General features: G+C 34.8%; 44 protein-coding genes and 1 pseudogene (1 of these 45 cut by a window edge). 40 read left to right on the forward strand and 5 right to left on the reverse strand.

All coding sequences use genetic code 11. The features are described 5' to 3' along the window. From MHH81_RS21035 to MHH81_RS21135, 21 genes are all read left to right on the forward strand, one after another. A protein-coding gene (locus tag MHH81_RS21035; RefSeq protein ID WP_340925634.1) for a hypothetical protein crosses the window boundary here: on the forward strand, window positions 1-823 show its 3' portion. The gene continues 149 nt to the left of window position 1, outside the view; only the last 823 of its 972 coding nucleotides appear in the window; its start codon lies beyond the left edge, outside the window; it ends in the stop codon at window positions 821-823. Beyond that, complete coding sequence (locus tag MHH81_RS21040) at window positions 820-1,569, forward strand: hypothetical protein (RefSeq protein ID WP_340925635.1); 750 nt, start codon at window positions 820-822, stop codon at window positions 1,567-1,569. The genes MHH81_RS21035 and MHH81_RS21040 overlap by 4 nt, the downstream gene beginning before the upstream one ends. A gap of 17 nt (window positions 1,570-1,586) precedes the next feature. After that, window positions 1,587-2,396, forward strand: coding sequence for a hypothetical protein (locus tag MHH81_RS21045; RefSeq protein WP_340925636.1), 810 nt, complete (start codon window positions 1,587-1,589; stop codon window positions 2,394-2,396). Further along, the gene (locus tag MHH81_RS21050; protein ID WP_340925637.1) at window positions 2,393-4,261 is read left to right on the forward strand and encodes an ATPase, T2SS/T4P/T4SS family; all 1,869 of its coding nucleotides are present in this window, start codon (window positions 2,393-2,395) and stop codon (window positions 4,259-4,261) included. Before MHH81_RS21045 ends, MHH81_RS21050 begins: the two co-directional genes overlap by 4 nt. Continuing rightward, window positions 4,261-6,312, forward strand: coding sequence for a hypothetical protein (locus MHH81_RS21055; protein WP_340925638.1), 2,052 nt, complete (start codon window positions 4,261-4,263; stop codon window positions 6,310-6,312). Before MHH81_RS21050 ends, MHH81_RS21055 begins: the two co-directional genes overlap by 1 nt. A 101-nt stretch (window positions 6,313-6,413) precedes the next feature. Next, entirely contained in the window at window positions 6,414-6,866 is a 453-nt protein-coding gene (locus MHH81_RS21060; protein ID WP_340925640.1) for a hypothetical protein, read from the forward strand. 37 nt (window positions 6,867-6,903) lie between these two features. Continuing rightward, entirely contained in the window at window positions 6,904-7,299 is a 396-nt protein-coding gene (locus MHH81_RS21065) for a hypothetical protein (protein ID WP_340925643.1), read from the forward strand. A gap of 21 nt (window positions 7,300-7,320) precedes the next feature. Continuing rightward, the gene (locus MHH81_RS21070) at window positions 7,321-7,866 is read left to right on the forward strand and encodes a hypothetical protein (RefSeq protein WP_340925644.1); all 546 of its coding nucleotides are present in this window, start codon (window positions 7,321-7,323) and stop codon (window positions 7,864-7,866) included. After that, window positions 7,853-8,851 carry a hypothetical protein gene (locus MHH81_RS21075; RefSeq protein WP_340925645.1) on the forward strand — a complete coding sequence of 333 codons (999 nt, stop codon included), beginning with the start codon at window positions 7,853-7,855 and terminating at the stop codon, window positions 8,849-8,851. The genes MHH81_RS21070 and MHH81_RS21075 overlap by 14 nt, the downstream gene beginning before the upstream one ends. A gap of 48 nt (window positions 8,852-8,899) precedes the next feature. Next, a complete protein-coding gene (locus MHH81_RS21080; RefSeq protein WP_340925646.1) occupies window positions 8,900-15,043 on the forward strand; it encodes an S-layer homology domain-containing protein in 6,144 nt (2,047 codons plus the stop codon). Window positions 15,044-15,153: 110 nt separating this feature from the next. Beyond that, window positions 15,154-15,843: a hypothetical protein gene (locus tag MHH81_RS21085; RefSeq protein WP_340925647.1), complete on the forward strand. Its 690-nt coding sequence runs from the start codon at window positions 15,154-15,156 to the stop codon at window positions 15,841-15,843. A gap of 312 nt (window positions 15,844-16,155) precedes the next feature. Then, window positions 16,156-17,172, forward strand: a complete 1,017-nt coding sequence (locus tag MHH81_RS21090; RefSeq protein ID WP_340925649.1) for an S-layer homology domain-containing protein — start codon at window positions 16,156-16,158, stop codon at window positions 17,170-17,172. Then, window positions 17,169-20,312: a DUF5704 domain-containing protein gene (locus MHH81_RS21095; protein WP_340925650.1), complete on the forward strand. Its 3,144-nt coding sequence runs from the start codon at window positions 17,169-17,171 to the stop codon at window positions 20,310-20,312. The genes MHH81_RS21090 and MHH81_RS21095 overlap by 4 nt, the downstream gene beginning before the upstream one ends. An 84-nt stretch (window positions 20,313-20,396) precedes the next feature. Continuing rightward, window positions 20,397-21,446, forward strand: a complete 1,050-nt coding sequence (locus MHH81_RS21100) for a GGDEF domain-containing protein (RefSeq protein ID WP_340925651.1) — start codon at window positions 20,397-20,399, stop codon at window positions 21,444-21,446. A gap of 251 nt (window positions 21,447-21,697) precedes the next feature. After that, entirely contained in the window at window positions 21,698-22,063 is a 366-nt protein-coding gene (locus tag MHH81_RS21105) for a DUF4258 domain-containing protein (protein ID WP_340925652.1), read from the forward strand. 30 nt (window positions 22,064-22,093) lie between these two features. Continuing rightward, window positions 22,094-22,561: a hypothetical protein gene (locus MHH81_RS21110; RefSeq protein ID WP_340925655.1), complete on the forward strand. Its 468-nt coding sequence runs from the start codon at window positions 22,094-22,096 to the stop codon at window positions 22,559-22,561. A gap of 49 nt (window positions 22,562-22,610) precedes the next feature. After that, window positions 22,611-22,832: a hypothetical protein gene (locus MHH81_RS21115; RefSeq protein ID WP_340925657.1), complete on the forward strand. Its 222-nt coding sequence runs from the start codon at window positions 22,611-22,613 to the stop codon at window positions 22,830-22,832. A gap of 79 nt (window positions 22,833-22,911) precedes the next feature. Then, the gene (locus MHH81_RS21120; protein ID WP_340925660.1) at window positions 22,912-24,381 is read left to right on the forward strand and encodes a DNA cytosine methyltransferase; all 1,470 of its coding nucleotides are present in this window, start codon (window positions 22,912-22,914) and stop codon (window positions 24,379-24,381) included. A 184-nt stretch (window positions 24,382-24,565) separates the two neighbouring features. Next, window positions 24,566-24,784, forward strand: coding sequence for a hypothetical protein (locus MHH81_RS21125; protein ID WP_340925664.1), 219 nt, complete (start codon window positions 24,566-24,568; stop codon window positions 24,782-24,784). Between the two features lie 333 nt (window positions 24,785-25,117). Continuing rightward, entirely contained in the window at window positions 25,118-26,233 is a 1,116-nt protein-coding gene (locus tag MHH81_RS21130; protein WP_340925667.1) for a hypothetical protein, read from the forward strand. 14 nt (window positions 26,234-26,247) lie between these two features. Next, window positions 26,248-26,415, forward strand: a complete 168-nt coding sequence (locus MHH81_RS21135; RefSeq protein WP_340925669.1) for a hypothetical protein — start codon at window positions 26,248-26,250, stop codon at window positions 26,413-26,415. A 21-nt stretch (window positions 26,416-26,436) separates the two neighbouring features. Here MHH81_RS21135 and MHH81_RS21140 read toward each other — a convergent pair whose 3' ends face one another. Further along, window positions 26,437-26,565, reverse strand: a complete 129-nt coding sequence (locus tag MHH81_RS21140; protein ID WP_340925672.1) for a hypothetical protein — start codon at window positions 26,563-26,565, stop codon at window positions 26,437-26,439. Between the two features lie 303 nt (window positions 26,566-26,868). On the opposite strand from MHH81_RS21140, the gene MHH81_RS21145 reads away from it, so the two are divergent. Continuing rightward, window positions 26,869-27,456, forward strand: a complete 588-nt coding sequence (locus MHH81_RS21145; protein ID WP_340925673.1) for a hypothetical protein — start codon at window positions 26,869-26,871, stop codon at window positions 27,454-27,456. A 363-nt stretch (window positions 27,457-27,819) separates the two neighbouring features. Here the strand turns inward: MHH81_RS21145 and MHH81_RS21150 are convergent, their stop codons facing one another. Both MHH81_RS21150 and MHH81_RS21155 read right to left on the reverse strand, forming a co-directional pair. Further along, on the reverse strand, window positions 27,820-28,410 hold the full coding sequence (locus MHH81_RS21150) for an N-acetylmuramoyl-L-alanine amidase family protein (RefSeq protein ID WP_340925674.1): 591 nt from the start codon (window positions 28,408-28,410) through the stop codon (window positions 27,820-27,822). Between the two features lie 45 nt (window positions 28,411-28,455). Next, complete coding sequence (locus tag MHH81_RS21155) at window positions 28,456-28,770, reverse strand: hypothetical protein (protein ID WP_340925675.1); 315 nt, start codon at window positions 28,768-28,770, stop codon at window positions 28,456-28,458. A 205-nt stretch (window positions 28,771-28,975) separates the two neighbouring features. On the opposite strand from MHH81_RS21155, the gene MHH81_RS21160 reads away from it, so the two are divergent. The 10 genes and pseudogenes from MHH81_RS21160 to MHH81_RS21430 form a co-directional block, all read left to right on the forward strand. Then, the gene (locus MHH81_RS21160) at window positions 28,976-29,233 is read left to right on the forward strand and encodes a hypothetical protein (RefSeq protein ID WP_340925676.1); all 258 of its coding nucleotides are present in this window, start codon (window positions 28,976-28,978) and stop codon (window positions 29,231-29,233) included. An 18-nt stretch (window positions 29,234-29,251) separates the two neighbouring features. Then, complete coding sequence (locus MHH81_RS21165; protein WP_340925677.1) at window positions 29,252-29,554, forward strand: hypothetical protein; 303 nt, start codon at window positions 29,252-29,254, stop codon at window positions 29,552-29,554. Window positions 29,555-30,022: 468 nt separating this feature from the next. Then, complete coding sequence (locus MHH81_RS21170) at window positions 30,023-30,379, forward strand: hypothetical protein (protein ID WP_340925678.1); 357 nt, start codon at window positions 30,023-30,025, stop codon at window positions 30,377-30,379. Between the two features lie 104 nt (window positions 30,380-30,483). Continuing rightward, window positions 30,484-30,921, forward strand: coding sequence for a DUF6241 domain-containing protein (locus tag MHH81_RS21175; protein ID WP_340925679.1), 438 nt, complete (start codon window positions 30,484-30,486; stop codon window positions 30,919-30,921). Between the two features lie 262 nt (window positions 30,922-31,183). After that, window positions 31,184-31,351, forward strand: coding sequence for a YvrJ family protein (locus tag MHH81_RS21180; protein WP_340925682.1), 168 nt, complete (start codon window positions 31,184-31,186; stop codon window positions 31,349-31,351). Window positions 31,352-31,461: 110 nt separating this feature from the next. Next, complete coding sequence (locus tag MHH81_RS21185; protein WP_340925683.1) at window positions 31,462-31,992, forward strand: RNA polymerase sigma factor; 531 nt, start codon at window positions 31,462-31,464, stop codon at window positions 31,990-31,992. Next, the gene (locus MHH81_RS21190; RefSeq protein ID WP_340925686.1) at window positions 31,993-32,223 is read left to right on the forward strand and encodes a hypothetical protein; all 231 of its coding nucleotides are present in this window, start codon (window positions 31,993-31,995) and stop codon (window positions 32,221-32,223) included. A gap of 85 nt (window positions 32,224-32,308) precedes the next feature. Then, window positions 32,309-32,968: a BacL2 family protein gene (gene bacL2, locus MHH81_RS21195; protein WP_340925688.1), complete on the forward strand. Its 660-nt coding sequence runs from the start codon at window positions 32,309-32,311 to the stop codon at window positions 32,966-32,968. 195 nt (window positions 32,969-33,163) lie between these two features. Continuing rightward, complete coding sequence (locus MHH81_RS21200; RefSeq protein WP_340925690.1) at window positions 33,164-35,407, forward strand: glycoside hydrolase domain-containing protein; 2,244 nt, start codon at window positions 33,164-33,166, stop codon at window positions 35,405-35,407. A gap of 269 nt (window positions 35,408-35,676) precedes the next feature. Further along, window positions 35,677-35,757 (forward strand): annotated as a pseudogene (locus MHH81_RS21430) (IS3 family transposase); the annotation flags it as partial. Window positions 35,758-35,822: 65 nt separating this feature from the next. Here MHH81_RS21430 and MHH81_RS21210 read toward each other — a convergent pair. Beyond that, window positions 35,823-36,299, reverse strand: coding sequence for a hypothetical protein (locus MHH81_RS21210; RefSeq protein ID WP_340925695.1), 477 nt, complete (start codon window positions 36,297-36,299; stop codon window positions 35,823-35,825). A 473-nt stretch (window positions 36,300-36,772) separates the two neighbouring features. On the opposite strand from MHH81_RS21210, the gene MHH81_RS21215 reads away from it, so the two are divergent. Both MHH81_RS21215 and MHH81_RS21220 read left to right on the forward strand, forming a co-directional pair. Further along, entirely contained in the window at window positions 36,773-37,030 is a 258-nt protein-coding gene (locus tag MHH81_RS21215) for a hypothetical protein (protein ID WP_340925697.1), read from the forward strand. 403 nt (window positions 37,031-37,433) lie between these two features. Beyond that, complete coding sequence (locus MHH81_RS21220; RefSeq protein ID WP_340925698.1) at window positions 37,434-38,072, forward strand: DUF6241 domain-containing protein; 639 nt, start codon at window positions 37,434-37,436, stop codon at window positions 38,070-38,072. Between the two features lie 386 nt (window positions 38,073-38,458). Here the strand turns inward: MHH81_RS21220 and MHH81_RS21225 are convergent, their stop codons facing one another. After that, window positions 38,459-39,607, reverse strand: a complete 1,149-nt coding sequence (locus tag MHH81_RS21225) for a tyrosine-type recombinase/integrase (protein WP_340925700.1) — start codon at window positions 39,605-39,607, stop codon at window positions 38,459-38,461. A gap of 492 nt (window positions 39,608-40,099) precedes the next feature. On the opposite strand from MHH81_RS21225, the gene MHH81_RS21230 reads away from it, so the two are divergent. The 6 genes from MHH81_RS21230 to MHH81_RS21255 form a co-directional block, all read left to right on the forward strand. Then, window positions 40,100-40,414, forward strand: a complete 315-nt coding sequence (locus MHH81_RS21230; RefSeq protein WP_340925701.1) for a hypothetical protein — start codon at window positions 40,100-40,102, stop codon at window positions 40,412-40,414. A gap of 19 nt (window positions 40,415-40,433) precedes the next feature. After that, window positions 40,434-40,934, forward strand: a complete 501-nt coding sequence (locus tag MHH81_RS21235; protein WP_340925702.1) for a hypothetical protein — start codon at window positions 40,434-40,436, stop codon at window positions 40,932-40,934. Window positions 40,935-41,084: 150 nt separating this feature from the next. Then, entirely contained in the window at window positions 41,085-41,777 is a 693-nt protein-coding gene (locus tag MHH81_RS21240) for a hypothetical protein (protein WP_340925704.1), read from the forward strand. Window positions 41,778-41,941: 164 nt separating this feature from the next. After that, complete coding sequence (locus tag MHH81_RS21245) at window positions 41,942-42,958, forward strand: helix-turn-helix domain-containing protein (RefSeq protein ID WP_340925706.1); 1,017 nt, start codon at window positions 41,942-41,944, stop codon at window positions 42,956-42,958. Between the two features lie 157 nt (window positions 42,959-43,115). After that, entirely contained in the window at window positions 43,116-44,063 is a 948-nt protein-coding gene (locus tag MHH81_RS21250) for a DNA/RNA non-specific endonuclease (RefSeq protein ID WP_340925708.1), read from the forward strand. Between the two features lie 310 nt (window positions 44,064-44,373). Next, window positions 44,374-45,093, forward strand: a 720-nt coding sequence (locus MHH81_RS21255) for a hypothetical protein (RefSeq protein ID WP_340925710.1), incomplete at its 3' end; no start/stop codon positions are given.

Consider the following 45,093-nt stretch of genomic DNA (forward strand, 5'->3'; position numbering starts at 1 on the left):
ATTAAAAGAACTACAACTTACGACAGAACAAAATGAAGTGGGATACGCATTAACAAAAGATGTTAAAAGAGGAGAGGCTATTACAGGAGATATGTTAGTAGAAGTAACACTCCCGATACTAGCAAAAGCGGAGAACGCAATGATTCGTACTCAATTTGAAACAACGAGTTATTTTGCAAGAACGGACTTAAAAGCAAAAACAGTACTTGTTGATTCATTCGTATACATGGATGAAAACATTGCAAATGATGTACGTGAAGTAGAGTATTCATTGATCGAGTTGCCAAGCAAACTAAAAGCAAATGATTATGTTGATGTTCGTATTCAATTTCCTAATGGTGACGACTATATTCTGTTTGCGAAAAAGAAAGTCAAAGAAGTCTCTGGTCTTACAATGTGGATGGATAACGATGAAGGAGAGATTCTTTCTATGAGCTCCGCAATTGTGGATGCTTATCTCGAAGGAGCTAAAATCTACGCTATCCAATATGTAGACGGAGAAATGCAAATCAGTTCTCAAATTACTTATCCAGTGAAGGATAATGTACTTTCTCTGATTCAAAGTTCGCCAAATATTGTAAATGTAGCTAAGTTGAATTTAGAAAATCAAAATCGTGCTGCACTAGAGAATGGATTATCTGAAATGGATGAAGCTCAACGTGAGAGTCTACGAGAGGGAGAAGCAGAGACTAAACGACAAGTAGAAAATCAACAAGCAGAAGAACAAAGTGTAAAAAATAAAGAAGAACAAGAAAAAATTGACCAACTCAATGCTTTAAATCAGTTTTCATCTGAAGAAACAACAGGAGGTAGTTCTGAATGAAAACAATTCAATTAGCAGGTAATCGTAACAAATCGGACTTTACTATTTATCTCAGTCACATTCTCACGAAATTAGGTAAAAATGTATTAATCGTAGATGCTACAAAACAATCGATTTATCGCTACGGTTACACGCATTTAACTAAATCTCAACATTTATATGATTTTCAGCAAATTGATATATTGTGTGATGCAAAAAACTGGTTAGATGTAGAAAAACTGCTCCGAGCAGAAGGAGATTCCACTACACAATATGACTTGATCATTGTGGACATGGATCATAAGGGAGCAATTGAACAAGAGTGGCCAGAATTTGATGAACGTTACTACGTTGGCGATGATGAACGATTAAATCAGAATCGTGATGTGGAATTATTGAATTACCTATTTGATATCACGAAAAGTAATGAAATAAAACGTGTTATTTTCAAATCTAGCAACAAATTTCATGAATCTCAATTTGATAGTTTAATGAACCATCGACCTGTTTGGCGTTCAATGAATTACACAATAGAGCCTGACGAATTTGCGATTGGATTAGCTATACAGATGCAACACGAACAGCACATACCGCTTAATCGTATTAGCAAGCAATATAAAAAACAATTAGAAGAAATCATATCAGAGTTATATAAGATTCATGTTAACGAAGTGAAGAATGCTATTAAACCTAGCTTCTTTAGATTTGGTAAAACGAAAATGAATGAAACAAACGAAAACGAGTTGAATGTAGCTAGTAATTCTTAAAAGAAAGGAGTGTCTATATGGGAAAATCAATAGTCAGTTGGTCGCCTGTTCATGGGCAAAGTGCTACTACAAGTAATACAGTAGCTCTTGCATCTATGTTTTCATTAGACGGTCATAATCATTCCTTACTTACGCATACACAATTGACCTATTCGACGTTGGAATACTTATTCCAAAGTGATAATCCAGGGTTCGATGATGGTGGGATGGAAGCGTTAGAACGCCTAGTGAAAAGTAAGTTATTAAAATCAGAAGCTATACCAGATTACGCGATTACTATTTATAAGAACCGTTTAGATTTACTGCTCGGTAGTAATAAAGCGTGGGACAATTCAGTGGAAGCCGATCGATTATTACGTTCTGTCTTAAATGTAGCAGCAACCCATTACAACACATTATGGATTGATGCCCACTCTGGAACATTTAATCACACATCCAAATCATTGTTCAAGGATGCCGATTTAGTATTAGTAAATTTACCGCAAAATAAATATATCATCGAGAGTTTCTTTAATGGAGAATCTTTCCCCGAAGAGTTGAAAGGGAAGCCATATGTTGTCCTAATTAGTACTTATGATGAAAATGCTTCATTCTCTATTCGAAATATAAAGCGTACCTTCAAAGTAAAAGTACCGTTGTATCCAATTATGTATTCAAGTGGTTATCGTGATGCCATTAACCAACAAGAAGTATCCGACTTCTTCTACCGTTCCGTGAACTTGAAAAAAGGAGATAGGGAATATAGCTTTATTGAATCCCTACGTGCTGCTAATAAAGGCATTATGAAAGCATTTGATGTGAATGTTACGGAGGGTGATCAATTATGACGGCCACCCTGCTAAATGTATTGATTATTATCTCTATTGTTGGTGCAGTAGTTCTTCTATTAGGATTACGTGTGCTAAAAGGACAAAAAGAGTTAACTCCTGCAGATGTAAAGAATCAACTAAAATATCAATTTCCTGAGTTAAAAAGAATGGTAATGGATAAGATCACAACGCTTACGACCATGAATTTAATTAATCTAGGTTTAGAAAAAGAAGAATATCATCGCCAGCTGAGAAGAAGAGACGAATTAAAAGAAGCGTTGAAGAAATGTAATACAGGGGATTTATCTTCTAAAATTTATGTGCGCGAATTAATTTATGACACGATTACTAAATCCTGTGATTTTAATGAACAAAACGTAAATTGGACAATTCCATTTGATACACCTTCTCTGCAAAGTGGTCGTGATGTATTCGATATTCTTTTATACGTTTATCAAAAACAGCATGGTAAAGAAGCACTTGGAGTCATGATTGAAGAATTTGGACTAGCAAAACCAAGGGGAAATGAGAGTTATCGAATTTACGAAAGTGAAATTCGTCACATTTATAAGAAAAAAGTGAAAGCCCTTCGCCAAGAAGATAAAGTACGAATCATTGCTAACCGTATCTACAGTCAGTACAAAGGGTTTGGTGTGATTGATGATATACGTGATATGAATATTGATGGTGTTTCGGGTGGTGTTTCGGGTGTACCGAATAAAATGCAGAATTTCGATGATGAAGAATTATTATATGGAAATATGCAGAACGGTTCTCGTGGATTAAATTCTGTTTGGGTGATGTATAAAGGGAAATCCATTCACTTAGAATTCTTAGAATTTGAACATGAAGCGGAACTTAGACGAGTAATAGAAAATATTTATAAATTTAACTATCCTGGACAATTATCTGAATCAAGACCTTACATGATTAATGAAATGGCCGACGGGTCTCGTGTAACAGTTGTTCGACCTAAATTTGCTGAGAGTTGGGCGTTCTTTGTTCGTAAGAAATATGATTCCAAACAATTAGAATTAGAAGAACTGATTACACATCAAAACGGAGCATTAGCTATAGAACTTATGCAGTATTTGATGAAGGGAAATCGTGTAACAGCTATAACAGGTTCACAAGGTTCCGGTAAAACTACTATACTAATGGCTTTAGTTCGATATATTCATCCATCTCATAACCTGCGTATTCAAGAAACGAGTTTTGAATTAAACTTACGTAAAATTTATCCAAAACGGAATATTTTATCCTTCCAGGAAACAGATATTATTAGTGGTCAAGAGGGGCTGGATTTACAAAAGAAAACAGATGGAGATGTGAACATTTTAGGTGAAGTTGCTACAGATCCAGTTGCTGCATGGATGATCCAGACTACACAGGTTGCCAGTTTGTTTACGATATTCACTCACCACGCTAAAACATTTACGGATTTAGTGTACGCACTACGCAATTCATTATTAAAAGTAAATATCTTTAACAATGAATCCATTGCAGAACAACAAGTGGTAAGTGTTTTAGAGTTTGATATTCACTTACGTCAAGACAAAGATGGATCTCGTTACATTGAACGTATTACAGAATGTATTCCATTACATACGGTTGTTGATAATCATTTAGAGCCATTACCTATAAATGCAACAACGGATGATAAGATGAATCAGTTTTTCAAGATTGCAACCACTTATTTTCATCAGCAAACCAGTCGGAAGCAATTCACAGAACGCAATATCATCGAATTTCGTAATGGCGAGTATATAGCAGTTCATCCAATTAGTACGAAACGACAAGAGGAAATTAAACAACAACTTTCTGAAGATGAAGAACAAGCGTTCAGTTCCTTCTTGGATCGCGTTTGGGGGAGTGTAGCGTAATGAAAATGCTCACATTCCTAGCGATTACAGCGTTTGTCGCTTTATTAATTCTATTAATTTTCGGAAAAAAATTAACTAAAAAACATCGAAATGAATCTGAAATCGAAATGGGGAGCACTTACAGCCCTACCTTTCAAATGAAATATAATGAGCTCTTACAAAAATTGTACATTCAATTTTCAAAAGTGCCTGTTCTGAAAGGATTACTTGCTCGTATTCGTCTTAGATTAGAAACGCTTTCTGTTTATGATGAATACACTCTTCGTCGAGAAGTTATGCGAATTATTTTTGTTCTTGGTAGTGTTATTACGCTTGTAATAACTGCTTCCCTTTTATTCAGACCTAGTTGGCAAGTGACTTTTTGGATTGCTTTAGGTGTACTTTTCCTATGTGGTGTATTAATTGATTACTTTGTAACTAGAGTAGAAACCCGCTTATTAATACAACTAAAAGATTTTAATAATCGTGTTCGTTTTTATTTTCAATCAACAAAAATGGTAGATGAAGCAATTTATGAAGCTATGCAACACGCTGGAAACGAAATGAAGATTCAAGCAAATCGAATCTATTCAATTTTAACTAGTGTTGATCCAGAAAAAGAGTTGGCGAAATACGAAGAAGTTGCACCTAGCAGATTTTTAAAGGTAGTTGCAGGTTTAGAACTGCTCGTAAAAGATAAAGGCGATATGGTCAATGAAAAAGGAAGTGCTTTCCTACGTGGTTTAACAAGTGTAAATGAACTATTAAATGAGCAAATCAATTATCGGTCCAAATTGACGTATCAGCTGCGCGGGTTAAGTGTACTCTCATTAGCTCCTATCTTTTTCGCATTACCGATTAAAAACTGGGCAGTTAATACATTTCCTATTATGTTGCAGTTCTATGACTCTCGTTTAGGATTCATAGCGGAAATAGTTGCTTACGGTATTTCTGTTATAGCCTATCTTATGATCCGTAAAATGGGAGAAGTAAATGAAGAGAAGTATCAATCAACCGTAAAAAAAGTTTACTGGGAGCAAATGATCATTGATAAAGTGCCACTAGCTAAACCAATCGTACATGCATTTACTCCGGAGCCTTACACGAAAGCACACTTTAAACTTTCACAGTTATTAAAAGATGCGAATTCCCCGTTAAAGATAGAGTGGTTTACGGTAAGACGCATTTTAACGACTGTTGGCATGGTTCTCCTAATTGTTGGTTTGCTTGGCTATTCCCATGTAAGAGTTGCAAAAACAGTTCTTGCTTCTTCTGTTCCAGATACTCTCTTTGCAGGAGCAGTTAGTGAACAAGACAGACAAGCTTTAGAGGAAACAAACAAATTTGATCGACGTGTTATTTCAGACATTCAAACTATGGAGAATGTGACTTCAGAAGATGTTCAGTTATATATAGCAGACCAATTAGGTATATCTGATGCGAATACGGCACAAGTAAAGACCGCAACAGACAGAATCCTTAATAAATGGGCTGTAGTTGAAAATGCTTACCTCAAATGGTGGGAAGTATTGATAGCCATTGCAGTTGGGTTGTTGATATGGAATATATCAACTCTTACCCTACGTTATAAAGCCTACATGCGGAAAAAGGATATGGAAAATGAAATACATCAACATCTTGTATTAATCAGCATACTACGTGAGTTTGATCATATGAGTGTTTATATCATTCTTACTTGGATGGAACGATTTAGCTTTGTATTTAAAGAGCCAATTCAAGAAGCGATACACAACTACGATGCAGGTCCAGAAGAAGCACTAATTCAATTAGGAAACCGTATTAGTTTTGAACCATTCCAACAAATTGTGGAGCGTTTAAAATTATCGGTTGTGCGGATTAGTATCAAGGATTCATTCGATGATATTGATTTGGAAAAAGAATTCTATTTTCAACAACGAGCTGAAGCTAATAATCGCTCGATTACCGAAAAAGGAAACCTTGCAAACATTATTGGGCTTGCACCAATTTTCGTACTTACAGGACTTTACTTAATCTGTCCATTGTTCTACATCAGCATTAAGGAATCGCAAAGTGTAATTGCTCTTTTTTAAATTTTTCTATGAATTTAATACCTAGTCGGTATGACAAAGATTTACTACAGTCTTTTTTATGCATATATCAAATTTTACTACCCATCAAAGGAGAGATAATAATGTCAAAAAGTTTAGTTTTAGCATTAGAAATAGGGGCGGCAATTTTATTAATATTGGCAATCATCGGAATCGCGGTAGGTTTATTTAACCCAGCAACAGAAGCATCCAAAACAGCAACAACGGAATTTAGTACTACAACAACAGAATTAAAAGATCAAAAGTATTTACAGTATGACGGGACGAGTGTTTCGGGTTCTACAGTAGTCAATGCCCTTCGAAAATTTGAGCAAGATGGCAAAGCGAAAAACATTGGTATTAAGGTGTCAACAAATAAATCTACAAACTGGTATTATAACCAATTTGCAGGTGATGTATTAAGTTCTGCAGCTGATCCTTCAAATGTATCCGAAACAACAAGCACGAATTATGTTAATCCATCTGGTATCTTTAACGCTTCTATTGTACGTGATACTAACCTAGTTATACGTGCTATTGTTTTTGAACAAAACTGATTAAACGAAGATCAAAAGAAGGAGGAATGGGGAGTGCGTGTCGCTCCCCAAAAATTCCATTATGAGTCATTCAGTAGTAAGAGCTTTAGAGCTTGCATTTTCGGTATTTGTTATGATGGCTGCTTTAGCCAATGTAGTTTGGTCAATGACCGCTTGGGCCACATCCTATGATTATATCCCAACAGGTACGACCGTATTTATTGAGGATACAAAGATACCAGAAGAAATTAATTGGACAGGTGACCAGGTCGTTGCTAAACTCTATCGGCTAAATGAGGAAAATGTGCCAATTGTGGTGGATGGTCGTCTATTTCAATCGGATTTAGATGTAAAAACCTATCAAAGTACAGTGTCATTACAAGGGAAATATAAGAAAACGATTGAATGGGATTCATCAGGTCAATATTCTAAGATTATTTTCACCTCTAAATAAGGAAGAAAGGAGACTATAATCGTGCCAAACAGTTTATCTAAAATCTTTACGTTGATACTTGCAGTCTTACTACTATATTATGTTCCGACTTATCAGTCATTCCATAAACAAGATGATATAGTGTCTCAAAATGTTAAACAAGCAACAACAAATTTTGTTGATAATGTGCGAATGAAGGGATACATCACTCCTCAAATGTACGAGGATTTCCAAAGAGAATTATCTGTCGGCACTAAGTATCTATTTAAAACAGAGATTAAGCATGAGCAAAAAGTTTATACCCCTGTTTATACGAATGCCAATGTTTTTACAGGGGAATACACAGTTGACTATGACGAGTATTATTGGTCCCAAATTGAAAAATTATTATTTGATGAATCAAGTAGTATTCCGAAAGAAGATCGTATGTATAAGTTACAGCAAGGAGACTTTTTCTCCGTACATGTAGAGAACGTAACAAAAAGCTATTCTTCCATGATGTATGACTTTTTAACTGGTGGTGTAGGAGGAGATGATATTTTCATTTCATATCCATACGGGGGGATGGTCTTAAATGAAGATTATTGATTTAAGCATTTTCTCTATTATCTTTGTATGTATCATTACGCCCATGCTTGTCCTTAGTCAATGGAAATCAGAAGATACGAATACGTTTATCAACTTGAATCACCAGTACGATACGGCTTTAACAGTTGCTACTCAAGATGCGATGAATGTATTAAGTACTAATGTCATACCTAGTCAAGAAGCTGGTTATTCCTCCGAAAAATTCAATCGTGTAAACCCACAACCTGCTTTCGAAACATACCTTCATACATTAGCGATCAATTTTGAAGTAGAAGATGATGTGACAATAGATTTAATGGCACGATATATACCCGTTTTTGCAGTAGTTGATTATGATGGTTTATTACTAAATGTATATCAGCAATATAAGAATGTGGACGGCGAGAATGAACTAAGTCGGGTATGGTTGCCCAAAATTCCATTTAGTTATCATGACGAAGAAGGCAATATTATTTCTTTTACATTAGATGATTATGCAGTAGTTTACGATGTTGAACTAGATGAATGGATCGAAGGGGAACGAACCGAATTAATCAAAGATACAGAGATTACGATAGATCTTCTTCATGACGAAGATGAATATCACCGTATAAGAAAAGAGACGATTGTTAATGGTGTCCAAGAAGAATTAGCTTATTACATAAACGAACATAACGTTTACACGAAACGGCTAGGTGTGAATTACACATTTGCCATGCCTTTAATAGAGCAAGAAGATTGGTATAACACAGTGGATGATATTAGTATTTTCACCTTTTTCCAAGGTTATCCATACGAACGTGGGGAAGGTACTTTCAATCAGTTTGCATTGGCTGGTGGTCGTTTAGATAAAGTAGATACGATTCAAGCTTCTACTGTCGATGGACAGAAGATTTTCTTTAATAAATCTTGTGGTTTCCCTTATCCAGTAGAGGAAATTTACTCGACGAAAAAGGATGCTGCTAAAGAAGGGTACGTGGAGAAATCCTGTTTGAATGTGCATTGATGAAGTGTGACGGAACAATAAAAATGATTAAGAACTGGAAGTGAAAAAGTGGGAAGTAAGAAAAGAAATACAGATATAGCTAAGAAGTTTGGTACATCGTTTTCTTTCATTGGAAAAATCGCACTCTCCTTATTGATGATTGTTAGTTTGGTCTTGCCATATGTTGGTTGGGGTGCTGTAAAGGTAGCAGCTAATTCAGGTGTAAAAAACTTTATGTGGAGTGTTGAAGATATTAATAGAACACAATACCATGAATTGCCCCTACCTAGTGATTTCACATATGTAGACAGTGTTAAAACAGATACAGGAAATATTTTAAGTTATACGGTGGATGAAGCTAACAGGAAATTAAAGGTGACTGTTGGTAGTGGTACTAGGTCAAGAAATGAGTATCAATATTCTGGATTTGTAACAGGTTCAGCAGGTGAGCGAGCCAATCAATATGGGCAATCGGGCTTTCTTACATGGCTAAAAGCAGACAACAATCCTATGTATGGTATGGAGTATAGAATTAAATATAGTTATAATTCCGATTGGTCACAGTGGTATCAAGGGATGGGGAGAGAATGTTACTCTGAAGATACAAGTAATGGACAATGGAGTAATTGTTACTATGGTATAGGGTATTCATTAGGTGGTTATGAATCAGTAAATGCAGAGTTTAAAGGATACACTAATCAAACAACGACGACATATCATCAATATAACATCACTTTAAATTACACCACCAATAATAATCCAATCTTGACTTTAGATACAAACAGCAATCAGATTCTTTCCGAAGTTAATGGATTCAATCAATTATCAATCTCAGGAACGTATAAAGACTTAGATGTTGGTGACAACATAACTGTAAAATACACAATTGATGGAACGACGCATACATCGAAGAGTGGTGGAACATTTACAGCAAATGGTACAAATCAGTCATTTTCTTTCAATATCCCAATTGATTCTACCATTCCAGAAGGTAATCGAACGCTTAGAGTTTGGGCTGAAGATAATAAAGGTGGAAAATCTACAGAAGTCACAAAGACTTTCATCGTTGATAAAAAAGCACCAACAATCTCTTTCAATAATATTGTAGAAGCCGAAACGAAATTTGGTGAATTCACTCCACAAATTACAGTAACAGATAGTAGCACAGCTACTCATACAATGGAATTGAATGGTCAAAAATATAATGGAGAAGCAATTACAGATAGTGGAGATTATTCGCTAATTGTACAAGCAACTGATGTAGTAGGAAACGAATCCAGTAAGACAATTAGTTTCATAGTCAATCAAAAACCATACAGTCTGAAAACAATAGCTACACAGTCTGTCAATAAATTCGATGAAATTACATTGCCGATTAATGAGTATTTCAATGATGTGGAAACTGATCCACTACAAATATTCACTACAAATACAAATGATTCTGCAGTAACCGTTATTAATGATGGAAATTCAATAAACTTGAAAGCCTTAAAACAAGGAGCTTCTACTGTTACAGTAAAAGTAAATGACGGTCATTCCGATTCTGATACATTGACTTTTAATGTAGATGTGGAAACACGTTCACCTGTACTAGAAGTAGCGAATAGTACATGGATATTAGCAGATGATACAACCGATGTTGAAATAAAGGGTACAGTTACCGATTTAGACAAAGAAAAAGTATCGGTTAATGGAACTCTAAATAATGTGAATAAGGACATTATAGTTACTGAAACAACTGGTGATAAGGACGATTGGATATTGAGATGGAATAATTCGGATTTACCGAAAGGTGTTTATCCATCAATTGATTTATCAGCACAAGATGATTTTGGAGGAAAATCGGACGTCCTATTTGAAAAACCTATAGTAAAAGTTAGTGGAGACAAAGCAAATTATTTACCGATAGTAGATACTTATGCGATTGATGTTGCAGTGGATACAAATGCATGGAATGTTGGCCAACATACAACATTATTAGAAGCATACGAATCGATGAAGGTATTGTTGGAAACAAATACTGTTTCTAATCAAGTGGATGCCGAAACAAAAGTGAGTTTATTAAGTAATGGACAAGTTAAAACAGCTTATCAACAACAAATCGAAACAAGTAGTTTTGATTGGTTAATCGCTAACTTTGACAAGGCGACTGCAGCTGACTATATTCGAGCAGGCATTAATAATGTAACAGATGTCAATCTAGCTAAAGTAAATGAATTAGCAGGCATTTATGTAACTGAAAAGAATGATTTTAATCAAGGAGATGTCGTTCTTCTTGCAACAATTGCGGATTCTCGTAAACAGGCGATAGATGCCAATACTGTTGCTACTTGGTTAGTGGTGAAAGATCATTCTTCTATTCTAGTAGATGGAAAAGTAAAAACAACTTTGCTTCGACAAGTAGAAGAAGGTGTTTTACTTTCATTAGACAACGATTCATCAGAATTAACTATCGAATTATTATCTAATCATTTTGGTCTTACAGCAGAAGCAAAACATTTAGCTGAATATAAAGTGTATTTGACTGATATAGCTACTGCAAAAACAGAAACAATTGAATTTGCAGAGGTAGAGCAAGTCGTTGAACAAGTAGACGATGTATTAGCAAAACGCCAAGTGGTTATAGAAAACCCAACTCAAACTACATTAGAATCCTATATTAGTATTGTTGAATTACTTGTAGCAGGAACATTCAAAGATACTCAAAGTGACCAATATGAAAATTTACGTCTTTTGCATTTTGTGACAAATCCATTAGACCAACGAAAAGTGGATTATGAAAACTTAGGTGTTGCGGTACGAGAAGAATTACTACTATCATATAACGAGCATATGGCTAGTTTCATTAAGAGCCAAGGAGCAGCCAATATCACCATTGCAGATATTCAAATTGTAGTGGATGTAACCGATGCACTAACGGATTACAGAGACAATCCTACAGATGGAGCACTTACTCTAGTACAAGATACTTTAAGTAAATTAGAACCTACTTCTGAACTTGCTAAAGAATTAGAAAATCAAGTAAAACAAGCCGTTTTAGATGCAATTAACGGAGATATATCTAACGTTTCTAAGGAAGAATTACTCCAAATAGATATTACAGATATAGTTCCTGAACGTATCTCAAACTATCAAAAAGGATTAGAAGAATATTACAAAACGGTATCCCCACTTACTTTTGAAGATATTCAAAAAGTGATTAATGCAATTAATGCAGTCGAAAAGGCGAGAACAAGTGGGTCTTCTGGGGATATTAAAACTGGATATGATGTAGTCAATGTTCTAGAAAACGGAACTCTTAAAGATCGTCTACTCAAAGAGCTTGAAGATATTTCCGTCGAATATATTAAAAATAATCCTGAGACTACTACAGTAACAGATTTAGAACATGCAAACATTGTAGACATTTATTCTGAAATGATTACATCTTACCAAAGCTATTTAAAAGATGTACTAACTGGTAGTTCAACGAAAAGTAACATTCAAGATACAATCAATATCGCCACTAAAATAGTGGAATCCTACAATAAAGTTGTAGAAACTCCTTCCCGCGAAAACTTAGAAGCGTATATTGAGCTTGTATCTAACTTGAACAATGGTGCTTTTAAAACAGACCATGAAGTACAGATTCCCGATATTACATTGTTACATATCAATTTTGCTCCAAGCAAACAAGATTCTACTACGCTTAATTGGGCTGGAAAAACATTTGATGTGAATAATATCCAAGCATACAATAATTATTTACAGGATTATGTGGATGAAAAAGCAATGAATCTAACTCATGCTGAAATACAAACATTTATTACAGCAATTGACTCATATGAAATGGCATTCAACAATCCGATTGCTACAAATGTTATTCAAGCAGTAGAAGATATACAAAAGCTTAATAACGGAGCAACAAAGGATATACTTTTCGAAACTCTTTCAGTGAAAGTGTTAGCTACGATTAATGATAATCTAGCCAATGTTACAACAGAAGATTTAGCTAATGTAGGTATCCAAGATGTAATTAAAGAAAATGAAAAAGACTATCAAGATGCTTTAGTAGACTACAAGGATCAATTAGGTAAAGATCTGACGATTGACGATATTCAAAAAGTTGTAGATGCAATTAATGCCATTAAAGAAGCTGAAAAAAATCCAACAGAACAGTCTCTGCAGGATGCACTTGATGCCATTAATAATTTGGAAGATGGAATGTTAAAGGATAGCTTACTTGAACGTTTAGCCGAAGTAGCAGTAGATTTCATTTCTCAAAATCCCGACAAAATAACAGAAGAGATATTGGATATGGCTAGAATTCAAGATGTGGATTCTTCGTTAATGGAAGAATATAAAACATATTTACAGGATTATCAACCATTAAATGCTGAAAAAATTCAACAGGTAATCCATGTAACCAATCTATTAAACAAGGCAATATTAGATGTAACAACAAATGATGTAACTAATTTAGATGATGAAGTGAAGGTTCTAGAGCCAAGCGTTCTCCAAACGAAATTAACAACCGTTACAGATGCATTAAAAGCACTTGTCGCTCATGAAACATCACCGAGTGAAGAAAGTCTCTTAACATTACAGACGGCACTAGTGAACGTATTAACGCATGATAAAGTCTATATAGGTAGTATGGGCAATTCGCTTGATTTATCTATTACAACAGCACTTTCACCAACAGATGAAGCAGTAGATACCGCAGTTCAAACAATTGGCCAACTTCGTGAAGGTGCATTTAAAACGCGTTTACTTGCAAAAGTAGGAGAAGCATTTCTTGAATATGTACAAAAGAATCCAGATAAAATTACTTCAGAGGATTTAATTAAAGCTGGTTTTGAACGAGTTAATGCCGATTTAATTGAACAATACAAAGAAGGAATCAAAATTTCAACGGATGAAAACACGACACTAGACAGAGAAATGATTCAACTAATCATAGATGTCGTTAATGGTTTGCATTCTGAACAAACAAAGAAAGACTTGAATACTGCAAAAGAGTTAAAAGTAGAAATAGAGAAATTAATTAATAGTACGTGGAAAGAAGAACAATTGAAACAAATTACACAACTAATTACAATTTTAACACCTAGACCAACTAGACCACCATCTGAACCAAGTGGACCAAGCTCTCCAGGCGAACCATCTAAACCTCCAGGCGAGACAATTGTTGTGGAAGGTAAACAGAAAGACGATGGCTTTGATTTTACCGTTGATGATAAATTAATCGACGAGGCGATCAAAGGCAATAAAACGATCATTGCAAAAGAAAGTGAAAATATAGAGATTACGATCCCTTCTGGTTCCATTGATTTTGTCGCTTTACAGAAAGAATTAGGGAAATTTGGTTTACTCATTCAATTAATCAAAATTGATGATAAAAACTATAAATTGAGCGTAAAAGCGGTCACTCCTGAAGGTGATAAAGACTTAATCAACTTTCAAAAGTATTTAAGCGTTGCGATGAAAAACGCTACTATCTCGAACTTAAATGGCGCGAAAGTTGCTAGTAGTAACCTTACTTATATTGCTACTGCTGAAAAATTGAAAAACTCCATAGTTTTACGTAAAGATGGGAACAACCTTACAGCAGTACCACACACATTCAACAATGGCGCATTTACCATTAAAACCACTAGAGCAGGAAGCTTCATTGTGGTTGATGAATGGAAAACATTTAAAGATATTCAGTCTTACGGAAGTCAAAATGCGATTGAAGAACTTGCAACAAGACGTATTGTGAATGGCACAAGTTCAGATACTTTTGAGCCGAACAAATCAATTACTAGGTCACAACTTGCTGTAATGATTGCTCGTGCCATGGACTTACAATCATCAGACAAAACTCATTTTGAAGATGTGACAGGTAAATGGTATGAAAAAGAAGTACAAGCGTTATTTGAAGCAGGAATTATTACTGGCGTGACAGATAATGAGTTTAACCCTAATCAAGAGGTTACGCGTCAACAAGCTGCTGCTATGATGGTCAGAGCAATGAAATATGCCAATACCAATTTACCGAAAGATACTACATTGTCATTCAAAGATGTAGACTCTATTTCTGAGTGGGCAAAACAAGACGTTGCAACACTCAAACACTTAAACATCATCAGTGGAAAACAAGGCAATGCATTCGATCCGAAAGGCAACTTAACACGAGGTCAAATGGCAAAGATTTTAAGTCTAAGTTTGAAAGAAATGAAATTTATGTAATGTAGGAAAGCGAGTAGAGAGGTTTCTCTTCTCGCTTTTTTTACTAAAACAATAAGTTCTTATACTATTCATAAAGAAAAGGAAGTAATTAATAAGAAAGGAAGGGTATTTTGCTATACACGATAGAGATAATCCCGAATCACGAATTGTATCAAAGTGAAACAACGTTATCTGTGGAAACAGATTTTGAAAACTGGAAAAAGCGTGTACTTGAGGAAATTCAGTGTTTCTATATTAATAAAAATGAACTAGACATCATTAGAATTGTCCAATCTATCTATACAAATGTGAGCGAAGGTAAAGAAGGTTTGATTACTATAGAGCTACATGGGGCAACGTTCCATACCTTAGTTACCGGTAGACTATCTGCTCCACAATTTCAGAAATTAATTATTAGGCATACGCACGATATATTTCACCGTATTGAAAGTGAAAAGCTAAACGAACGTTCAATATTATTTCATTGGTTTGAGACTGAGAATTTTCAAAAAGATACTTTCCGCTATGTAATGGAGCGTTTCCGTTTACAAGACTATTCATTTTTAGAATTAGGTAGTTTCCAAGTACTTAGCAACCTACATTTATCGCCATTAATTGAGGATTTAATTAAAACTTTAATACGAGGTGAAAAAGTGGCTAATGAAAGTATTAAGGAAAAACGGTTGGAATTTGTAGAAAGAGATTTATTTAATTGTAAATGGGTTCTACCACAAGATCGTTTAGCTTTTATTAAATATAAAAATGAACTAAGTAACAGATACAAGTTAACCTTAGAAAAGGAACATAAGAAAATAGTGTAATTATTAGCTTTGATTTTAACTACTAAAAAGGTGTTATACAGTTCCGTGCTATTGACTTTTTGTATACTCTTGGCTAAGATATAAGGAGAAATTTAATACTTTCAAATAGAGGAAGCACCTCACTTGAATACCTGTCTGGTATTTTAGTGAGGTGTTTTTTTGTTTATTAAGGAGGGATTACAAACTTCTAAAATACTTTTCCTTTAATTTAGAAGTACCAATGCTTTTTTGTGCAAATATTTCCTATTTGCTACAATTAAGGTAAGAAAAGATTTGAAACGAAAAATCGTTTCTATATAGGAGGAAATATTTATGAAAACAAACAAACTATTCTTAGCAACATTAGCATCAGCAGTAGCGATTCCAGCTATGGTCGCACCAATGCAAACGGAAGCATTCGTATATAATCCATTCAAAGACGTATCCGCTCAAAACGTCTATTACGACATCATTCACAAAATGAGAGATCAAGAGATTATTAGTGGCTACGAAGATGGGACTTTCCATCCGAGTGAAACAATTTCACGTAAACATGCGGCGGTATTAATCACCCGAGCAGTGAAAAATTTACCGACAACGAACACGTTTAAGCAACCAAAAGATTTATCTACGTCAAACGCTTATTATGGCGATATTAAAAAGCTAATGGAAGCGGGCTTACTGGAACTTGATTCAAAAGGCAACATTAACCCTAACGCACCATTGACTCGTGGTGATATGGCGAAAATCCTTGCAACTGCTTATGAACTGGATACAAAAGGCTCACACGGCTTAAAAGATGTTTCGGGCAAATATAGTCCATATGTGGCAGCATTAGCTACTGCAAAAATCACAACAGGTTTTGAAGATGGCACGTTTAGAGAAAACGAATCTTTAACTCGCGCCCACTACGCTGTATTTATGTTCAGATCTATGAACTTAACTGAAGAAGGTGTAGTTAATGATATAGATCTTTTTACACTATATGAAAATTCTTATATTGGGAAATATGGATTTAACAAGGTCCCTCTCCCAAATCAATACAAGGGAAAAACTTTACGAGAAGTTCTAGACATTCAAACTGCAGAGTATGACAAACATAAGGCTATGATTCCTAGGGGAGGATATGGGGCAAAAGTAGGTATAGAAACTGCCGAAAGATTTAAAAATAATATCAAAAATTTTGAAGAGATTACAGGTACATCACCTCAGAAAATGTCGGAATATATAGATGAATCAGCTAAGACAGGAAAAACAGTTTATTTTGTAGGGGAAAATGGTAAAAAATATTTCTTTATTTTTGGATATAATGGCAATATAGCGCTTATGGGAGAAAATCATCTTAAATGATTAAATCGTCTAAAATATTTAAAGTATTTTTAATTTCTTTATTAATATTTTCTTCTCAAACATTTATAACAGCTGCAAATATAGTTTTAGCTGCCACCATTCCTCCAGGGACATATAAAATTACAGATGTAGCCTTGATAGATATAGGCTCCGAGCCACTTACTATAGCTCAAATCAGAGACTTAATGGATAAACAAGGCGCCTTCAGCCAACGCACAGGATGGTCAGCTTATATATTAGAATGCGACTATGCTTACGCTTACGATAAATACGGAAATAAAATATTTGATAATGGTGTCGAGAGAAATCCTTGGGTGGAAAAGGAAAATAAAAATTCTGGACATCAAGATAGAAATGATGTTTTTAGCGTTACTGGAATGGAAAATAGAATTAAAAATGCTCTCGAAGCTGCTTACCCAGGGCTTGGAGATTCTCTTTTGTCATATATGAAAAGTAATAATATTTTATTGGATATTGAGAGAACAGAGCATAGAAATGATTCTACATACCAAGGCGTTAATTATAAAGCAACAGACCCAAATGCAAATAGCGCTCACTGTGGTCCTCCTGTAAAAGGAGTTCCACATTATGCTTATTTTTATCAAAACGATGATGTTTATTTGGGAGCTACATTTACAGTTGGTGGGCCACCTATAGATCCAGGACCAGGTGGAGGAGGTAGTTGCTCTTATACAATTAACGAAGGTGGAACTGGTGGAACGGTTTCTCGAATTGTTACAACAGCATCTCCTAGTGGTTCTATATCATCAGACAGTGGAGAATTTGATGTTGTACAGGGTATTCCCTCTTCTGAATATTTGCAAGTTGATGCGCAAAGTCAAGAATATTTAGTCCATCAACAATTTATACAGAAAAAGGGAGAGGTGGAGTATAGCGTTCCTGTAACACAAGAGTTTACATTGGAGTGGGAAGAAGAAACCAAAACTATTGGACCTGACGGAAAAGAGCAAATTACAAAAACACCCAAATCCGAAACAGAGACAAAAGAAGCTACTGTTACGGTTAAACGACCATGGAGCTATTGGGAAATAGATACGTACACAGTACACCAATGGGATTCCGCAACATTTGACAACTATGCATTGCCTGGGCAGTCTGTAACAGTGCCTGCAAATACAAATGTATCGGCAAGTGGTTCACATGTATCATCAGTTGACCAGCATGTATTCCCATCAGATTGTAGTGAGATCACTCTTCCAGGTGAAACAATAACTGGCGGAGCAGATAAACCAGACGCTCCAGACATTGATGAATCAGCTGCAGAATCAGAAGCAGATAGCGCAATTGGGGATGCAAATGTAAAGAATGACCAAGCGAGTTTTAAAGGAAGTTCCATTATGAGTGATTCATTGACACCAGTAGATGGACCACAACCTAGTGAAGTTCCTCCACCTAGTATGGTATCTACACAGCAAGGTGGTCTATTGATTGACCCTCTAAAAACAAATTACTATCGCTCTCCTAGTAGTGGAAGTGTTGATTATGGAGAAGTAATTAATTTAAATGGTAGTGGTGGAACGAAAACCTTTCCTTTTTCAGTGAATGATGTAACTGTTCATACGCCAGTCGTGATTTACTCAAAAGCAAGTGATGATAAAGCGCATGACCAACGTACAGATGCTCCTAATCGTTCTACACCTGCTAATCCAAATACGGATCGACATGCTTTTATCTTAGACAGACCATTTACCGTTGATTTACCAACTGTTGGTCAACATCGTTCGATTCCAGGTTATGGGATGAAAGACTATGCAAAATATACTCGAAGTAAACAAGTTTTATTCCCTTTCGATGTATACACTAGCGACAAGTCCACATTCTTTCCTGCAAACACATGGATAAATGTACCGGTGAATCAAGAGCAAGTGCAATTCTTCTTACCTGTATGGGTTCCAGAAGGGGAATATACAACACTATTCCGTGCTTTTGCAATCAATGCACCAGTATCTAATTTTGGTTTACAAGAAGAAGCGAATACGACCATTCCTAATGGGGCATTCAATATTTCTCCTGCGGGCTCTCAATCAGCAGCTCATGTTGTAACGGATACGATAGAGGTCGATGTAGTTGGTAGATTATATGATTTTCGTGTTACAGATGTATTAGATTACAATTGGGAATCGGTATTCCGAACTACCAAAGGATTAATTGAACATACAGGTAACTATTATTGGACAGGAAAAAATAGCATTGATGGGCTTTTACGTGGAAATCAAGATCCTTTCGTACTTCCAATACGACAAGGAAGTCATCCCGAAGGATATAAAAACGTAGCAGTCAAAACAGGCTATCAATTCAAGTTTGATATGAAAACCAAAGGTGATATGCGTAATCAGAATGATGGTGTTCATATTACTCCAACCTTCTATTTCGTTGACAAAGATGGTAAAAACCGTCGTAAAGTGGATGTGTATTATCATAATGATGCCAACTATTTTGTGAAAATCGGTTCGCCCAAGGATAAAGAATATCGTATGGTGACACTAAATGAGCCATTACGAAATGTTCCAAAAGCACAGTTGAATAATACAGCTGATTATTACTATCGTCATGCAGATAATTATGGATACACAACAGAGAAGAATCAACAATTTATTAGCACATTCATTCGTAACTTTGAGCGAGATTATTCGAAAAAAGAACATGCGACAGGAACATATGGGGATCAAATTCTCCACTGGAAACTTCGCACGTTTATCGGACCATTAGCAAATACTGTACCAACTTCTGCAATGATTCCACAAGCAGATGCTATTTCTTCGGAGCAACAATGGTACGGAGAGTATAGTTTACCTGCAGAAGTCTATGTAGTTGATGAAGGAAAAGATATTGCTGGATACGGTCTAACCAATAGACTGAATAAGTCACACCCGATTTTCTTGCGTGATGGGTATTTAATTGTCAATTTCGATATTGAATCCATTCAAAATGGGGATTTATCGAAACCTCACTTGCAATATATTAATGCGGAATTAACGAATCAGTGGCAACGAGAAGGCTTTAAGTATAGCTTCACAGATCCATATGGCTATACATTCCCATTAATCGATGGCGATGTGATTTTCTATCACGGAGACCAATCAAGCTTAGACGATTTTTCTCCCGCGGTAACGCATTAAAATTTTAGAATAGAAGAGCCTCTTGCATACAGAATATCCATGCAAGGGGTTTTCTTTTATCTACATAGAAAGGAAATTATGAAAATGAATATTATTACGATAGATGTAACCGCACTTCCTTTACTATTTTTGCCGATTTTATTTATGTTGCTATCGATAATATCTTTTTACTTATACAGTAAAACCAGACGGGTGAAAGATGTAATTTATGGTGGTGTAATATTAGTCCTTATCATTCTTGCATTTACTCCTTATCAAGCGGCTACTGGAGAAAGACTATACTTTTGGAGTAATCCTTATCATATAGCAACGATTGTTGTCATGTTCGGAATTGGAGCCAGAATGATGTTTACCTCCACGAAAAGTATCATTGAGCACTGGCCGTTCGGTATACTACTAATTTTAATTAGCATCTCTATCTTATTTGGTGAAATTTTAGCAGGAACAGTTGTAGCGTTTTCTATTATTGGTTATGGGTTGTATTTACTGTACCAAACAAAGGAACGATACGAACATGAGCTTTTACAAGGAATTTTATTTGTAGGAACTGGTTTATTTATCTTGATTGGACAATGGCTGCCATTCAACGGAGGACGTTTTCTTTTTAGTAGTATGCTAGTGGTCTTAATGGGATATGAGATTATCCGATTCTTTGATCGTGTATTGATTATGACGAAAGCGGCTAGTATTAATTCTCTGACCGATGCATTAACTGGTTTATTTAATCGAGGTTTTCTGTATAAGAAGTCTGCTCAATTGCTCAAGAAACAAGCCATATCAGTAATATTTGCTGACATAGACAATTTCAAACAACTTAACGATACAAAAGGACATGATGCAGGAGATATTGTTTTAAAAGATGTTGCAAAAATACTCAAAGAAGTGATTGGTCGTAATGGATATGCATGTCGTTTCGGAGGAGAAGAGATGGTCGCAATTGTTTTAACAGGAGAAGCTCCTAAACTTGCAGAACGTTTTCGCCAACAAGTAGAAAAATTAGCAGGGGTTACGGTGAGTGTAGGGGTAGCAGATGGTTCAGATGATGCAGAACTGATCATTAAGGAAGCAGATAAACGCATGTATGTTGCTAAAAATAGTGGTAAAAACAGAGTGGTTACAGGGGAGGATAAATAATATGAAAGTAAGAGAACACCACTCCCATTTAAAAAGAACTGTATAGCCAAAAACTAAAGACATTGGTATAATCAAAGTACTTATTTTTGATTTTTTACTAGAGCTACCCACGCGGGAAGCTTGTCTTTTCAATGAATATACGAAACGCCTATAGGGTGAATAATGTACTTTTTTAAGTATCATTGCTCCCTCTGTAGGCGTTTTTTTTGTTGTCAAAAATAAGAAAACACTAAAGAAAGGAGAGACAGCGTATGCGGAAAAATGCAAGGCATATGGAAGTGTATTGGGCAGAAGAAATGGATGTAATACGAGCATGTATTAACGAAGGAAACGTGTTAGGATATCATATTCTCGAACAAATGGCTGAACGAGATATTTCAGTTGCAGATTTAGCGAGAGTAATCTTAACGGGGAACATTATGGAAGGATTCGATGTAGGGAAATATCCTAATTATCGCAATCCTCAAATGATACGTAATGTCGTAGGAACCGATGAAAAAGGACGTTTAATTAATGTAGGAGTGGCTATTTCAAATAATAAGGACTCCATAACAGTAGACGTACTTACAACGGTTTATGTACTTTCTAAGGGACAATATGAAGCAAGAGTATCGTAAAACAAAACTTTTTTAAGGAGAATGATGAAAATGCATTATATTACATCAAAAAACGGATTTTGGAGCAAAGAACAAGGATGGGTATTAGATATTTCACTGGCATCGGCATTTGTAGAAGAGCAAAAACAACACACACGGTTGCCATTGGGTGATTCAGTTAAGTGGTGTTTTCTCCCGTATAGAATGACGTATTTAGACATGAGAGAACAGCGCACCCAAATTGTGGTACAACAAGGGAATGAAGATATTGCTCAAACCTTATCAAAGGTCTTGAATTCTGAATTTCGTATGTATACACCAGCAGGACTAATGACCGTTTCTCGTTGTGATGATGTGGAATATCCAGGTGTGAAAGTAGAAATAGATGGGAATGGTGGAGCGGCGATTGAGTGGGATTCAACTAAACAATCCATTCGAGTGCATGTGTATCCTCCTGATAAGGAAGAGCCCCTATCCATTGATTTAGACTACTTTACACAAAGGGAGTTTCAGCTATGAGGAGATAATATCACAGGTCTATATAAAAAAGTTGTGAGGAGTTTATTCCATGTACCGTACAATCAAAAGTCATCATCGTAAAATCGTGATTCACGACATTCCAAGTGAAGTCAGAGACGGGAAAGAAACTATGAGTTTCCGAGCTGCTCTCATGACCGATTTATATGCTAGGGAAAATAAACATACATCGACAATTCATTATATATCTTATAAAGAAATTGAAAGTCGGTATAAAACGCTATCTATGGAGCAATTACTCCAAGCGAAGTAAACAATCAAGGAATCTACCCCCACGTTCAATAAGCGTGTGGAGCAGATTCCTTGTTTCATTTTAAAGGAGGAAATTTATTATGATAAAATCACGCAAAGCGAAAAACTCAAAAAGAGGATTATATCTACAGGATTCTGAGTTGAAACAAACTGCTTTTCAACCGGGTACGCCTATAAAATATGTAATTGATAATAAAAATAAACAGATGGTGATTTTACCTTCAGATACAAATAGTCTGAATACCGTTTCTAAACGAAAAACGAAAACAGGTATGAAGCCTGTAATTGATATTCGCAATCATGAAGCACTCAAAGTATTTAAAGATGCAGATTATTTACAAGTGGAGATCTTAGAAAATCAAATTCTCGTTTCTGGTTATGAAGAATCTTCTGTGCTGCAGAAGGCCTCAAAGAAATGGACAAGCTTATTTAGTAAAAAGTCGAATCTTGTTGATATTTCATCCATCTTAGATGTACGTAAAAAATGCGAAGTCCGAATGTCTATCGAGGATTTAGCTCAAGCAGTTGGAAGTAGTCCAATACTGGAACAACTCTCTATCTTTGATGTAATTGGAGAAGATAATAGTTTCACTTCTTCAACAGTTAAAACGATAGAAAGAGCATTGCAACATATAAAGATTCCGCTCCAAGTGATTAGTGTATTTAGTGGAGCAGGAATTATGGATATGGGGTTTGTAGAAGAGGGGTTTGACGTGGCATTTGCTCTTGAAAAAGACAAAGATGCTGTAGAGACATATAAAGAGAATCACTCGAACCATATTGAATTAGCAGATATCACAACTTTTGATAAATCAAAATTCGGTCAAGTTGGTTCACCTGTTATGATATCAGGTTCACCATGCCAAGGATTTTCTGAATCAAATAGGCATAATAAGTATCTCGATAACCCTAACAACCTATTGGTTAAACAATATATTGAATCTGTGAAGGCGAATCCTAATTGTGCGATTTTTGTATTAGAAAATGTACCCCAAATTTTAAGTTGTGGAAACGGCAGATTTAAAGAAGAGGTTTATGAAGCCTTAAACGACTTTGAGATTACATCTGGTACGTTGTCTGCTGCCGATTTCGGGGAAGCCCAGGATCGCGAGCGTGCTTTTTTTATCGGTTCTAAAATAGGGAAGATAGAATTACCTAAACCAACCCATAAAAAGTCTGAATACACTACTGTTCGTTCAGCATTTCAAGGACTCCACAATGGCATTCCTAATCAAATGGATTTTAGCAAACCAAAGTCAAGTACAGTAGAGCGAATGAAATTTGTACCTGAAGGTGGCAATTGGAAAAGCATACCGACTCACCTTCAGACGAAAAGTATGTTGAAGGGGGATACACATAGCTCTGTATATAAAAGACTTGCATGGGATAAACCATCCATAACAGTCGTTAATCCACGAAAAATCTTGTTAACACATCCTAGTGAAAATCGTATCTTATCTATCAGAGAATGTGCACGATTATTCGGTTTAAAAGACGACTTTGTATTTAAGTCTAATCTGGCATCGATGCAGCAACAGTGGCCAATATAACATTCGTATGAAAACAGATACATTTCAATTGCTCTAACACCTATCAAAAAAGTAATTAAACACAGAATCAAACAGTATCAATAGCAACAATACTGTTTTTCTATGTTCACTTTTATTAAGGTATCGTAACATGCTATATAATATAGATATTACTTATTTATAGTATAGTATGGAGGAGAATTACATGAAATGTCCGACCTGTGAGAAGTTGAAAGAAGTTCAGTTTATATCGAAAACATTTCGTACAGCAAATGATAAGAAGGTAACTGTTCATGGTATACCAGCGGAAGTTTGCGATTGTGACAACTACCTTTCAATAAAAAATATGTTATTAATAGAAAAGTTTCTAAAAACATACAATGAGGATAAAGAAATTGCTTATGTCTATCTTGACGATTTGTAAGTTTGAAATTGTGGTCCAAAATATCAAAACAGGATATGCTTCGACTACAGTAGAATCATAGGGACCTAAAAAGCTTTTTATTACACCTATGTCCAGGAGTAATGGTTCTAACCAGTCACTTAAATTGAAGTGAAGAATAAAACGCTAACTATGGAGCAGCAGCTCCTAGCGTAAGATATGAAGGAATCTGCCATCTTAATTAATTGGTAGGTTCCTTTCCTATTTAAAGACAGACACATTTTAATTGGTATAATAAAAATGGGATTTATGGAAATTTTCATAGCAAAATTAAAGGGAATGTTCTAGTTATCTAGAATTACTTTTTGAGAAGGAGTGATTTATATAAATAATCAAATAGATAAAGATCTTATTAATCTAAAACGTTTAGATCCTATGATTGAGTCTATTAACTCTAATTATAAGATAAACAAAAATAAAAATGGATTTGAAAAGATGTGGCTACCTTTGTTTATATTTTACCCATTAAAACAACTGATAGGTTTGTTTACTTTAGGGAAAAGTGGGATAAAGGCTTCCAAATCAATAATGGTATCTAGTGGAGTAACTAGTTTAGGCGCACTAATTGCTATTGCATTTAGTCAATTTCCAGGACTAGTGCAGTGGGAGAATAAACTTATAGAGATATCAGAAAATATAACATGGTTGCAATTGGGTTTATCTATATTAGGAGTGTGGTATTTGTTATGTATAATTCTTACGTTTTTGCAAATGCCAAATTGGAAGAATAAAGATTTATTCCATATAGATGCTTATAGAAGATTTAGACCGAATGAATATGATATTGTGGAACCTTTTCTTGGAGAAACATTTAAAATAGAAGCAATCCAACAGTATATACAGAGGAATTCAAAGGAAGATTCTATTAACGAAATAACAAAACTATCAGATGCCATGGTAAACAGACTTCAAGCATTGTTAGAAAAACGTGAGGAGTCACTGACTCAATATGGAAATACAATAACGTTTTTAAACGATATTGTAATTAAACTAGGTGAAAATATGTACCATATTGCAGAGGGTACTTTTAATCCCGAACATTTGTATATTTTAGATGCTCATTTTTGTGTTTATGAAGTTCAGTATGACAAATTCAATCTAGTTACTCAGCTTTACCCTAGAAAGACATTTCCTAGTAGTTTTGATTTGGGGGATCAGAGGTACCAAAACGAACCATATGTGAAATGTTATTTTGCTGAGGAACCAATCTTCAAAGATGAAGAGTCTATCACTTATCAAATTGTCTTACCGAAGATTGATAAACAGTGGATAATCTCTTATTATCCTAAACCAGATGATGAACTTACTATGCAACTATTATTGGGTAATGGTATACTTGACGCAGATGAAAGTCCAGAAACTTTAATAACTATTAACTTACTAGTCTTATTAGCTGCTCAATGTAGAATACTAAATGAACAAACAGTTTGAAGGAGGCGTTCCAATTGAATATCACAGATAAAAATAAAGCGGATATTGTAATCAGCTCTGGAGACAGTTCACTGAAAGCTTATATTGAAGTGAAAAGACAAGAGAGAGAAAAAGATATGGAAGATATGAAATCTGAAGTAGCCGAATATAAAGAAAAACTAAGAGAATTAGTTAGAGCATAAGGAGCCTAGAGCTCCTTTTTTTTATATTTCTCTAATTTTCTTTTTAAAATCATCGACCTCTTTGTAGATTTTTTTCATTTCCTTTTCTCTTTTTTTCTTGTTTCTTTCAATTACCTCGCGAACTGTAGGGAGTTTTTTCTCCTTTTTCATTATAATGCCTCCTGTTTAGTTACCTAATTAACCCAATTGTTTCTAAAGTTTTTAATTTTTAATCATGCATTAGAAGTTTTATTTAATATATGAATAATTAGGGTTTAAGGTAGGGCAAAAGAGTCTTACAAGTAAGACAAAAAGGAAAGCGGCGCTTATGGATAATTTAATGGCTAAGTAATAAATAAAGAACACAATGGGGTTTAGTAAGATAACTACAACAATGTTATTATTTACATAAGAAACAAGTAGTATATATCAATAAATACAATGCTACGATTTTAAATTACAGGAGGCGTTTAAATGAAAAAAAGACCAGAACGGTTAAAAGAAGCTTTAAATGTCAGTGAAATCACCCCCCAAAAATTACGCAGCAAACTAAAAAATCTTGACGAACAAACTATAATAGATTATTTGAAAAAATTTGCAAACAATACAGCAATAGAAGGAGAGCTGTCTGCCTTACTCCATAAAAACAGTAATAAAACAAATACTAAAATATTGATGGATCAATTGGAGCAACGTAAAGACATTTATACAATTGTTTACATTATATTTTCATCACTTCGTAATAAAACTGACAGGCTCAGCGACAACCGAATACAAGGTATTGTTAATGCAGCATTTTACGAGTTTAAATTAACAAATTCTTCTATAGAACGAGAACTAAATCGTCAACAAGTTGAAAAGCTCGTATTAGATAAAGAGTTTAAACAATTATGTTACAAGTATATTTATGATACTTTAGAGGAAAGAATCAGTACGGATGACACTCTAGAGGATTTTGGAAACATCGATGAATTAACTATTGAAGTTTTCGCAGCCATTATATACGAAATGTTATTTATACAAACGGATATCCATTTAATTAAAACTAATTCAATAGTTTAATGAAAGCAGTGTATGTAAACGACCATCCATGCGAAAGCACATCATTCACTTTCGCATGAGCGATCGAATCAATCCATCATCGCCAACCATCTGCTACTCCAAAAGCACCCAAGCTGGCTCTCCAATCCAAACAAAAATACTACTATAAAGGGGCATCACATGATTGTCATGCCCTTCCACCATTCTAATGTTTGGTTTTTAAGGTGCTTTTCATTTATCTAATATTGGCAATCATATAAAAAAAGCAATCAACTCATAACAGAGAAGATCGCTTGCTTTAGCATAGAAATGAATTGTCCTAGAATACCATTCTATTAGTTCGTTGTTTCATCTTTTTTTTATCGGATACAAATCGTTAAAATTTTATACAAAAGCAACTCCAAGATACTTACATACTCCTTTTACATGTTCAATCGCCACTTCTTTTTGAAATACAGGTTCTATCATCAATCGAGCTTCCCTGGGGTTGTTCATAAATCCATTTTCGCTCAAGATGGCTGGCATGTTAGTTTCTCGTAAAACATGAAAATTATGCTCTTTAATTCCACGCCACTTTTGGGCAGTTCCTTGTTTCAAAAATTCTGCAATACATTCTCCAAGTTTGCCAGATTTTTCGTTTAAATGGCCTGGATAAACAAAAATAGAATGACCTTCTACTTTTCCCCAAATATCGCTTACTGCATCGTAATGTATAGATAAGTACACATCAGCCTTCTTAGAATTTGCTAAATCTGTTCGCGCCTTTAACGATGTATCTGAATCCGTTGGAGCAACTAAAAGAGTTCGAAATCCAATTTCACGCAAATACCTGTCCATGAAAGAGACAACTGCTTTATTAAATTCATTTTCTGGTATATATTTACCTAATTCTGGAATAATAGGTGTTCGCTTTCCTCCTGTATTCATACCGTGCCCATCGTCTAAAGCGATTAAAAAGTCTGATGCTTTATTCATTATTCAATCCTCCGCTTCATTCACTACTTATTAATTTCTGTCAGATTAATTTACCTCCAAGTTATTAAAAGACTTTTTTTCGATACCATCTACTCGAACTTCAAGCGCATCTAAAGTAGAATTTATTGATTGCAAAACTGTTATGGTTTGTTCTTGTGATTCATTGCTACGCTCAAGGTGAGCCATTAATTGTTGTTCGCGAATTTTTGATTCTTTACGATACTCTTCATAAAGATTAATTAAATTATTTTCTCTCTTTATATTTTCAACTCGCATTTCCCGGATTACTACCGCTGCTAATACAATACAAAGAATTGCCCAAACCACTTGTGATGTTGCTATTTCTGTTGCAAATTCCATTTTGCACCCCCTTATTTTATTTAAAAAGATTAGAAATTCCTGATGGTAAACTAGTTGAAACAGATTTAAAATCAGCGTATAGGTCACCACTTACACTGATACATGTGTAATGTTTTATGTATTTTGTGACAATAATAAATGCTCGCTAAGTGTGCCTTATTTCGTTCAATATTCTCTTATTCCCCTTTAATAAGGTCGCATCGCGGTGGGAATACTGACGGGGTGTGGAAAGGAAATAGAATTAAAAACATCGGATGAATTGAAGAATTCGGAACAAACGCATGCTGAAAGTAAGGCTTTCAAAGACAAGCAAATAGCCGTGACAAAGGATGTTAGAGAAGTAAAACCACTTACGGTAGATGGAATTGAAAAACCTGATCTATCTGTCTATCAATATCGTTTTCCTGAATATAAAGACTTGAAACTCTATATGGTACAAATAATCAAAGATTGGAGTGAGTGATCGGAGTTCAAATCGAAAGTGGAAGAAGGGCATGCCGAATCAGAACTTGCATATATAGCACTTCATTATATTAACTACTTTGGAGAAGAGATTGACAAATTGGAGTTGACTGAAGATTTTAAAGAACTTCAAATTATTACATATAAAATAAATTACAACTTCACCTTTAACATACAAAATGAAGGCTTTGAGAAACAGCAAGAAACCTTTATTACGGAATTTACGACAAAGTTGAACGAAATATATTGTAAACGAGGGGAAATTTCCTTCGTTTTTTTTTGCCGTCACAAACTACTGATACCCCATAATAAAGGTGTTTAGTTTTTGGCAAAGTCCCTAAATAAGAATCCACGAATGTAACAATAGAGTCGTTTAAAAATCCAATCTTTATGCAATAATCGCACCCGTTTGTTGAAAGCTACATTGGGAAATGAAGCCCAACCTAATTGTTCTGGTTTTTAAAGAAACTTGAAATAGCAATTATAATTATCCCTATTATGATTGAAGGTACAGAAAAAGTAGAATAGACTTCTGGACCATCTGTCCAGCACGTTTTCGATTGCTCTTTTCTTGGGGAAAAATAGACGGCTCTTAAACGATAAATCGTTTGGCCACCGTCTCATTTTTTTGCTTGTGAATTTTGGGGAGCACTTGGCTCCCTGTAAAGTAAAAATGTATGAGAATGAATAAAATTTTTAAATAATGGTTGTCAAATGAATCGAAATTTCCCTTTACTAAGTGTTAGGTTAGCTAAATCTAAACAACTAATAACTTAGGAGGAATTATATTATGGCATGTTCAAGTGGTTATGTTAAAACAGGTGCAAGTACTCCAGATATTCACACTTGTGTGAGTGTTAGCGGTTCTAACGTTAATGTGTCGCTAGAAGGTGTAACAACAGAAAGGTGGCCGTTCGTAGGATACGTTAAATTCAAGTTGCAACGTGCGGGGGCTAACGAGGTTTGGTTAGACGTTTCAACTCAAAATGGTGGTTACTGGTCAGACTCTTCAACAACGAAAAAGAATTTTATATTTAACAACATTGGATACGCAGGGCAAGTTATGTTGGTTACTGCGGAATTTTATGCTAACAGTTCCTACACAGATAAACTTATCTCATCAGCTTCTCATATGTTCGTACGATAATCTTTATCGTTGTACTAACAAAAAAACAAGGGTCCCCCGATTATACGGGAGACCCTTGTTTTTCACTATTCAAAAGAAGATGAAAAAAAGAGTTTGTATCGACAGTGGATTACACCTTTGGTTGGGAAAATAATTTTCATTCCAAGATGATTGATGAATGGAAAAGTGGAAATGAACCATTTGTTGACAATCTAGCGGAAGAAGTGATTCAACAAATGGCGCACCAAAAGATTATTGCTGATGAAAAAGAAAGTTCAATTATGATAACACCAGAAAGAATCGACATTTTGATACAGATGGTAGAAGAAAATAAAGACAAATATGAGCATTATGAAATATATTTAGATATATTAAAACGTTGGAAAAAGGGGGATTTTTCAAAAGTTGACAATGATCATAATTCTATGATGAGTATTCAAGGGTCGAAAACTGGTGGTGTAGCGACAGGTATCGCTACAGAAGAACAAGAGATACACTATATATTCCAAGTTTTCTCTAAGGAGGTAGATGAAGTCTTTGGTTCGACAGAAAAACAGAATTAAATTTTTTGTACTCGATGGTAAATGGCGGTTGAGCTTCATGTAATATGACTATTACAGATAACAAAGAACGTCAACACTTACTGATAGATTTAATAAATCGGATGTTAATCATTTAGCATTGCTCGATTTTTTTTGATAAATATAAATAAAAGATTTTTAGGCTGCCTTTCAGCGAAGGTTGCCTTTTTTTTGATGATTGGTTGACTTTTGACAACTTAAAAGGCCTTTATAAATAACATAGCTTTTAAAAAGGAGTGTTCGTATGGCTGATTACACAGTTTTAATTAATTTGATAAGCAATGTTGGTTTTCCTATTGTTATAGCCATTTATTTACTTCATCAGTTCGAACGAAAATTGGATACATTGGTTGAAAATATCCAAATTCTTTCTCAAGCAATAGAAAAGCAAACCCAACAGAAAAAACAATAAAATTAACATTTTATTGTTTTTAAGTTAAAAATAGCTAATATACAATTCATTATTTTTTTTAGGTTATAATAGAACAAGCGTTTCTATTTTAGTGCATTGGAGTTGGTTTTTTGATTCAAAATCGATTATTACAAACTTTTTTAACAGATGAAAAGATAAACAAAATTTACTTAAGTTATTTAGAACAACCTTCTGCTTACAAAAAAGACATGATTGAAAAGTTGTTTCAAATTCACGTACGAAAAGTACAGTTATTAAGTTACTTTTCAAAGGTATTACATTTCGAATCTCAAAAATACGATAAAAAAATTCGACATATGAATAACGTCAATCAGTTGATTTTAGACAAAAATGTAAATGATGGAGAGAGGACAGTTCTTGATTTAATTGAGGGGGAACAACCTTTTGATGAATTAGAGTTTTCGACTGACCTAGAACTTGTTTTTGAGGACAAGCATCTTTACAAAATCGTTTCAAATTTAAGTCCCAGGCAAAAGGACGTCCTTCATTTGCTTTACGTTGAAGGATTGACTGAAATTGAAGCCGCTCAAAGATTAGGCGTTACTAAACAATCCATTAATAAAACCAAAAATCAAACTTTGAAAAAAATTAAGCAAGATTACAAAAAAGGAGTGGTGTGAATGCCAATGTCAGAGTTAAGAAATCAAGCATTTCAACAAGAAATTTTGAACATGTTACAGCCCAAAATTAAATCGGTTTTAAAACAGACTAATTCGCAATATCGTTTGGATTTGGAACAAGAAATTTCTTTGATGATAATCACGGCTATCCAAACTAAACCATTCCAAAAAGCACCTTCGTTTTTTGAACTCGTTGAAGCTGAAAGGAAAAAAAGTCTCAAAATCGTATAGTTATTTTTGTGTGAGTGGTTTTTCGCTAAAAATTCAAAAGGTGGTAATTGTTATAAATAAAACTAACAGAGGGTTGTGGTGTAATGTGGAGGAAATGGTATCTATATACTCAAATGAAAAGGAGGTGATTAAGAAAGAAACAATTCTATCAAATATTTTCGAAGAAATGAATGGTTATATTGGGAAGAGTGTAAACAATGCGTATATGAAACCAAAAAAATTTGGACTTGAAATCCCTAAGGAAGACTTCGAATCACGATTCATGCAATATCTTTGGGAGGCTGTTGAATCATTTCAAGTTGGAGGCTCTACTTTTAAGAATATTGTGCTGCGTAGATTTGAATTTGCTGAAAAACACACTTGGAGACAATATAAAACGAAAGGAAATGAAAGCGACAAAAATGGTATTTCTTACGAATCTGCAAGATTAGACTCATTGGATAAAAGAATAAGCGGTTCTGTTGAAGGTAAAGCAACACTAGCACAAATTTCTTTTTGGAAAGCTATTTCCGCAGAAGACGAATTCCTAGATCAAATTGAAGAAAATACAATAATAACTGAATTCTCAAAAGTGAACGAAAGATATGCTAATATAATTCGATATATGATGCTAGGTTACGAAGGTGATGCATTAGCAATTGTAACTGGTGAAGCTGATTCAAATAATGCAAAAGTTCGCAAATTGGTACAACGTTCCAAAGAATCATTCAGAAAATTTTTAAAATTTCGGGAGAAACAGTACTAGTATTGTTTGTAGAAATCCTTTATAAGGAAGAGAACCTGCCCAAAATATTTCAGAATTAATACAAACTAATAAGACTGAATACTCAAAAAAGCATAAAATTTTTAAAAAATGTAAAATTCGAACGATAAAAAAGAACGTACGTTCTAAAAATAGAGCGTTAGTTTCTATAAAATTAATCTCAAAGGAGAGATATTAATGGATGAAATGGTATTGACAGTACAAAGATGGCTTAATAGCAAGTACCGACTTGAGGAAGGGTGGCAGGGAGTTCCTGAGACTGGTAAGACGGGATTGCCCACAATGTATGGTTTAACACGAGCACTTCAAATCGAATTAGGAGTAAGGCCACTTGCTGATAGTTTTGGACCACTCACAGCTTCTACTTATAAACAATGGGGTGAAATGCAACTTGGTTCAGTTCCCACTAATGACAAAGGTAAGAATATTGTTCAGATACTTCAAGGGGCGTGTTTCTGTAAAGGCTACAATCCTGGAGGGTTTGATGGAAGTTTTGGTGAAAGAACCAAATCTGCTGTTTTAAAATTACAAACCGATGCTTGGTTACCTGTCAGGGATGGCAAGGTTTATGACTATATTTTTAAAGCATTTTTAACTATGGATGCCTTTGTTCTTGTGCCTGGAGGAGATTCTAGAATAAGAGAGATTCAACAGAATTTAAATTACCTTTACTATCAGACAGCTGGAGTCCAACCTACTGATGGTATTTATCAAAGAAATACGAATAAAGCTTTAATCTACGGTCTTCAAACAGAAATAGGAATTCCTCCCGCTAACCAAACAGGAGCAATAGGTCCTGCTACCACTGCAGGATTACCGACTTTAATGGTCGGAAGTAAAGGGAACTTTGTAAGATTATTTCAATATGCCCTGTATGTTAATAACCATGATTCTGGAGTTTTTGATGGAATCTACGGAAATGGAGTAAAAGCAGTCGTAGCTGAATTTCAGAGATTTGTAGGATTAGTAGCAGACGGTATTGCAGGAAAACAAACCTGGTTATCTGTATTAATCAGTACTGGTGATCCAAACAGAAAAGGAACGGCATGCGATTGCATCACAATGATTACTCCTGCCAAAGCTCAAGCCCTTAAAAGTGCTGGTTACAAGACAGTCGGCCGATACTTAACAAATGCTTCTGCAACTGGTCTAAACAAAAAGATTCAACCCGGGGAACTGAAAAACATTTTTGATGCTGGATTAACCGCCTTTCCAATTTATCAAACAATTGGAAACGTCGCATCATATTTCAACCCTGATCAAGGCAAAAAAGATGCAAGAGCAGCTAACGCAGCAGCACAAGATCATGGATTTAAAAAAGGAGTTACTATTTATTTCGCGGTAGACTTTGATGCTTATGGAGGCGATATTACAAACAATATTCTTCCACATTTTAAGGCAATCAAAGAAACGCTTGATTTCTATGGAAAATACGAAGTTGGAGTATATGGTCCAAGGAATATTTGTATTCAAGTGTCCGAAGCTGGTTATGCCAAGCATAGTTTTGTTTGTGGCATGTCAACTGGATTCAGTGGAAATCTCGGGTATCCACTTCCAAGCAACTGGTCATTTGACCAAATATCTACTGTTTGGATTGGTTCTGGTGATGGAAGAATCGAAATTGATAATAATATTAATTCGGGCAAGGACCCTGGAGCCGGTTCTATTGATACACCGTCTTCTAAACAAGATGTTGACTTAAAAAGTGAATATGAAATGGATTTACGAACAGAGGCAGCCGACTATATCCATTCGGTTATGACTGCAGGACAAATAGCAGTTGTGTTATGGCCAAGGGAAGTTGCTGTCCAAAGAGCCATTGACTATGATGATCTGATTACCGATCTAAGTAATAAATATCAAATGAGAAAAGCTCTTATCCAAACTGTGCTAGCATGGGAGTCGGCCTTGATAGGTCCAGATGATATTGCCGGGGATGCGCTTGTTTCCGCAACCCATCAATATTATGAATACTTGGAAGCATGGGAAGCTCTATCTCCTGAACTACAAGCCATCACGCCGAGACCAATTCCACCTCTAGTGGAGGATGATGACTCAAGTACGGGATGGTGCCAAATCTTCGCTAGAACGGCTATTAAAGGTCTAAACTTTGCTAAAGATAAAGGATGGAGAACGGGTAAAACCTATGACCCAGATAATCTAAAAGATGTATGGGAAGTATGGAGAAATCTTAAAGAAGACGATGCATATAATATTTCGGTAGCAGCATTGGTGCTACTATGGGGTGCTGAGTCAGATCTTAACCTTAGCAGTGACTATTTAAGTTACGGAGAAGAAGATATTAAGAGAGTTCTTGCTCGATACAATGGAACTAATGAGAAAGCCAAGGAATACGGTGAAAGAAACTATGGAACTTATCAAGTATTCGAAAAGTATAATGCATTAAGTAGAAATAACTAAGCATAAAAAAGCCAGGAAGATTATTCGCACTGACCTAGAAACATGAGACAAATAAAAACACCTTTCGTTGAGAAGCGGGTATACAATACCTAAATCATCAATGTGGAGGTGTTTTTTCTATGGAGACAAGAGCCAGTTATTCAGTAGAAATGAAATTGAAGGCCATTGAAATGCAGTTCGCTAAGGTGCCGGTAAAAGAAGTAATGGAAGAATTGAGTATTCAAACTATACGCAGCCGAAGACATGAATGCGGTGGTATCGAAATGGAGATTACTTATGATAACAATATCCGTATTCAAACTAAACTAAACAGCCAATCGCCGGTTCAATACCGTCAATTGGCTGCATAGTAGGGTATTTTATTCCTGTCTTAAAAAGGGAAGTCGAAGTCAGTACCATTTCTTCTTGGTATTTACTATCTAGCCAAATCTCCGAAGGCAGAAGTAAATTCTGTTCTTACCTGGATGATGAATTCTATCGGTTCTCCGGTATTATCTTTGGTATGTAGATTCTCACGGGTCTTTCCTTCATACCAAGTTCTCTTACCATCAAAGGTCTTTTTAATCTCTTCGTCGCCTTCAAAGTAAATTTCAAAACCTCTTTCTTGTTCTTTATAATAATCATACACTTCTTTTTCACTAAGTTCAGAATATAACTTTTTGTAGACAACTACAGTTGGTTGTCCCCCACTACCCCATGGTCCTCCACCGTAGCTAACTCCATAATCAAATCCTTGTTCAAGCACTTTTGTTTTTGGAGGAAGTGGATAAGAAAAGACTTTATTTGCAATCTCTTCAGCAGCTTTTTTATCTTGGCTAAAAAAAGATACAGCCAACCATGAAACTGCTAAAATGATTGATAAGATAATCAAAATCTTATATTTTTTATTCAAAAAATCTCTCCTATCTTAATATCTCTTTAATTTAATTATATCAAGAGTCGGGGATTCACGTACAAATTAAAGAACAGACTAAAAATACTGCTCGGCTGTTTATTTACAGTTTTAGAAGGAAGTTTCGAAATAAACATGGTGTCCAATCGTTCAAATTTTCGAAAAATCATTCTTTATTATAAAAAGATTGATACAGGTATGAAAAATATGGGCTATGATTTTCTTTTAGAATCAGCATTTGAAGCTATGTTTTGAACAATCTTTATTTCAAACCAACAATGGTTTAAAGTAAATATAAACTATTATTATTATTAAATATAATGACCTAATAATTCAGGTTTCCAGCGATGAATTGCAAGGCTTTCTTTCTCAAATACTTTCTCTAAATAGATTTCCGTAGTTTCTAACCTTTCATGCCCGAGTGATCTCATGATGTCATAATATATATGGATAATCGGATTAGTAGGTACAGTATGAAAAAAGGAAAATGGGAAATAACGGGCATATTCCTACAAGCAAAACATGTACTGCCACCATTATATACCAAAGCATCTTGGTGGAAGCGACAAATTCAACAATTACGTATCCTCCAAAAAGAGGTACATGAATTAATTCATATGACTGACAAATTTAAGGCGAATATACTCATAAAAATTTTGGGCATCACTGAATCGATGTTAGAAAAAATCAATAAATATCGAGAAAAATGTGAGCTAGAAATAATCAAATAACCCAAATCAACAAGAGTAACTTGGAACTTATAATTATAATACCATCGCTAGATGGAACGCGGAATGCTTGGAAACAGAAACTGGCACGTTCCATACGGAGTAGGGGAAAAGCTGGAGATAATATCAAATGCTTACCTATTACTAACGGTTTGTTGAATAAAAAATTTCTAATTTTCGATGAAAATGTCCCAATCGTAGTATCGGATGGATTTAATCGAATGATAAAAAATTTGCAATAGTGTTCTCCTTTATATTCGGTACGACAAGGGTTAGCTTTTATTGTTACAGCCTGATATTGTTGTTATGTAAACCTAGAATGAATAGAGGTTTTTTTTACAGTTATTTACACGGTTAATGATGTATGGTAATTTTAGGTATAATTATAAATCGAGGAGGTAAAGAAATGAAATGGATTCATGTTTTTGGCATAGTTGTTTTAACAGCGTTGGTGAGTACAGGTGTTACATATTTGGTTATGGAGAAGAACTATGAAAATGAAGCTTCTAAAGTTTCCGAGACTGAATTAAATAGCGATTTAAAAGAAGATGAAAAAGAAAAATTTGTATCGATAGTGGATACGAGTGGCAGGGGTTGGGAGGATTCTACTTACTCCAAGAGGATTGATGAGTGGGAAAGTGGCGATGAACCCTTCGTTGGCAATCTAGTAGAAGAAGTGATTCAAGAGATGGCGCACCAAAAGATTATCGCTGAGACAAAAGAAGGTTCTATTATGATTACACCAGAAAGAATCGACATTTTAATACAGATGGTAGAAGAAAACAAAGATAAATATGAACGTCAAGCACAGTATGATAAATATGCACGTCATGAAATGTATCTAGATATATTAAAACGTTGGAAAAAAGGTGATTTTTCAACAGTTGACGATGACCATAATATTTTAATGTTTATTCAAGGTGGGAAATTGCCTGAAGGGTTAGCGACAGGCATTGCTTCGGAAGAACAAGAGAAACACTATATATTCCAAGTTTTCGCTAAAGAGGTAGATGAAGTCTTTGGTTCGACAGAAAAGCAGAATTAAATTCTGCTTTTCTGTGCTTGATGTGGATGTTATCTTTAGGGTTAATGTTTTGCAATGATATGAACCACTAATACATATTTGTTTGAAAAGATTCTGCGCGGTTTATAGAATCTTCACCCTTGTTTTTATGTGTGCAGAATTTGTGGCAACGCTATAACAAGTTTTATTAAGCTACCATGAAAGAACGTAATTTTCTTGCATATTTTGCGGTGAAGCAGGGCTTCATGGATGGCTAACGGGGGGCTTTAGTTGAATAAGGAACACTAAAGTAATCAAGTAAATTATAACGAAAGCATCCATTTTAAACAATTTTTTTCAAAATGGATGCTTTTATTTTATGGCTATATGAGGTTTATAGAGCAATTTGTAAAATTAAATCTCTTCTATTATATATATTCTCCAAACAACTCCGGTTTCCAACTATGAATAGCATGGTTTTCTTTTGCGAATACTTTCTCTAAATAGATTTCTGTTGTTTCTAACCGTTCATGCCCAAGGGATCTCATAATGTCATATACATCCACTTTATTTAATCGAGAGATAATCGCGAATGCATGACGGAAATAATGGGGGGTAATTATAACTTGTTCCCGTTTCTGCTCTTGGTATAGTTTATTGATTTCTTTCGACACATATTGAGACAGATAAGAAGGAGAATATGCTTTACCGGTATTCGTCGCAAACAAAGGATCTGCTCCGTCCGACTTTTCAATAGAAGGAAGTCCTCTTGCAAATCGGAACATCTTAATGCTATTGACGACTTTTTCTTTTAAAGGTATATGGCGTCGCTTATTTCCTTTACCTAAAACATTCAAATAATAACCGCCAAGTATCGTATCCACTTGTAAGTCTTTTACCTGCAGCGAACAAAATTCCTCGTTCCGTATTCCAGTAGTAGAGAGAACATGCACAATGGTGAACATGATGGGATGCTCCATATCCCGAAAGGTAGTCAATAAGTAAATCACTTCTTTTGATCCCAGGTCTCTATTTGGACGTTCATCTTTCCGAACGCTAGCAATACGAAAGCCGATCTGTATCGGCTCTTTTATATAGCCAACCTTATAGAGAAAAGCGAAGAAAGATTTAATGATCGTCGTCTTTCTTTCAATGGTAGCTGGTGAATATGGTCCTTTCTTTAAAACATGTGGACTTTCGGTTGCTAACCACTCTTGATACCGCCTTAAATGTCTCGATTCTAACGATTTAAACAGAGAACCCTCTATTATATAGTCTAAATCTATATTGATTACAGTTCCGTATTGAAGCAGCTGCTCCACAAACAAAGTCAATTCTCTTTCGTATTCGTAAATCGTCCTTTCGGAACGGTCTTTCTTTTTGTCTACATTTTTCTGTTCATTCAAATACCAAATCAACATATCGGTATCTGAAAAATCATGAAAGCGAGGTTGTTTCTTTTTTTCTGCATCATCTAATTGATTTTGTAAAATAGGGAGTATCGCTTTGTTGTTTAGTTGTTCTTTCCAAATATCTATTTTATATCCAGTCGCTTTTATCTCCATCCCTTTACTCATTTATAACACTCCTTTTACCTTTGCATTATATTTATATAAATATGAATATAAAAATATTCTATCGAACTTGTATTCTATTATATCATGTACATTTCCGATAAATATCTTTAAAAATACTCTACATAAAAAAATACTACATTTGTTTATGTGGATTTTAATAAAAGAAAATAAATATTATTTTATAATTATATTTAAAATTGAATAAAATATTTTCATATATTATAATGGTAAATATAGAATATTTATATATTAAAATTTCTAATAAAATTAATTTATTAGTTTTATTCAATAAATAAGAAGAGTTTGTGAAAATGAATTTGAAATCATTAGTCACTTTGATGTTTCATTACGTACAACACTTTTACTAGTAGCTTGTAACAATTAAAAAGCCAAAAAAAATTACGAATCTGGGTTATGTTGTTTATGCTCTTTATTAAAAAATAGTAATTCACTATATTATCAATATGATTACTGTCGAAAGTAGGTGAATATATGACAGAGTTAGAACAACTCTCTTTATTTGAGATACCTTCATCTAAAAATAAAATACAGGATAGAGAAGAAATACATATAGAGGTACAAGAAGCACCTTACGTAGAAGAAATTGTTCCTTATGAGATAGGGGATACCGTCCGAGTAGATCCAGATAAATTAGCTGAAAAAGATGTACTGAATTACAACTATCTGCTCGAATATCTAAGAAAGAAAGGAATCGTCAAAAAGGTCATAAAAAACCCTACTTTACAATATGAAATCGCTTATGGAGATAAGATTGCTTTTCTATATCACACGGACTTGACCATATAAGGAAAGGGGGAGTTTGATTATGGTAGAGAAATATAAAAATATCATCATAGATCCTACACAACATGAGTATTGTTTTACCCTCGGAGAACTAGATTGTTACAAATTAAAAACTGGTAGATGTACTTTTGAACTTAGTGAGCAAGAATACGAAGAAGAAAGCTCGAAGTGTGGTCATGCACATTATTTTGAAGGGCGTGTCGGTTACTGTCGAGAATTACTTAATATGATGATTAGAGACAATGCTGGAACTGAAAACACCGGTATTCGCGGTTTTCGAAATTCATGTGGTCATATTTCATTTTCAGATGGTCAACATCGTAGCTGCATCGCAAAGAAAAACAAGATGAATGCATTATTCTTTGAGTATTTAGGGAATAATAATTCGTCATTATGCGGTGTTTGTTCCGCAAAGGAAGGCGATTCTAACTCAAAAGAAAAGTTTACAATCCTTAACAGCTTTAAAAAAGTAAAGAAAAAACCTTATGGCGAGCCTATTGAGATTTTAGACCAGGATCTTTGATGGAAAATTAAATGTGAATTTAAGGAGAAGTAAGCAAAATTGATATTCCATGGATAGATACGGTTATCTGTTCAGTAGACACATAAAATGTCTTAAAGAAAGGGTGGAGTACTCAATACCTAACAAATAAAAAATCTACAGAAAGAAAAAATGGTAGCAATGATGAATATTAAACATAAGTTTTTCTTATTTAAGAGGAAGTTAATTTTGATGATGTACCCTCCTATCATGTCTACAAGACGAGGAAATTATATTCGGATCACTCGGATAGCAAACGAAGGGTTCAATGTAAAAGCATATAAAACAGAATTTGTTTATGCACATACTGAAAGATTTATTGACGTAACAGTTGATGAAATAAATGCCCCAGTTAAATCTATAGACCGTTCTCATTATATTATTCCAGGATTTGATGAAAATTTGATGATAGGGTGTTTTTGCTTTTTTTATCTTTTTAATATTTCACAAGCAGAAGCTAAAGGGAATTTGCCATTTAGAAGTTCCGACAAGCTAAATGTAGCTTATTTGCATGAGAGTGAAATTGTATGGGTTAAAAATGTAAAGGAATCGGGAAAAATAAATGAACGATTAATTAAAATTACGAAGGAATCAGAAAATCCATATACAGGAGAAAAATCAGTTTTTGAGGATGATTGGAGAAGGATCAGTGACTGGGTAAGGATGCCACTATCGTTAGCATTACAAAGAACAAATAAGCATAAACAAACTCAGAAGCATATTGATGAAAATATTAGTCAAATCTATTTAGTGGACAAACAAATAAATAGATTGAAGAGTATAAATCAAATATTATTTCAAATTGCTGAACATCATATTAAATGACGTTTAATGTGTCACAGTTCGTATGAAATGCGTAGTAATTAAGAAATCATCTCAGGGCAATACATTGCAACAGATTGGTAAGAAGATCAAACATAGTTCATTCTCTTGAAGCTCTAAGCACAGTAAAGAAAAAACACTTATAAGAAAGTATGGTGTGAAAAAACATGACGCATCCCGATGATACAAATAGCCAAATAGAAAAACACTATACACGAAAAGAAGTGGCAGACTTACTCGGTATTTCTAAAGTAACCGTCTATCATTATGCAAAACAAAATAAAATCCGAAAGGTTCCGGATCCACATCGCACCAGGAGAGAAGCTAGGTATTACGCTACCGAAGTAGATCAACTTGCGGAGCAGCGTAAAGAGTTGCAAGTAGAAGGATATTCGACAACTGAATTAGGGAAAAAACTAGGTATTTCCCAACAGAAGATATACCAACTCATTAAAGAACATAATCTACCCGTACATGAAGTTCCTCATGGGGATGAACGGATTCGCTATGTAATTCCAGAAGAAACCGCACAATGGATGAAAGAAGAAATTAAACGGACTGCTCCTACTCGTGGGATTCGTTCAGAGTTTTATGATAGCCATTTAAACATTGCTTTGTACCAACTATTTACGTCTGCAGACGATCGCATAGAAACTCGTGTCGTTCGTAACGATATAGGAGAATGGGGATTTTATTCATCTTCTCGTTCCTGGATTCCTTACGATAAAGCTATTGAGCAATACGGTTATAAGGCGGTTTATGAACTACATCGACCATTGATAAAGCTAAACGGTTATACAGATTTTATCTTGCCAAAAGAGAATGAATTATCCTACCTATTCTTAGACTACATCTATTTACGTAGGGGAATTGAAAACATTCGTTTAAGAGAACATGACAATCACTTGGCGCTATCCGTAAAAGCGGGAGCCTTACAGGTAACGGATCAATTACCAAATGTACTAACAGATGAAGTGATTCAATCGTTTTTGGTTGGGGGAGCAGGTGAAGTGATTAACCAGGAAGAAGATTGGATATTTGTAAGTGGTTATCATAAAACCTCCATAGAGCTCCCTGTGACCATTATTGAGACATTACACCACCTAGCAGAAGTCGAGAAGCTCTCGTTCAACGAATTGCTGGAGCAGGCGTTAGAGCGATTTATACAGTCACAACAACCTTAGTGGCTGCTCCAATACTGCACACTTCGAACACAGTATCTACTGAAATAAAGTTAATCTTGGAATGTACTATTATCAATAGGTTAACAAAGTTAATCTATGTTAACATTCCGAGATTTTTAGAATGAAAAGTATAAAACTATTATAGGAGAGTACTAAAATGAAAAAGAAAATGAACTATTTAATCTTACTTTTAACAACCATCTTTATGGTTGGTTGTACCAACTTAGAAGATGTATCCATTACAGATGTAGAAACAGATTCACAAGAAGTAACAACAAATAATAGTGAAACAGAAAAAACTACGGTAACTGAAAAATCAGTATCAGAAAAAACATCAACTCAATCAAAAGATGAACTGTTCAAAGGATACAAACTGATTGAAGTTGATGGTGGCGATTTGTCAGGACATCGCGAACCTAACGTCGTCGTTGACATTGGTTTTGGGGACCGAAAGTACTATTCTTTCACCAACGAATATGGCCAAGTAATCCGTGTCATTGCTGAAGAAATCGTTCTACAAGATGACCGTACCGAACCCGTAACATCATCTGGCAGATACTACGCTGATGAAGCAAAAGTTCCTGGTGTCGAGAGAGCAGATTTAGATGAAGGACATATTATTGCAGATTCTCTTGGTGGGGTATCAAACGCTTATAATATTACGCCACAAGATAGTACGCTTAACCGACATGGTGATCAAGCATATATGGAAGACGCTATTCGTAAAGCTGGTGGAGCTACTATTTTCGAAGCAATTATCACATATCCTAATACGGAAACGCAGATTCCTTCTCATTACAAGTACACTTACACTTTAAAAGGGAATAAAATTGTAGATGAGTTTGATAACGGCAACCCTGATGAAATAAATAAATCTCTAGGATTAACTGAAAGTAAATCAACTAATTCAAATAAGTCAACAAGTTCTAAAAAGTCCAATGCTTCGAATGGCACTGAAGATATTTCTAGCGTTGATACAAATGGAAATGGACAAGTGACGATTAAAGAAGCAAAAGCAGCAGGTTTTAGTATGCCAATATCGAGTGATCATTATTTATACCCATATATGATCGATAACGATAAGGACGGTATGGTAGGTGAGTAAGCCCCTAGAACTTTGAGGCAAAATAAAGACCATCATTTTACGATGGTCTATTTTTTATCTAAAACATCAAGTGGACCTCAGAAATCCATTGTGAAATGTTACACTTAAACTAACGCAGCAGGTTAGTGGAATAAGAAGGTTTATGTGTGAATGGCGTTGAATAAGTTAATATATGTGAAATTTTTGAACAAAAAAAGGTGTTTTAAGGGATACTTTACTTAAAGTTGGAACTGGTACTTTTTTATTGAACTAACGAGTTATAAGAATTGATAATGAAAAATTATAAGTAGTTAAAACTGGGAGGGTGTCTGTGAAATATTTATATACGATTATCATAATTTCTATATTGATCATGAGTGGATGTTCTAATAATGGGTCTGGGAATGATTTAAAACAAGAAAATGAACAGTTAAAGCAAGAAAATGCAAAGTTATCAGTAGTTAAAGAGGAATTAGAATTAGATTTGAAAATAGCTAGCTTGGAAGCATCTAGGAAAAAAGATCAATTAACTAGTGAAATAACTTCATTACAAATCGACAATGAAAAGCAAAAAGAAATAATTAATCGTTATCAGAATGTACTGGGATTTTCCATTTCGGGTAATCGTACCATCGCCGATGCTTTGAATATCTTTTCTCCTGATCAAGTAAAAACGGATAACCAAATCGCCGATCTAATCGTTTCAGATGTAAAGAAGGAGGCAAACAATGACGCAACAGGTTACTTTATAAAATTCACTGGTGAATTTGAAGTCAGAGGCTCCATCATTCATGATGTGAGTGGAGAAAGTGAGTATTCCTTTATAGTCAAAGAGAATTTGGAGACCATGCCACACACATTATGGCAATTTGAAAAAGGAAGTATCTTCTTTGAAATTACAAATAATGAAGATTTAAGAAAATCATTGGGCGACAAATTAGAGGCTTTACCTGAAGATGGTCAACTAGATATAGTTGGAGTTTTTAAAAATTATTCTTATAACGAAGTTCCTGAATCGGACTCTCTGCCGAGTTATGCTGAGTTTGTAAGA

Source organism: Psychrobacillus sp. FSL H8-0484, from assembly GCF_038005325.1.
Classification (GTDB): Bacteria; Bacillota; Bacilli; order Bacillales_A; family Planococcaceae; genus Psychrobacillus.

Coding starts and splice junctions, on each gene's coding strand:
- MHH81_RS21125 (WP_340925664.1), top strand. CDS start 24,566: ATGAAATGTCCGACCTGTGAGAAGTTGAAAGAAGTTCAGTTTATATCG.
- MHH81_RS21105 (WP_340925652.1), top strand. CDS start 21,698: ATGCGGAAAAATGCAAGGCATATGGAAGTGTATTGGGCAGAAGAAATG.
- MHH81_RS21050 (WP_340925637.1), top strand. CDS start 2,393: ATGACGGCCACCCTGCTAAATGTATTGATTATTATCTCTATTGTTGGT.
- MHH81_RS21190 (WP_340925686.1), top strand. CDS start 31,993: ATGCCAATGTCAGAGTTAAGAAATCAAGCATTTCAACAAGAAATTTTG.
- MHH81_RS21095 (WP_340925650.1), top strand. CDS start 17,169: ATGATTAAATCGTCTAAAATATTTAAAGTATTTTTAATTTCTTTATTA.
- MHH81_RS21170 (WP_340925678.1), top strand. CDS start 30,023: ATGGCATGTTCAAGTGGTTATGTTAAAACAGGTGCAAGTACTCCAGAT.
- MHH81_RS21180 (WP_340925682.1), top strand. CDS start 31,184: ATGGCTGATTACACAGTTTTAATTAATTTGATAAGCAATGTTGGTTTT.
- MHH81_RS21250 (WP_340925708.1), top strand. CDS start 43,116: ATGAAAAAGAAAATGAACTATTTAATCTTACTTTTAACAACCATCTTT.
- MHH81_RS21055 (WP_340925638.1), top strand. CDS start 4,261: ATGAAAATGCTCACATTCCTAGCGATTACAGCGTTTGTCGCTTTATTA.
- MHH81_RS21110 (WP_340925655.1), top strand. CDS start 22,094: ATGCATTATATTACATCAAAAAACGGATTTTGGAGCAAAGAACAAGGA.
- MHH81_RS21090 (WP_340925649.1), top strand. CDS start 16,156: ATGAAAACAAACAAACTATTCTTAGCAACATTAGCATCAGCAGTAGCG.
- MHH81_RS21235 (WP_340925702.1), top strand. CDS start 40,434: ATGGTAGAGAAATATAAAAATATCATCATAGATCCTACACAACATGAG.
- MHH81_RS21230 (WP_340925701.1), top strand. CDS start 40,100: ATGACAGAGTTAGAACAACTCTCTTTATTTGAGATACCTTCATCTAAA.
- MHH81_RS21120 (WP_340925660.1), top strand. CDS start 22,912: ATGATAAAATCACGCAAAGCGAAAAACTCAAAAAGAGGATTATATCTA.
- MHH81_RS21245 (WP_340925706.1), top strand. CDS start 41,942: ATGACGCATCCCGATGATACAAATAGCCAAATAGAAAAACACTATACA.
- MHH81_RS21240 (WP_340925704.1), top strand. CDS start 41,085: ATGGTAGCAATGATGAATATTAAACATAAGTTTTTCTTATTTAAGAGG.
- MHH81_RS21140 (WP_340925672.1), bottom strand. CDS start 26,565: ATGAAAAAGGAGAAAAAACTCCCTACAGTTCGCGAGGTAATTGAAAGA.
- MHH81_RS21200 (WP_340925690.1), top strand. CDS start 33,164: ATGGATGAAATGGTATTGACAGTACAAAGATGGCTTAATAGCAAGTAC.
- MHH81_RS21040 (WP_340925635.1), top strand. CDS start 820: ATGAAAACAATTCAATTAGCAGGTAATCGTAACAAATCGGACTTTACT.
- MHH81_RS21150 (WP_340925674.1), bottom strand. CDS start 28,410: ATGAATAAAGCATCAGACTTTTTAATCGCTTTAGACGATGGGCACGGT.
- MHH81_RS21215 (WP_340925697.1), top strand. CDS start 36,773: ATGAAAAAAGGAAAATGGGAAATAACGGGCATATTCCTACAAGCAAAA.
- MHH81_RS21100 (WP_340925651.1), top strand. CDS start 20,397: ATGAATATTATTACGATAGATGTAACCGCACTTCCTTTACTATTTTTG.
- MHH81_RS21060 (WP_340925640.1), top strand. CDS start 6,414: ATGTCAAAAAGTTTAGTTTTAGCATTAGAAATAGGGGCGGCAATTTTA.
- MHH81_RS21220 (WP_340925698.1), top strand. CDS start 37,434: ATGAAATGGATTCATGTTTTTGGCATAGTTGTTTTAACAGCGTTGGTG.
- MHH81_RS21115 (WP_340925657.1), top strand. CDS start 22,611: ATGTACCGTACAATCAAAAGTCATCATCGTAAAATCGTGATTCACGAC.
- MHH81_RS21155 (WP_340925675.1), bottom strand. CDS start 28,770: ATGGAATTTGCAACAGAAATAGCAACATCACAAGTGGTTTGGGCAATT.
- MHH81_RS21145 (WP_340925673.1), top strand. CDS start 26,869: ATGAAAAAAAGACCAGAACGGTTAAAAGAAGCTTTAAATGTCAGTGAA.
- MHH81_RS21045 (WP_340925636.1), top strand. CDS start 1,587: ATGGGAAAATCAATAGTCAGTTGGTCGCCTGTTCATGGGCAAAGTGCT.
- MHH81_RS21225 (WP_340925700.1), bottom strand. CDS start 39,607: ATGAGTAAAGGGATGGAGATAAAAGCGACTGGATATAAAATAGATATT.
- MHH81_RS21075 (WP_340925645.1), top strand. CDS start 7,853: ATGAAGATTATTGATTTAAGCATTTTCTCTATTATCTTTGTATGTATC.